The sequence below is a fragment of the Burkholderia sp. BCC1640 genome (genome assembly GCF_902833125.1).
GTDB lineage: Bacteria > Pseudomonadota > Gammaproteobacteria > Burkholderiales > Burkholderiaceae > Burkholderia > Burkholderia diffusa.
On sequence record NZ_CADFEF010000010.1, the window covers coordinates 1 to 56,106 of the forward strand.

A 56,106-nucleotide genomic window follows, 5' to 3' on the forward strand; every position below is an offset into this window, starting at 1 on the left:
ACCGAACTGTTGGTCGAGCTCAAGCCCGTGGACAACGAGTTGATGCCGGTCGAAGTCGAGGTGGACAGGGAGCTGATCGAGCTGGTTGCCGACGAGAGACCGGTCGACGTGGAAGTCGACAGCGAAGCGACCGAGCTATTGGTCGAGCTGAGGCCGGTCGACAGCGAGTTGATGCCGGTCGAGGTCGAAGTCGAGAGCGATGCAATCGAGCTATTCGCCGACGACAGACCGGTCGACGTGGAAGTCGACAGCGAAGCGACCGAGCTATTGGTCGAGCTCAAGCCCGTGGACAACGAGTTGATGCCGGTCGAGGTCGACGTCGAGAGCGAGCTGATCGAGCTAGTTGCAGACGACAGACCCGTCGACGTGGAAGTCGACAGCGAAGCGACCGAGCTATTGGTCGAGCTGAGGCCGGTCGACAGCGAATTGATGCCCGTCGAAGTCGACGTGGACAGCGACGAAATCGAGCTATTCGCCGACGACAGACCCGTCGACGTGGAAGTCGAAAGCGAAGCGACCGAGCTATTGGTCGAGCTGAGGCCGGTCGACAGCGAATTGATGCCCGTCGAAGTCGACGTGGACAGCGATGCAATCGAGCTGTTAGCCGACGACAGACCCGTCGACGTGGAAGTCGACAGCGAAGCGACCGAGCTATTGGTCGAGCTGAGCCCCGTCGACAGCGAAGTGATGCCGGTCGACAGCGACGAGATCGCGCTGCTGGACGACGACACCGTCGTCGACAGCGAATCCACGATGGAATTGGTCGCGAAGAGTTGGGAGCCGTTGATCGCGTCCGTGCTGGTCGGCGTGATTTGGCCTGCCGCGACATTGGTGATTTGACGCGTGGTGCCCGTGCTCGCATTGCCGACGCTCACCACGCTGCTCGGATTGCCGCCCGCGAACGTGGTGGTCACGCCGCCGACGGTACCCGTCGGCGTCGGGTTGGGCGCTTGGGTGACGGAGCCGCTGCCGAGTGCGACGTCGCCGGCGTTGTTGGCGATGGCATTCGGGCCGATCGCGACCGAGTCGGTGCCGAGCGCCTGGCTGTCGGCTGCCGTCGAGTTTGCGTGGAAGTACTTGATGCCCTGGCTGTTGATGCTGTTGATCGCCGAGCCGACGCTGTTGGCGGTCGACGTCGTGCCGTTCGCGTTGTACGTCGTGTACGACGGAGCGGAAACCGTGCCGGTTGCCGGGTTGTAGCTCGCGCCGCCGCCGAGGGCTGCGGCGGTGCTGTTGCCGAGATTGTCGGTCTTGGTCGTGACCGTGCTGAGGCCGGTGGACAACGAGTTGATACCGGTCGAGGTCGAGGTGGACAGCGAAGCAATCGAGCTATTCGCCGACGAGAGACCCGTCGACGTGGAGGTCGACAGCGAAGCGACCGAGCTGTTGGTCGAGCTCAGGCCCGTGGACAGCGAGTTGATGCCGGTCGAGGTCGAGGTGGACAGCGAGCTGATCGAGCTATTCGCCGACGACAGACCCGTCGACGTGGAAGTCGAGAGCGAGGCGACCGAGCTATTGGTCGAGCTGAGGCCGGTCGACAGCGAATTGATGCCGGTCGAGGTCGAGGTGGACAGCGAGCTGATCGAGCTGTTCGCCGACGACAGACCCGTCGACGTGGACGACGACAGCGAGGTCACCGAACTGTTGGTCGAGCTGAGGCCCGTGGACAGCGAGTTGATGCCCGTCGAGGTCGACGTGGACAGCGATGCAATCGAGCTGTTTGCCGACGAGAGGCCGGTCGACGTGGAGGTCGAGAGCGAGGCCACCGAACTGTTGGTCGAGCTCAAGCCGGTCGACAGCGAGTTGATGCCCGTCGAGGTCGAAGTGGACAGCGACGAGATCGAGCTGTTTGCCGACGAGAGGCCGGTCGACGTGGAGGTCGACAGCGAAGCCACCGAGCTGTTGGTCGAGCTGAGACCCGTGGACAGCGAGTTGATCCCCGTCGAAGCCGACGTCGAGAGCGAGCTGATCGAGCTGTTCGCCGACGACAGACCCGTCGACGTGGAGGTCGACAGCGAAGCCACCGAACTATTGGTCGAGCTCAGGCCGGTCGACAGCGAGCTGATCCCCGTCGAAGCCGACGTGGACAGGCTGGCAATGCTCGACGTCGTCGTACTGGCGACCGCATAAAGCTGGCTGCCGTTGATCGCGTCCGTGCTGGTCGCGCTGACCAGGCCTGCGGCGACGTTCTGAATGCGCCGCTCCGCCCCGGCCGCGCCGACGCTGACCACGCCGGCGGCGGAACTCGCGCCGGCGTAGGTGCCGAACGTCTGGCTGCCGATCGTCGTGCTGCTGACGGAGCCCGTGCCGCCGGTCGCCGTGTTCGCGGTGCCGTTCGTGACGGCATTGGAACCGAGCGCGACCGAACCCGCCACGCTGGCGTTGGCGTTGGTGCCGAAAGCTTGGGCGTTGGTGGCGCTGGAGACGGCGCCATCACCGATCGCGGTACCGAAGGCGCCATTGACAGTCGAGCCACGACCGACGGCGATACCCGACGTGGCGGCCGATCCGACGGACGATTGCCCGCCGATCGCGATGCCATCCGATGCGGCCGATTGCGCCCCCTTCGTTGCGTTACTGCCGATTGCGATTGCGCCTGCACCCGATGCGATGGTCGAGTTCGCGTACGAAAGCGGGGTTGTGCCATTGCCTGCTGCGCCGCCAATCGCGACCGAGTTCAGCGCGTTCGCGGTGGAACCGAAACCGAGAGCCGTAGAGCCGGCGCCACTCGCGGTGGTTTCGAGCCCGGCGGCAGTGCCCCACAAGGCAGCTGAGCTGAGAAAGCCCATGGCGGTGCCGCCCTTGCCAGTGACCTGTGAGTAGGTCCCATAGACCGTCGCGGCGAGATTGCCATTGCCGGACGCGTTACAGCCGGTCACCGTCGACCACGTGCCCGAGCCGTCAGTCGGATACGCATTGGTGTCGCCCATGGTAGTCCGCCCGGCGGCGGCGCTCCCGCTGACGGACGTGCAGCTCGAAACCGTGAACTGTCCGAATCCGTTGACTGTTCCCGGGATATAAGTCGATGCGCCTGCGAATGATGGCAGACCGATTGCCAACGATGCGAGAACGGCGACCACGACAGCGGATTTGTTCGGCTTGCCCCGTGCCGAATCATGTTCGGATGCAGCGACCCAGGCGCCGAGGGCTTCGTTCCAGATCGAGCGGTATGTGCGGTTCATGTCCTACTACCTCCAAATAAGCACGCCACACACCGGTCTCTTTCGTTAGATGAATTTGCCGTGCGTTTGCGCGAATCTCAAAATTGATGGGCGGAGTTTATTTGAGGCGCTATTTTGAGATTGACAAACAGTGAAAAATGGAACGTTCCTAAAGTTAAAAGATGGTTAATGCATCGCGTGTTGATGTATTCGAGTGTAAGAAAATTGAAAATAAGTGGAATGTAGGGTGAAGGGTGTTGCTGGGTGCGATGAGTTCTAAAAAAGTCTATAAAAATCAAGAGCATGAATGTTTTCTGTGTGCCGTGCCGCACATTGGATGGCACGAAAAGTAAGACAAATGAAAAAGCAAACGTTTGCGGCAAACGTTAGCCTTTCGAGATTGTAATGTTTGATGTGAGGCTGGCTCGGATCGATCGAACGACCTTGTTAATTTGTTAATTTGAGATTTAAAGCGGATTTTCAATTGCATTTGCTGGGTTTTCTTGAAAATCAAAAAAACATGAAAAAAGGATTGTTCGGCTATGCTGGTTTGCGCATTTCGCCGGCCGTGCGCGCCCGTGGGGCGGGCCTTCCCCGGCGGTCCGTGTCACAAAGTTGTAAAAAAGTGCTACAGGCGCATTGACCCGACTATTGGGATTCCCGTTTGGAATCTGCTCTATTGACGAATTTCATGTGATGGGTTCGGAGGCGAATTGGACGACGAGCCTGATCGTCCACGACGACGGTCCGAGACGCGCACGTGCGGACAACGGGAGCAGCGAGCAGGAAACGTCAGATTTGAGCCACGGTCACTCGACCCTGCTGGCCAGGATGGGCATTCGGCGGGAGGAAAAACGACGCGCAAGCGCGTCGGACGAGCGCTTTCGGGCAGATGGGTGCGCGTTGGCTGGCATGACGCCGCGCGCGAATCGAGAGACGCGAGCTGGAGGGTTGCTCGTTTTCGTCCGAAATGGGATGTCGCGGTGCGGATCACGGTCGTGGCCGCACGGCGAGGTTGTGCCGCCCGGGTCCGGGCGACGCAGTACATCGTCCCGGACAAGACGCCGCCTGCAACCTGCGGTCGCGGCCTTATTTCTTCAGGAATCGCAGCGCGAGGCGCGCCATGCGCGGCACGAACATCGGGCGCAGCAGCCGTTTGTCGTACCCGGCCATCCGGCGGTCGTTCTCGCTGAGGCACAGTTCGATCAGTTCGCGCGGGTTGAGCGTATCGCCGATGTCGGCGGTGCTCGTCGCCGGAAAGTTCGCGTCGTGCGCGGCGCCGTCCGCATCGATCCCGCGCGCGATACCGATGCGGTCCCGGATCAAGAACACCCACACGGTCGCGACCCGTGCGAAGAACCATGGCCGGCGCCACCACGGCAAACTCCGCCAGTACCACGCATACCAGTTCACGAAGAACAGGATGTGCCGGCCTTCCTCCTGGATCACGGGTTCGAAGGTGTCGACGAGTTCGGGCGGGAAATAGCCGGAGCGCTGCGCCGAGCGGAACAGGCCGAACGCGAAGAAGCTGTCGATGCACTCGCTGAAGCCGGTCATCATCCACGACCACTCGGGGTCGTTCGGCGCCGGATAGGGCGGTTCGGGGGCGAGCGCGATGCCGTATGCCTGCACCAGCTTCGACAGCACGACCTTGTGCCGGGCCTCCTCGGCGCCGTCCATCTCGAGCGCCCGGCGCAACAGCGGATCGCCGACGGTCGCCGCGAAGGTGGCGACGCGGATCGACGCACGGCCTTCGGTCTGTACGGCGATGTCCCAGATCGGCAGCGACGTGAGCCGCTTGAGTTCGTCGGGCTTGAGCGGCGGCCAGTCGATGACGGCCGGTTTGTACGGGTTGTGCGTATCGAGCAGCATGCGGCAGAACATCTGCCTGTGCGCATCGGAACCGATCCTGACCGGACCCTGAAGCTCGAAGGTCCAGTTGCGCATGGCGTGATCTGCCGCTGCGTGGTCTTCCTGCAGCGTGTCGGACATGGCTGTTGTTATGCGATTACGAGTCGAAAGATTCTTGCATAGCTTTCGTAATCGCGTATTTTCGAGCCGGCCCGCGCTGCCGTGCGCGCGCTCAGGCCTGCGTGTCGATCCAGAGGCGTCCCCAGCGGGACGCATACGCGAGCGCGTGCTCCTCTTCGAAGAAGAAGTCGATCGCGTCGAACGACACGGCGCGCGGCGACGGACCGCCGCTTGCCTTCTCGATCGTCAGGTTCGCGGCGAACAGCCCGTTCGGCAGCCGGGCGGCGGCGGGGGCGACTTCGTAGCCCTTGTAGCGGATCGTGCGGTTCATGGCGTGCGCATGGAAGGTTCGGGCTTTCAGCGTACGAAAACCCGCGGCGCGCGTGAACCAATCTTTCGGCCAATGCAAATCACGTGGCGGGCGGGATCGTTATCGGCGCGGGGAGACGGCATGAAGCAGGCGGCGACGGCGCGATGCGCACCGCGCCGTCGGACACGCGCGCCCGCGCGCGGCGAACGTCGTCGGCCGGGCGCGGGCGGCGGGGAGGCTGGGGTTACTGGTTGGCGATTTTCAGCACGGGCGCGAGCGCGTCGACCGATGCGGCATGCGTGGCCGCGCGATGCGACGCGAACGCGAGCGCGAATTCGGCTGCCTGCGAGCCGACGGTCTCGAGCTGTGCGACGACCTTCGGATCCGAGCAGCTGTCGGCGCTGTCGAAGCGCGTTTCGAGCGTGTTCACGGTGGCGCCGAACGGGGTCGGCCAGCCGCGCAGCGCGTGGACGATCGACCGCAGCGACGTCAGCACGGTGCCGGCGGCCTGCCAGCCGTAGGCCGTGACGATCAGGCCGACCGCGCGGCCGTCGAGGTACGGGCGCGCGTCGGCGCGCAGTTCCTCGAGCGTGTCGAGCGCGTTCTTCACGAGACCGGACACGCCGCCGTGATAGCCAGGCGTGGCGATGATGATCGCGTCGGCTTCGCGCACGGTGTCGATCAGCTCTCGCTGCGCATCGGTCAGCGTCTTGTGTTCGGGGGCGTAGTGCGGCAGCGTATGCAGGAACGGGCCGTCGAACAGTCGCGTGCGTGCGCCGGCGGCCTGCGCGCCGCGCAGCGCGAACGACAGCGCGCGTTCGGTCGACGACGCGGCTCGGGTGGTCCCGCCGATGCCGACCACGAACGGGCGGCGGTGTTGATCGAATGCAGTCAAGGGGCGCTCCTTGGGGATGGCTTGCCCGGCTAAGCACAGGCTTAAAACCAGATGGTAACGACCCCGCCGCCACTCTGAAAACGACTTTTCGTTCTATCGATATGCCATGCACACGGGTCGCGCGTGCGCGCGGCGACGCAGATCGATAGCAGAAATGCTTGGTTGGGACGGTGTGCCGCGCTCGATAAGATGGGCCCGTCTCCTCCATGATGTCTCTACTGACATGGGTTGGCCCCGCCACGCGGATGCAGGCGGGGCTTTTTTTCGTCCGGCGCCGGAAAGCGGGGCGACGCGCGGGCGTGATGCGGCGTTACGCGAACACCGGCCGGAAAAAGCTGCGCTCGTAGCTGACGATGCAGCGCGTTTCCTCTGCATACCGGAACGCGGCCTGGCAGGCGGGATCGGTTTTCGAGCGTTCGCGGTAGCGCTCGTATTCGGCGAGGCTCGGGAACGAGAACATCGCGAGCGCGATGTTGCTGGCGCCTTCGGAAGGCAGGAAGTAGCCGTGGTGCGTGCCGCCGAATTGCTCGACGAGCGGAATCCACATCTTGCCGTAGGTTTCGAACTGCTCGAGTTTGTACGGATCGATGACGTAGCGAAGGACGCAGGTGACCATGGGCGCTCGCGGTGCTGTGGAGAATCAGCGAGTCTGGAGCGCGTCACGGGGCGTGTCAACGAGGAGCCGGCCGCGCTCGCGCCGGCTTCGTGCATCGCGGACAAGGTTTCGCGCGTGCGGGCTTGCGTCGACGCCGATGCGTGCGTCACGGACTGCTTGCGGGCGCAACGATCGGTGAATCCGGTCACTTGGGCGAAGGCGTCGAACCCATGGGCATGCACGCCATCGCGCCATCGTTCTGCTTCGATCTCGCGTGATTTTCACGACATGTTTCTTGCGACGCCTCGCGGTGCGCGGCTGCGGCCCGATTCGTCGTGCCGGTGTGGCCTGCCTCAATCGTCGCGTGTGTGCGTGTCGCTGCCGCCGCGCGCGAGGCGCCATGCGATCGTGCCGAGCACGCCGACCGCAACGACCAACGCCACCCACAGCACGTAACGGCGGATCGCATCCTTATCGGCGGCCGGCTCCGGCGGGGCCGCCGAAACCGGCAGTGCCGCGCCGACGCGCGCGGGCCGCACTTCCGGCGCCATCCCGACGAGCAGCGCATCGCGGCCCACGGCCGACGACGACAGCGACGCATTGCCGACGCCGAGCGTGAACGGCGGCGTGCCGCGCGCGACGAAGGTCAGGGCGGCCGGATGCCAGCCGACCGCGACGGCAGGCTGGCCACCGCCGAGACCGCCGTTGCGCATGTCGACGACGATTCGCCATGCGCGATCCGGATTCGACGCGAACGTCAGCGGCGGGTTGCGCTGTTCGCCACCCTTGCCCTGCAGCCGGAACAGCACCACGTCGGCAACGTCGCGCCACGGCGTCTGCGCGCCGGGGCGACTCTGTAGCGTTGCGCGCGCAACCGTGTTCGGTTGTGGAAGGTCGATGCGCACGCGGTCGACCGGATAGGCGCCGTCGGTGTCGAACAGATACTCGCCGGGCGCGCTGCCGGCGCGCACGTGCACGGCTTCGCGCCATTGGCGTGGCACGGCCGCGCTGTCCGCCGTGCGTGCATCGTGCGGTTGCGTTTCGATCTCGATCGACCCGATCGTGGGTGCGCCGTCGAGCCAGTCGAGCCGCAGGTAGCGCGGCCCCGTGCCTTCGAGCGCGATGCGTTCCTGCATCAACATGTCGCCGTCGCGCCCCACCTTCAGCAGTTGCGTGCTGCCAAGCGAGCGCCAACTGCGCAGATCGTCGCTCGCCGCGACCTCGACACGCCCCTGGTAGCTGTCGTCGCTCACGTGCACGAGCAGTGCGTCGACCTCGCCGTCCGCGTGCGACAGGTCGACGAGATCGGCCGCATGCTGCGCGCGTGCCGGCGCGGTGACGGCCGCGCGCAGCGAGCCGTCCGGCGCAACCGACACGCCGAGCGGCGCAGGCCCGTCGTCGGCGCGCGCCGGCGGCAACGGGAACCAGTGCACCGGCGTGCGTGACGGCGGCACGGCCGCCGCCGCGGGCGCATCGAGCGAGTAAGGCACGGGCTCGCCGGTGCCGTTGAAGATGCGCACGTCGCCGAGATCGTCACGCCGGCTGGCCGCATAGACGGCCTGCGGCACGGTGAGCTGGTAATACGCGGCGCTGCCGTCGAGATCGAGCGAGAAGCGCTGGGCAACGCGTTCGGCGCCGGGCGTGCCGTCGGCCGCCGCGAACGACGTCAGCAGGCTCAGGCCGAGCAGGGCTGCGAGTCGTTTCATGGTTGGCGATCGTCCCGTTGGGCCGCGGCCTTCGGCGGCAGCGGCGAGAAATAGCCGATCAACAGCAGCAGGATGCCGATGCCGATGAACGACACGATGCGTTCGATGCCGGTGACGTGCGACAGGTCGAACAGGAACAGCTTGATCACCGTGAGCGCGAGCAGCGCGGCGCCGACGAACCACAGCGGACGCAACCCGCGGCGCGTGGCCCAGATCATCGTCGCGAGCGCGCAGAGCGTCCAGTACACGGAAACCGACGCCTGCACGAGCGTCGATTCCGCCATCGCATCGAATGCGTACGGCACGCCGGTCCAGTGATGCAGCGTGCGCAGCAGGATCGCGTTCAGCCACAGGAAGGCCGTCGCGCCGGCCGCGCCGAGCAGCTCGACGCGGTAGTTGCCGAACGACCAGCCGAGCTTGCGCGCGCGCACGAACCACGACGCCGCGAGCGCATAGACCACCACGAGCACGAGGTCGAGCGGATTGAGCAGCGGGACACGCGCCCAGCTGCCGCCGTCCTGCGTGAAGTTCGCGTAGAAGGTCCAGACCCACATCACGACGATCAGCGGCAAGGACGCGAGCGCGCACACGCGCGCGATGCTGTCGCGGCGCGTCAGCCACATGCCGGCGAACGCGAACAGGCTCCAGCCGACCATGAGCACCTGCTGGATGCCGAACGACGACAGCACGGCGTCGATGTCGTAGGCAAGGTGGAAACGGTGATGCAGCGTGCGCAGCAGCAGCGCGTTGAACCACAGGAACACGGTCGCGAGCGCCGCCAGGTCGGCCGCGAGTGGATGCCAGCCGACACCGAGCGTCTTCAGGCGGCGCAGCCAGGTGGCGAACGCGACGAAGATCAGCAGTTGCGCGACGTCGAGCGGATTGAGCAGCGGCAGCCAGAACAGCGGCGACGCATCGCCGTTGCTCGTCACGCTGGCGATGCTCCACAGCCACAGCAGCGCGGCGAGCGGCGCGGCGCCCCACACCTGATACGCGCGCGGGAACGCGGCGACGGGCCAGCGCAGGCGGGAGCCTGGGCCCGAAACCAGCAGAAGCAGCGCGCCGAAGCCGTAGGCCCACGCGCTCCAGCTCCACGCGCCTTCGGGCACGAACGCGCGCAGGCGCCAGAAGCCTTCGAGCGAGAACAGGCCGCACAACGTCCAGAACATCAGCGTGTGCAGCGGCGCGATCACCGGCGTGAGGGTGAACGCCACGGCCGACGTGCCCGTCGCGCCCGTGGCCGGACCAGCCGCCGCCGTGCCGCGCGACTGACGCAGCAGCAGCGCATAGCACGCGATGATGGCGATCGGCCACGCGAACGCGCCCATGCCCGACAGTGGCGCCTCATGCGCATCGAACGCGCGCAATGCGAGCAGCGCGAGCACCGGCGTCAGCGCGAGTGCGGGCCATTCGGCGATCGGCCAGACGAGCTTGCGGCGCGCGACGTGTGCAAGCCATGCGGTGCCGGCTGCGAACAGCGCGGTCGCGTCGACGACGAAGCGGTCCGCATGCAGATCGACGTGGCGGCTCGCATAGACGAGGATCTCGTGCAGCCCGCTGCTCAGCCACCACAGCAGCCCCCAGGCCGCGGCCGCCGCGCCGACGTCCGGCATCCATGCGTGCCACGCGCGCGCTTCGTCGCGCCCGTGCAGCCACCAGCCCGTGAACAGCCCTGCGAGCGCGATCAGCAGCATTGCGATGTACGGGCTGTTGAGCACCGGAAGCGCGTTCGTGTCGGTCGGCCCGAGCAGGCTCGTGAAGAATGCGCCGGCCGCGGCGATCTGCATCAGCAGGCCGAAGCCGAACGGCGCAAGGCGCTTCTCGCGCACGCCGACCCACACGATCGCCGCGCCTTCGATCGCCCACGCGGCACTCGTCGTCGGGCCCGAAAATGCGAGCGGCACCGCGAGCGTCGCGAAGATCACCGCCAGCGCGAGCATCGCCTCGAACAGCAGCGCGAGACGATCGCGGCGCCGCGCGAGCCATGCGGCGACCGCGACGTAGAACGCCGACAGCGCGACCGCGCTCCACGCGAGCCCGAACGGCATGCCCTTCACGAGCGATGCCTGCAGCGCCGTCGCGACGATCGGCGTGCCGAACACGAGCGTGCCGTCCACGTAGTGGCGCAGCGCCAGTTCGCGTTTCACCGCGTACAGCAGCGCGATGCCGACGTACATCAGGAAGAACAGGATCAGGAACGGCTCGGTGGTCGCAAACAGCGCGGGGCGGTATGCCGTCACGCCCCACGCGGAGCCGATCGTGAACGTGAACACGAAGCCGAGCAGGTTCAGCGGACGCCACGCCTTGAACCATGCGATCGCGAAGATGCCCGCATTCAGCAATGCGTAGTAGCTGAACAGCGCGACATGGCTGCCGTGGCCGGTCGACAGCAGCACCGGCGCGAGAAAGCCGCCCGCGCTGCCCATGAATGCAAGCGGCAGCGCGTTCTGCTTCACCGCGAGGAACGCGCTCAGCGCGCACACCGCGACCATCAGCGGGAACGCGGCGCCGACCGGCAGCAGCGCGTAGAGCTTGGTCGCGGCGAAGATCGTCAGGTACAGGATGCCGATGCCGCCGCCCTGCAGCACGAGGCCGTATGCGGCGCGGCGCGCACGCACGCGCCAGCCGATCGCGAGCAGCGCGGCTGCGGCGAGAGCCGTGCCGGCGAGGCGGAATTCGATCGGCAGCAGGTTGTTGTCGGCCGCGTACTTGAGCAGGAACGCGACGCCGAAGAACAGCACGATGATGCCCACGCGCACGACCGTATTACCGCCGAGCAACCAGTCGCGTGCGGCGCGGAACGCGCGTTCGGCGATGCTAGGTTCGCGGGGTTTGGGCGGGGCGGGCGGGGTGGATGGTGAAGTCGTCGCGGGCGGATTCGTCGGCGCGCCGGCAGCGGCGGTCGCTTCGCTCATCCGCGTGGCGACGGCCGGTGCGGGAGCCGGGATGGACGTCGACGGCGGCACGCCGGCGCGCGCGACGGCCGGCTGCACGGACGGCCGCGGCGGCATTGCGGCGGGTGCAGGCGTGACCGAGGCGGGCGTCGCCGATGGCATTTGCGCGGCGCTGCCGGCCGTGGCGGCACCGGCCTTCGCGCCCGCGAGCTGACCACGCAATACGTCAAGCTCGCGCGTGAGCGCGTCGACCGTCGCTTCGAGGCGCGCGACGCGATCGGCGAGCGGCACGGGAGCGGGCTGTGGTGTCGCGGGATTGGCGTAAATCGCGAACGCGTCGGGTATCGCGTCGCCGCTCTTGCGCTTGTGTTGCTTGAGCGCGTGACCGATGCAGAACCCGACCGCCGCGCCGAGCAGCGTGCCGTTGGTGGCGGAGAAATCCCCGAACAATGCGGCGATACCGCCCACGATGAAACCGATTGCGGCAAAAGCCCAATTCATCGCCTTGCTCCCTCTCTCATTTCGTTATCGTCCTTCGATCGGCGCACGGCCCGATCGAGGCTGTTTCAGTATGGCCGGCAGGCGAACCGGCATGCGCACGCCGTCGGCGCGTCGCCACGCCCAAGGCGCGCGGCGATGTCGCGATCAGCGTGATTGCCGGCAATGTATCACAATGACCATGGGGGATTTTCTGGGTTGCGGGCGGGCGGCGAAACGTGCCTGTCGCACGTTCGCGATGCGGGTTTTCGTACGACCATTCCTTTCTCAAGAAGGGGACAAGCGACGCCGTCCGATCGGACGTGGAATTGTCGCAAAGCGACGCGCGGCTTCCGTGGGTTGGCGCAAAAGGGCGCCGTTCGCGCGTCGCGCTGCTGCGCACAAGCCGCGCCCGGGATGCCCGCCATTATTGGCTGAGCGCGTATTGCGTTGCCGCAATCGAGTGCCGCCGGGCGCTGTGCCCCGCGTGGCGGGGCCGCCGGGTGTGTCGTATTTGCGCAAGCGTTTGTCGTAATTCGTCGGCAGGTCGGGGTTTTTTCTGGCAACTATGTAGGCACGCTAGACACGCGTGAGTCCCCGCTACACGAGGAGAAGGTTTCGATGGATGCCCCCAAGGTCGTGGTCGAAGGTCTGTGCAAGGTATTTGGAAGCAACCCGCAGCAGGCGCTCGACATGCTCGCTGCCGGCGCAACGAAAGACGATGTGCTCAAGCGTACCGGTCAGGTCGTCGGTGTGCACAACGTATCGTTCGACGTGCAGGAAGGCGAAATATTCGTGCTGATGGGCCTGTCCGGCTCCGGCAAATCCACGCTGATCCGCCTCGTGAACCGGCTGGTCGATCCGAGCGCCGGCAAGGTGCTGATCGACGGGCTCGACGTCGCGTCGGCACGCCGGTCCGCGCTGACCGCGCTGCGCCGCAAGGACATGAGCATGGTGTTTCAGTCGTTCGCGCTGATGCCGCATCGCAGCGTGGTATCGAATGCCGCGTTCGGCCTCGAGGTCGCAGGCGTCGGCAAGAAGGAACGCGAACGCCGTGCGATGGAGGTGCTCGAGCAGGTCGGCCTCGCACCGTTCTCGCACAAGCTGCCGTCCGAGCTGTCGGGCGGCATGCAGCAGCGCGTCGGCCTGGCCCGCGCGCTGGCCGTGAACCCGTCGCTGATGATCATGGACGAGGCGTTCTCCGCACTCGACCCGCTCAAGCGCCGCGAAATGCAGGACGTGCTGCTGCAACTGCAGAAGGAACAGCGCCGCACGATCATGTTCGTGTCGCACGATCTGGAAGAGGCGCTGCGCATCGGCAACCGCATCGCGATCATGGAAGGCGGCCGCCTCGTGCAGGTCGGCACGCCGCAGGACATCATCGCGAATCCGGCCGACGACTACGTGCGTGCGTTCTTCGACGGCATCGACACGAGCCGCTATCTGACGGCGGGCGACCTGATGCAGACGGGCGCCGTGCCGACCATGTCGAAGTGCGATGCCGCGAACGTCGCGGCGACGCTGAACGGCAGTGCCGAATACGCGTTCGTGCTCGACGCCGCCCGCAAGATCCGCGGCTTCGTCACGCGCGACGCGATCGGTCAGGACACGCCGTCCGTGCGGCCGATCGAAAGCATCCGGCGCGATGCGTCGCTCGAACATGTCGTCGCGCGCGTCGTCGCGAGCCCGAATGCGCTGCCCGTCGTCGACGACGACGGCTGCTACTGCGGCTCGGTCGACCGCGCACTTATCCTGAAGGCCATCACGCGTTCGCGAGGCTCCCATGTCTGAAATGATTCCGCTCGGTAGCTGGGTCGACCAGTCCGTTCACTACCTGCTCGACCATGACGCGGCGACGTTCGATACGATCGGCCGCGCGATCGAGGGCCTCGCCGCATTCGTCGAGCACAGCCTGCAGGCGATCCCGATGTGGCTGATGATGGCGATCTTCATCGGTGTCGGTCTGTGGCGCGTGGGCTGGCGCTTCGCACTGTTCACCACCGCGTCGCTGCTGCTGATCTTCGCGACGGGCTTCTGGGACCAGACGGTCATCACGCTCGGCCTCACGCTGTCGTCGACGATCGTCAGCCTCGTGCTCGGCATTCCGCTCGGCATCTGGGCGGCGAAGAGCAAGTGGGTCGCCGCGATCGTGCGTCCGATCCTCGACCTGATGCAGACGATGCCGGCGTTCGTGTACCTGATTCCGGCCGCGATGCTGTTCGGTCTCGGCCGCGTGCCGGGGATCCTGTCGACGGTGATCTTCGCGATGCCGCCGGCCGTGCGCCTGACGAGCCTCGGCATCCGTCACGTGAACCGCGAGATCGTCGAAGCCGGCCAGGCATTCGGTTGCACGCCGTGGCAGCTGCTGTACAAGGTCCAGTTCCCGAACGCGCTGCCGTCGATCATGCAGGGCGTGAACCAGACGATCATGATGGCGCTGTCGATGGTGATCATCGCGTCGATGGTCGGCGCGGGCGGCCTCGGCAACGACGTGCTCGCAAGTATCCAGCGCCTCGACATCGGCCTCGGCTTCGAAAGCGGTCTGTCGGTCGTGCTGCTCGCGATCATTCTCGACCGCATCACCGAGAGCTTCGGCCGTGCGCCCGGCACCGTGAAAGCACCGCTGTTCTCGGGCCTGAAACAACTGTTCCGCGCAAAGGCCACGCCCGCGCAAGCGTAAGCAACCGGCGGCCGGTTCGCCTTCCGGCCGCCTCCCCCGATTCGATACCGGCTTCCGTGGCGTGTGCCACGGGGCTGGCTGCGTGCAACCTGCTCAATTCGCCAGGAGCCCGATGTGACGTCCGCCGCCGCTGCCGCCGTGCCCGCCGCTTGCGTTTCACCGGTTTCGTCCCTTGCCCATTTCGGCTTCCTGACGCTGCCGAACTTCTCGATGATCGCGTTCTCGAGCGCGGTCGAAGTGCTTCGGATGGCGAACTATGTCGGGCGATCCGATCACTACAAGTGGTCGATCTATTCGCTCGACGGTGCGCCCGTGCATGCCAGCAACGGCATCGCGGTGCGTCCGACCCAGGCGCTCGACTACACGAACCTGCCGGACGTGATGATCGTGTGCGGCGGGATCCACATCCGCAACGTGGTCGACGACGGCGCGCGCGACACGCTCGCGGCGCTCGCCGAACGCGGGCTGCCGCTGGGTGGCATCTGCACCGGTGCGTATGCGCTGATGTCGGGCGGTCTGCTCGACGGCTATCGCTGCACCGTGCACTGGGAGAACCTGTCCGCGCTGCATGCGGAGTTTCCGCAGGTCGGGTTCGCCGACGAGCTGTTCGTCGTCGATCGCGACCGGCTCACGTGCACCGGCGGCACCGCGCCGCTCGACCTGATGCTGAACCTCGTCGGCATGCGTTTCGGCCAGCAGCTCGCCGCGCAGGTGTCCGAGCAGTTCATCCTGGAGCGCATCCGCAGCTCGACCGACACGCAGCCGATTCCCGTCGATGCGCGCGTCGGTTTCTCGCGCGCGGAGCTGATCGAGGTCGTGCGGCTGATGGAGGCGAACATCGAGGAGCCGCTGTCGCTCGAGGAACTCGCGCGGCTCGTGCGACTTTCGCAGCGGCACCTGCAGCGGATGTTCAAGGTTTATCTGAACGTGTCGCCCACTCACTATTACCTGACGCTGCGTCTGAAACGCGCGCGCGACCTGCTGCGCACGACCGACGCATCGATCGCGCGCGTGACGACGACGTGCGGATTCCATTCGCCGTGCCATTTCAGCAAGGCGTATCGCGCGCAGTTCGGTCACGCGCCGAGCTACGAGCGACGGTTGCCGGGGCGCTGACACGACCCGAGCGAGCCATTCGGTCCGCGACGCCGCCGGGATCTCGGCGCGCGGTTTCAACACTCGATCCCGCACCCATGAAAAACGACGTCACTTTGAGGAGAAGACAGATGAAGCGCCTATTGATCGCAGCGGCATGCGGGATCGGGATTGCATCACCGATGTCGGCGGTTTACGCGGCCGACCCGCCCGTGTGCAAGAACGTGCGCTTCGCGGACGTCGGCTGGTCCGACATCGCGGCCACCACGGGCCTCGCATCGACGATGCTGCAGGGTCTCGGCTACACGCCGACCAAGACGATCGCGTCGGTGCCGATCACGTTCGCGGGCATCAAGAGCAAGCAGATCGACGTGTTCCTCGGCTACTGGTCGCCGACGATGGATCCGATCATCCAGCCGTTCACGAAGGCCGGCACGATCAAGGTGCTCGCCACGCCCAACCTGACCGGCGCGAAATACACGCTCGCGGTGCCCGACTACGTGTACCAGGGCGGCCTGAAGTCGTTCGCCGACATCCAGAAGTTCGCGGACAAGCTCAACGGCAAGATCTACGGGATCGAACCGGGCAACGACGGCAACCTGCTGATCAAGAAGATGATCGACGGCAATCAGTTCGGCCTCGGCAAGTTCAAGATGGTCGAGTCGAGCGAGGCCGGGATGCTGGTCGAGGTGAATCGCGCGATCCGCGACAAGCAGTGGATCGTGTTCCTCGGCTGGGAACCGCATCCGATGAACGTGCAGATGAAGATCGACTACCTGAGCGGCGGCGACGACGTGTTCGGCCCGAACTACGGCGAAGCGAAGGTGCTGACCGCGACGCCGCCCGACTACGCGCAGCGCTGCCCGAACGTCGCGAAGTTCGTGTCGAACCTTCAGTTCACGACGACGATCGAGAACCACGTGATGGTGCCGATCATGAACAAGGAAGACCCGAACAAGGCCGCGGCAGAGTACCTGAAGGCGAACCCGCAGGCGCTCGACAAGTGGCTCGCCGGTGTGACGACGATCGACGGCAAGCCGGGCCTGCCGGCGGTGAAGGCGTATCTCGGCGTGCATTGAGCGACTGGACGAACGGCGCGCTCGCCGAAGGCGGCGCGCCGGCGTGAAGAAACGCGGCCCTCCCGCATCGTGCGGGCGGGCCGCGTCGTTTTCGGGCCGCGAGTGGATTGGCGAATCGCCGCGCAGTGAATCAGCGTCACGATTCCTTCGTCGCCGCCGGTACGTCGAACACGCGGTCGAACGCCCACTGGAACACGAACGCGTAGCAGAAGAAGAATGCGAACAGCCCGATGTCGACGACGAACGCGTCGAACCACGAGATGTCGAGCCACCACGACACCACCGGCACGAGGATGAAGATCAGCCCGCCCTCGAATGCGGTCGCGTGCAGGATCCGCCGCGCGAGCGTGCGCCTGGGCCGACGGCGCGACGCTTCCCAGCGCTCGAACAGCGCGTTGAAGATCATGTTCCACAGCAGCGCGATCGCGGACATCGTCGCCGACAACGCGCCCGAATAGAAGAGGCTTTGCTTGAAGATCGCCGCGATCGCGGGCGAGATGCAGGAGATCGCGATCGCTTCGTAGAGCACCGCCTGCGTGATCCTGCGCGATAGGCCTTGCACGTTGTTTCTCCGGTTCGACGGTGACTCGACGGTCGCTTGCGCGTCACGGCGCCGCGACGTCCCGCAAGGCTACGTGCGTTGCGCGAGCGCTTCAATTCACCTAATCTCACCCGGATTGAATCGAATTCAACCCGGCCGGACCCGGCCCGCGAGGTCCCGTGTTCTCGAAAATTCCCCTGACCGCATTGCGTGTATTCGAGTCGTCGGCACGGCTCGGCTCGTTCAAGGCCGCGGCGGACGAGTTGTCCGTGACGCCGGCCGCCGTATCGCATCAGATCAAGTCGCTCGAAAGCCGGATCGGCGTGCTGCTGTTCGAACGCGGCGCGAGCGGCGTGCGGCTCACGGAGGAGGGCGAACGGCTGTTTCGCGCGAGCCACGACGCGTTGCTCGCGCTGAGTCGCGGGCTCGACGCGGTGCGGCCCGAAGCGGCCGACGAGCGCACGCTCGTGCTGACCACCACGCCCGCATTCGCCGCGATGTGGCTGATTCCGCGTCTCGGCCGGTTTCAGCAGGTCGATCCGCAATTGAACATCAAGGTCGAAACCGGCAACACGCTCGCCGATCTCGACCGCGACGCGCGAATCGATCTCGCGATTCGCGCGACGTCGCGCACGTTCCCGACGCTGCACGAGATCGCATTGATCGACGAGTATTTCGGCGCGTATGCGGCCACCGGGTTCGATGCGCATCGTTCGGACGAGCGCCTCGATTTGATCGAGACGGTGTGGGATACGCCGTTGCCGATGTCGATCGATTGGGCGTCGTGGTGTCGTGCGGCGGGTCGGGAAGCGTGGCTCGAGCGCGCGGTGTTCCGGCATTACGACGACGAGCACTACGCGTTGCAGGCCGTGTTGCACGGCCAGGGCGTCGGGCTGCTCAGCTCCGTGCTGGTCGCCGAGCACGTCGAGCGCGGCGCGCTGATGCCGATCGAGCCGTCGGTGCGGCTCGCCGGCGCGCGCTTCGTCGCGCTGTGCCGGCCCGGGCGGGAACGCGAGCCGCAGGTCAGGCGGTTTCTCGACTGGCTCGAAGCGGAAATCGCGCGCACGCGTGGGGCGGTGGCGCGGATCACGCCGCATGTGTGACGCAACGGTCCGGCGCTTCCATTGCGCTGCGACGCGTGCGAATCGTTCGTTACCCGAAACGCACGCAATACACCGGCGGCAAATGCGCGGAGACCTGCCGCCAGTTGTCACCGCCGTCGCCGGACGTCCATAACCCGCCCGTCGTCGACGCCATCGCGAGATGCGTGCCGGAGTCGTCCACCGCGAGCCCGTGCCGATACACGAGGTCGTAGGCCGGCTCGGGCGGCAGCCCGTTCGACAGCGTCTCGAAGCTGCGGCCGCCGTCGCGCGTGCGCGTGACGACGAACCGGCCGTTCACCGGAATCCGGCACGCATCCTTCACGGCCGGCACGAACCACGCGGTGTCGGGATCTGCCGGATGCACGGCGACCGCGAAGCCGAAGCTCGACGGCTGCGCCTCGATCCGCTGCCAGTGCGCGGCGCCGTCGGTCGAGCGGAAGATCGCGCAGTGATGCTGGGTCCACAGCACATCGGGAGCGGCTGCACACTGGACGACGCGGTGCGGATCCTGCACGTTGGGTTCGCCGCGCCGCTCGGGCGGCATGTAGTCGGCTTCCATGCCGTCGGCGCTGACGCGCCAGGTCGCGCCGCCGTCGAAGGTCTGCCAGACGCCGCCGCACGAAATCCCGATCGTCACGTGCCGGCTGTCGCGCGGATCGATCATCACCGAATGGATGCCGGCGGCATCGTAGCCGCCGCCGAACCACTCGGCGCGCTCCGGGCGGTCCCATAGCGCGCGGTTGAGCACCCACGAATCGCCGCCGTCGTCGGAGCGGAACAGTCCGCCCGGTATCGTGCCGGCCCACAGCACGCCCGGCTCGTCGGCGCCGCCGGCTTCGAGCGACCAGATCTGCTGAAGCGTCCACGGTGGGCGCGGCGGGGCAGGCGCTTCGTCCTCCGAATCGCCGGCGCCCGCGTGGGTGCCGGTGTCGGCGCGAGGCGTGTCGGCGGGCTGCGGCGGATAGACGGGCACCGCACATTCTTCCCATGCGGCGGCGTCCGCGCGTCGGCGATGCAGCTTGACGCCGAAGTGGCCGAGATTGAGCGCCGCATACAGCGTGCCGTCGCGCGGGTCGGCCAGCGCCATGCTGACGGGTTCGCCGATGAAGTGCGGCTCGCCGAGCGACCAGCCGCCGTTGCCGTCGGCGTGCAGCACGAACAGGCCCTTGCGGGTCGCGACGAGCAGTCGATCGTTCATGTCGGGTGTCTCCAGTAGGTCCGACCGGGCGCTTGATTCGATGGAGATGCGTCCCTTTATCCGCCGGACAGCGCCTGCACGACATAGACGCGGCTGGCGTCGCCGAGCGCATCGGACAGGTGTTGCCGGTCGCGTACCGGCTGGCCGTCGATGAACACCGACAGGTGCTTTCGCAGCGCACCCTGGTCGTCGACGATATAGCCGCGCAGCCTCGGCTGCTCGCCGAAGACGGTTTCAAGCGCTTCGCCGAGCGTCCGTGCGTCGATGTCGCGCTCGGGCGTGTCGATATGGCGCTGGATCGACGCCGCGAAGAAGAGGTGGGCCATGGTAGTGGCTGGCAGGAGCCGCGCGGGGGGACGGTCTGTAGTGTAGGCGATCGATCGGGCCAGCAGCGGCATTTGCGGTACGGCCGGCGGCGCGGGACCTTGCTGCGCCGCGCAACGATCCGGCTATGCGTACTTGTCGCCGACGGTACTTCGCACCGGATGCGTGTCGTAGATGATGACCATGCGCTCGATGCGCGCGTCGTCGTCGAATTCGAAGACGTCGACGCATTCGAACCGCACCTCGGCGCCGTCCTTCAGTCCCCAGTCGTAGACGAAATAGCCGGTGGCCCGACGTGCGCCCGTCGTGCTGACGCAGATGTCGATCGGCGTGATCCGGCTTTGTCCGGATGCCGCCGCGACTTTTTCGAAAAAGGGCCGCGGCGCCATCCAGCCGAGAAACGGCGAGAATATCCGCGCATCCGGCGCGAACAGCGCGCAGATCTCGGCGACGTCGCCGCGTTCGAGCGCTTTCAGGTAGGTATCGACCTGCCGCGTATATAGTGCGTCGGACGACGAGACCATGGTATTTCTCCGTTGATTGATGACGAGCCGTCCGCGACAGCCGTCGCGAGCCGGTTCAACCACGATAGCGAAGCAGCGATGACCGAACAAACGAATAATCCGCAACCCGGGTATGCCGCCCGCGCATATCCGCTGGCGGATCTCACGCGTGCGCTGCCGCCGCTGACGGCGTTCCAGGCCTTCGTCGCCGCCGCCGAACTCGGCAGTTTCAACCGGGCGGCCGAGCATCTGTGCCGGACCCAGGGTGCGGTGAGCCGTCAGGTGCAGCAACTGGAAGCGCACTACCGGTGTGCGTTGTTCGTTCGTCATCCGTCGGGATTGACGTTGACCGCGGAGGGCGGCGCGCTGCTGACGGTGGCCATCGACGTGCTCGCGCAACTGGCGCGACACGCGCATGCCCATGCGCATTCCGCGTCGACCCTGACGTTGCGCTTGCCATCCACGTTCGCGATCCGGTGGCTGCTGCCGCGGCTCCCGGCGCTCAATCACGCGTTGCCGCGAACCGAATTGCGCATTCACACGTCGGCGGACGACACGCCGGATTTCACCGACGCCGATTTCGATGCAATCGTCGTGCGCGGTACCGGAAACTGGGCGGGAATGGTGGCGGTGCCGCTGTTCGACGAGTGCCTCACGCCGATGTGTACGCGCGAGATCGGTGCGTCGTTGAAGTCGATCGCCGATCTCGCGCATGCGACGCTGCTGCATCCCGCACGCAATCGCGACGAATGGCGATGCTGGCTCGACGCCGTCGGCGCAACGCGGATCGACCCGGGCACCGGGCTCGTATTCGATACGCTCGAACTGACGTTGACGGCCGCGGCTGACGCGCACGGCGTCGCGATCGGCGATCCGCGCATGGCGGCGGACCGGCTGGCAGCCGGCGCGCTGGTCACGCCGTTCCCGGAGGTGGTGCGCAACGGCCTCGGTTACTACCTCGTCTACCCGACGCAGCGCGCCACGCAACCCGCGATTCAAGCGCTCGCGGAGGTTCTGACGCGTCTGGCGCGCGAGGATTGACCGCGACGGGCGGGCGCGTTGCGGTTGGCTAGACCGGGATCGATCGCCCCCGCATCCGGATTCCGAGCCGCACGACGCCGATCACCGCATTCGACAGCCACGTCAGCAAGCGCGGCATGCCGCGCCGTCGGATATCGAGCAGCAGCACGATTCGCACTGCGTCGCTGTCGTTCCATACCTCGTGCACGAACGTGTCGTCCCACAGCAGGAAGCGGCCTTCTTCGAGCCGGTATTCATGGCCATCGATCTTCAGCACTGCAGCCGGCGTGCCGTCGGCGCGCTTCGGCATCGACAGCACGAGATAGCCGCGCAGGATGCCGCGGAACGGTCCGCGATGCGGCGGAATGTGTTTGCCGGGCGCGAGGAACGACAGCGACGCGGACAACACGTCCGGCGACGCCGCGACGATCGATTCGACGGTCGGGCAACGCGACAGGTTGCGCGGAAACGGCTGGCCGTACGCCTGCATGATGAACATCCGCCAGTCGCGTGCATCGTTGGCCGAGATGTCGTGCTGCTCGCGCATGATCTCGTGGAAGCGCGGGATGCGCGGCAGGTCGCGCGCGACGGCCAGCGCTTCCGCGCGAATGGCCGGCCACGCGCGGACGAATCGCTCGGCGTCGGGGAACATGGCCGGGTCGAGCACGGCACCGCTGTCGATATGACGGTCGAACAGCGTGCGAAGCAGGCCGGCTGCATAGTCGTAAGCGACGGACATGATCGAGGCGCGATCCACAAGGTGTCGTCAGTCTGCCCCACGCGCGGTGGGGCCTGCGTTACGTCAGGTTACGCAGGCTGACGAAAGAATGACAGTTCGATGAATGTCCTGCGCAAGCGGTTCGCCATTCCGGGAATAAACGGGCACCCCGCGTCGTCATACGGGTGTAGCACGTCGTTTCGTTGACTTCCGAAGGAGTGAGCATGAATACGCATTGGCTGGTGGCCGCCACGGTGGCGGCGATGTCCGTCGCGAGTGTCGCGACGCCTGCGTCGGCACAGGCACTGACGCGCGCGCAGGTCAGGCAGCAATTGATCGACGCCGAAAACAACGGACTGCGCTTCGTGACCGATACGTCGTATCCGGACGTGAGTCCGCTATTCCGGCAGCAGGCCGAACAGATGCCTCGGCATCAGGCCGAAACCGCGGTCGGCAGCGATCCGGCCGCGACTTCCGATGCGGGGAGGCCGACGATACTGCCGTCGCGTCCGCGATCGGCCGCGTGCGTGGGCCCCGAGAGCTTCTGCACGCCGTATTTCGGAAGCTGAAGAAGCGGGCCACCGCGGCCGGCCCGGCATCCACGAGGTTGGATCGGCACGCAACATTGAAGGAGTTCATGATGAAAACTTGTATCGCACTACTGATGATGATCGGCGTTGTATCCGGTCAGTCTGCATTCGCGCAATTGAATGCGCCGCTCACGCGTGCACAGGTTCGCGAGGAACTGATTCGTCTGGAAGCGGCGGGCTACGATCCGTCGAAGGGGGACGACGGAGAATATCCTGCGGACATTCAGGCCGCGCTGGCGAAGGTCGCCGAGCAGGATCGGGCGAGGATGGCGGCTTTGCCCGCCCCGCCCGCCCCGCCCGCGCCGGCCGCCGTCATGCCGGCGCAGACCGACGACTAGGTGCCGACATGTACGTATGTGTCTTCGGGCCGACGTGCTCGCGGTACGGCAATACGCACGCCGCTCGCGGCACGCGGCCTGGCCGAACCGCACGGACGGCGAGGCCGTCGATCGCGCGCCGCTTCGCGCGGCGCCGCGATCAGCGTGTTGCCCGATTCCGATGGGCGCGCAGGTGGATTGCAGGGTGAGCCGCGATGCAGGCGAGCGCGCGATCCGTCATTGCCGGATCGCTGCCTGCGATGGTGCGCCATGGCGCATGGTGGCGAGATTACCAGGGCATCATCCGTTGCATGACGCCGTCGCGCAGGACGAAACGATGCGCGACCGCGGCCGCGACGTGAAGGCAGATGCCGCCGAACAGCACCCACGCGAGGATGCCGTGCACGTCGCCCATCGCGTGCCCGAATCCCGAGCCGGCCGCCGACAGCGCCGGCAGCGGGACGACACCGAACAGCGTCACGGCCCATGCGCGCGACGACGCATTGATCCAGCCGAGCAACGGCACCGCGATCAGCAATGCATAGAGCCCGAAGTGCGTTGCGCCGGACACCGCGCGCATCGCAGGCGACAGTTCGTCGGCGGGCGGGCGATGCGTCACGCGCCAGAGCACGCGGCAAGCCATTGCGGCAAGCAGCGCGGTGCCCACGATCAGGTGCGCGGCGATCAGGCCGACCGGTTGCGTGTCGCGATGCACGTCGGGCATCGTCCAGCCGATTACGTATTGCGCGACGACCAGCGCCACGATCAGCCAGTGAAGAAGGCGTGCGACTGCGTCGTATCGGGCGGTTGTAGACATGAAAGCTCCTGGCAAGCGGATGAGGACCGTATCTTCCGGCGGATTTTACGGCCGAATCCTTAACGAAACGTTAAGCGTGCGGTCGCGCACCGGCTTCGTCCGATAACGCCTGCGTGCGATCAATCCGGGCGGATTCGGCCGACGGCATCGAGATCGTGACGCCGAGGCCGCGGCCGCCGATGCCGGCCCCGAATTGCACGGTGCCGCCGAAGTATTGCGCGATGCGCTGGACGATCGACAGCCCGAGCCCGCTGCCGGGCAACTGCGTGCCCACGCCGCGATAGAAACGATCACCGAGCCGCTCGTGCTCGCCGGGGGCGACGCCGGGCCCGTCGTCGCGCACGACGATGCGCTGCGCGGCGCCGTCGTCGTGTACGTCGATCTCGATGCGGCCCCCCTGCCGGCCGTACTTGATCGCGTTGTCGAGCAGGTTGTCGAGCAGGATGCCGAGCAGGATCGGATCGGCCTGAATCGCTCGCCCGGGCGTGCCGCTGGCGACGATGGCGATGCAGTGATCCGATGCCTTCGCAAGATGCCGCTCGATGGCCGCGTCGACCAGTTCGCGGACGACGACGGCGCGCACCGGAATGCGTTCGTATTCGTCGAGCCGCGCGAGCAGCAGCAACTGTTCGGCGAGACGCGCGCTGCGATCGACGCCTTGCACCACGCGCTGCATGGCGAGCTGTTTGCGCGCCGGATCGTCGGTCGCGAGCGCGACCTGGGCCTGAACCTTGATCGCGGCCAGCGGCGTCTTGAGTTCGTGCGCCGCGTCGGACGTGAATGCCCGCTCGCGCACGATGGACTGCCGCAATCTGGCGAGCAGGCGGTCGATCGCGTCGACCAGCGTGCGGACTTCTTCCGGAACGGTCGTGACGCCGAGCGGTTCGAGCGAGCGCGCATCGCGCGCGCCGATCAGCGTCGACAGTGTTTTGAGCGGCGCCAGACTGCGCCCGATCAGGAACCAGAGCAGCAATGCCAGCACCGGGAGCGCGACGATCAGCGGCCAGACGATGCCGCTCGCGATGCCCGTCGCGAGATCGCTGCGCGTATTGGCGGGCTCCATCACCCGTATCCATCGTCCCGACGCGTCGTCGCGCAGCGTGTGGGTGCGCCATTGCGCGCCGCGCACGACGATCGTTTCGGGGGTGTCGCTTCGGCCGGCTGCATCGGGCCGGCCGGGAGCGTCGACTGGCAGGCTCGACGCGACGACGTTGCCCCGCGCGTCGCGGACTTCGAACAGTACGTCGCGCGGCAGACGATCGCCGTCGTTGTCTCGGGCGGCGGCCGGCGTGCCGTGAGCCAGTTCGATGCGCGCGTCGGGCGGGAAGCGGGCGAGGCGGTCGAGGTCGGCCGGCGCGAGGTCGACGAGCAGCGACGCATATTCGACGAGACGGGCGTCTTCCCATTCGCCGATCTCGCGTGTCGCGTGCCGGAAGCTGCCGAACACGGCGACGATCCAGACGACGGTCACGCAGCCGAGCGCCATCGCCGAAACGCGGCGCCGTATCGAGCGCGAGATCATGGTTTGTCGACGACGTAACCGATGCCTCGCACCGTCCGGATCAGTTCCGCGCCGAGCTTCTTACGCAGATTCGAGATGTGAACCTCGATCGCATTGCTTTCGATGCCTTCCTGCCATCCGTACAGGCCGTCCTCGAGACGCGCCCGCGACTGGGGCATGCCCGCATGACTGACGAGCTGAACGAGGATGGTCCATTCGCGTGACGTCAGCGCGATGCGCGCCGCATCGCGTGTCACCGTTTGGGTGGTCAGGTCGATCGTGATGTCGCGCCACACGATCTCGTCGCCGGCCCGACCCTGGGAGCGGCGCACGAGCGCGCGGCAGCGGGCGAGCACCTCGGACAGCTCGAACGGTTTCGCGAGATAGTCGTCGGCGCCGTCGTCGAGGCCGCGGACCCGATCGGCCACGGTGCCGCGCGCGGTCAGTACGAGCACCGGCGTGGTATCGCCCGCGTCCCGCATCGCACGCAGCAGTTCCGTTCCCGATTTGCCGGGCAAGCCGAGATCGAGGGCGACGAGGGCGAAGCGCGTCGTCGAGAGCGCGGCGGCGGCGGCATGACCGTCGCGCAGCCAGTCGACCTGATAACCAGCCTGACTCAGGCTGATTTCGAGGCCGCTGCCGATGAGGTCGTCGTCTTCGACAAGGAGGAGTCGCATGGTCGATTCGTGTGCAGATATATGCAATTGTACGAGCCGGACTGTGCGCGTCGTGCAACGGATTGTAATTGCGCTCCCTCAAATATCGCCCGATTCTGAAGATCGCTTAAGGTTCGGCACCGGCATTCCGGCTACGATCGGCCACAACATTTCTCGGGTCGAACTCCGCTTCCCCTGATCCCCGAACCGGGTTCCGCGCGTCCCGCACGCGCTTGCCCGTCCACCCCCGCGACCGTGTCGATCGAAGCAGGATCGATGCGGGTCGTCCGCACGGGAGGTTCTTTCCTGATGGAACCCTCGACGATCGAGCGATGGCGCGCCTACCTGTTGATCGCCGCGTTCGCCGGCATGTTCATTCAGTGTTTCGTGCTGGTTTCGTTGTTTGCGCTGCGCGTACCCGAAGCGTTCTTCACGACGATGACATTCCGCATCTGGGCCGTCGTCGCGGTCGCGACCGCGATCCTGTCGGCCCGTAAGGTTGCCGACGCGGCGTTCAGGGCCGCGGATGTCTGCGGCTATGTGCGCGTGTCCGGAATCGATCGCCGCACGGTAGCCGTGTCATCTGATTGCGCGTACCGTCGGCTGGTCGTCCTGCATATCCGGCTCAACGGGAATCGATACGGCGGCGTGTACGGGTGAGCGCGCGTTCGCGCGTGCCGGCCCCGAGCGTCGCCGTCATTGGGCCACCACTGGGGAGAAGCATGGTCTTGCTGCATGTGCTGTACGCGCTGGCCGGCGCGATGTCGATCGCCTGCGGGCTGGGCGTGTTGCTCGGCATTGCCTACACTGTCACGGCCAGCGTGCTGGTCGGCCGGTTCTTTTCGCGCGCGCGGGCGGTGCCGCGCGACTATCCGGGCGTCACCGTCGCGAAACCGCTGCACGGCGACGAATGGAACCTCGTACAGCATCTTGAAAGCTTCTTCGTCCAGGATTATCCGGGGCCGGTACAACATCTGTTCGGCGTGCACGATGCGGGCGACGCGGCGCTCGCGGCCGTCGAGACGCTTCGCGCGCGCCATCCGGACGCGAACATCAAGGTCGTCGCCGATGCGCGGTTATACGGGCCGAATCGCAAGATCGCGAATCTCGTCAACATGCTCGAACACGCGGAACATTCGGTGCTGTGTCTCGCCGACAGCGATGTGCTGGTCGAGCGCGATTATCTGCGTGCCGTCGTCGGCGCGCTACAGCAGCCGGAAGTCGGCATCGTGACGAGCGTGTATCGCGGCGTCGCGTCGCCGGGCTTCTGGCCCGGTGTCGCCGTCGCGATGACGAACTACCATTTCCTGCCAGGCGTCATTACCGGGCTTTTCATCGGGCGTGCCCGTCCGTGCTTTGGCCAGACGATTGCGATCACGCGCGCGACGCTCGAACGCATCGGCGGGCTCACGCGTTTCGCGCACCACCTGGCCGAGGATCACGCGCTCGGCGAAGCGGTGCGGCAGGTCGGCGCGCAGGTCGTCGTTCCGCCGTTCGTCGTCGGACATGCCTGTGTCGAAGAGACCTTCGCCAGGCTGTATGCGCACGAATTGCGCTGGAGCTGCACGATCCGCGCGGCGGACCGGCTCGGTCACGCCGGGTCGGTGCTGATGCATCCGCTGCCGCTTGCATTGCTGGCCGTGCTGTTTTCCGGCGGCACGCTCGCCGCCTGGTGGCTGGTGGTCGCGGCACTCGTCGCGCGGGCGCTGCTGATGTTCCGGACGAGCCGCGCCACCGGGGCGGGTCTGCGCGGCGCGCTCTGGCTGCCGTTCGTCGATTTGCTGCAGTTCGCGGTGTTCGTGTCGAGCTTCTTCTCATCGCACGTCGTCTGGCGTGGCACGCGCTTTCGCGTCGACCGCGAGGGCTTGTTGTCGCCGGCGGGGAAATCATGATGCACGACGCGCATTCCGATGTCGAAGGCGCGGACCGGCCGCCCGCGCGTCGCGACGCACGGTTGCGGCATGCGGGGCGAGCGGCGGCGCTGGCCGGGCTGGTGCTCGCGGTGTGGCTGATCTGGCGCGAGCATCCACTGGAGATCCTGCACCGGTTGCGGATTGCCGGCGCCGGGTTGCTGGTCGCCGCACTGGCTCACATCCTGCCGATGCTCGCGAATGCGTGGGACTGGCGGATGCTGATCCGTGGCCCGCGCCGGCCGTCGTTCGCGACGATGCTCAAGCTCGTATGGATCCGCGAATCGATCAACGGGCTGTTGCCAGTCGCGCGGATCGGCGGCGAGATCGTGTCGTTCAGCCTGCTGCGGCAGGCGGGCGTGCGCCCGGCGACCGCCGTGGCGAGCCTCGTCGCGGACATGCAACTGACGCTGATCAGCCAGCTCGTGTTCGCGCTGGTCGCGATCGGCTACGTGCTCGAACACGTGTCGTCCGGCGCCGCGCAGGTGGCCGCGCGCCTCGCCATCGGCATGGCGGCGCTCGTGCCGGTGCTGCTGCTGTTCGCGCTGGTTCAGCACGCGCGGCCGTTCGAGCGCGCGATGCGCGTGGTCAACCGCGTCACGAGCGGCAAGGTGGTGGCGCTGGTCGGCGAATCGGCACGCACCGATCAGTCGATCCGGATGATCTGGAGAAAGACGGGTGTCGTCGTCCGCTATCTGGCGATCTGGCAGACGCTGCAATTTGTCGGCTATTCGCTGGAAATCTGGCTCGCGCTGCATTTCCTCGGCGCCGATCCGACGTTTGCGCAGGCGCTCGCGATCGAAGCGCTGATCCAGCTCCTGAGCAGCATCGCGTTCCTGATGCCGGGCGGGCTGGGCGTGCAGGAGGGCGGGTTCGTGCTGATCGGCGGGCTGCTCGGGTTCGACGCGCCGACCTGCCTGGCGCTCGCCGGCGCGCGGCGCGTCCGCGACTTGCTGTTCTATCTGCCGGGCCTGTTCGCATGGCAGCATGCGGCCGGCGCGGCGCGCTCGCCGTACCAGGCGAAGCGCGCATCGATGCCCGTCGGGGAGTCCGCCGGGCCGCGTTGATGCGGCCCGACGTTGCCGGCCAGCCAGGCGGGCAGCGGTCCGCCGACGCGGCCGCTTGCCTCGCCGGGCGGCGCGGCGATCAACGTTGCTCGTCGGCGATGTAGCTGCGGATCACGTCCGCGAACGACGTGTCGCCCTTCAGGCCGAGCGCTTCGGCGCGCGTCGTGTCCCAGCGGCCCGGCCAGCTGCCGACGATCTTCTCGACGCGTTCGTCCGGCGCATGGCGGATCAGCTTCACGACGTCGTCGCCCGCGACTTCGCGCAGTGCCGCGATCATTTCGTCGACCGACACCGACAGGCCGGGCAGGTTGATCACGCGCTTGTTGCCGAGCTTCTCGCTGTCGATCTCGCAACCCGCGACGAGCGCGTCGATCGCGCCGCGCGGCGACAGCAGCCACAGCCGCGTCGAACCGGGCACCGGGCACACGCTTTCCTCGCCGTTCAGCGGTTCGCGGATGATGCCGCTCGCGAACGACGACGCCGCCGCGTTCGGGCGGCCCGGCCGCACGCTGATGGTCGGCAGCCGCAGCACGCGGCCGTCGACGAAGCCGCGCCGTGCGTAGTCGCACAGCAGCAGTTCGGCGATCGCCTTCTCCGCGCCGTACGACGATTGCGGATTCAGCGCGGTGTCGTCCTGCACGACGTCGGGCAACACGCCGCCGTAGACGGCCACCGAGCTCGTGAACACGACGCGCGGACGATGGCCGCGTGCGCGGCACACTTCGAGCAGCGTGCGCGAGGCGTCGAGGTTGATCCGCATGCCGAGATCGAAATCGGCTTCGGCCTGCCCGCTGACGATCGCCGCGAGATGGAAGATCGCGCCCGTCTGCGCGTCGATCGCGCTTTCGAGCACCGTGCGATCGGCGATGTCGCCGACGATCGACGTCACGCGCGCGTCGCCGAAATCGCTGCCCTTCACGACGTCGAGCAGCACCAGCTCGTCGATCTTGCCGGTCCGGCCGTCGGGCCCGATCAGTTCGCCGCGCTCGAGCAGCTTGCGCGCGAGACGCTGGCCGAGAAAGCCGGCGCCGCCGGTGATCAGTACTTTCATGTTGTGAGCCCTCTTCGGAATGCGTGGATTACAGATAAGGCTTGAGCCAGCCGAGCCCGTCGGACGTGCCGGCCTTCGGGCGATACTCGCAGCCGATCCAGCCGTCGTAGCCGAGCGCGTCGATCAGTTCGAACAGATACGGGTAGTTGAGTTCGCCGATGTCCGGCTCGTGACGCTCGGGCACGCCGGCGATCTGGATGTGGCCGATGCCCGCGAAATCGCGCTTGAGCTTCATCGCGAGGTCGCCTTCGACGATCTGGCAGTGATAGCAGTCGAACTGCACCTTCAGGTTCGGCGCGCCGACTTCCGCGCGGATGTCATGCGCATCGTCCTGGCGGCTCAGGAAATAGCCGGGCATGTCGCGCTGGTTGATCGGCTCGATCAGCACCGTGATGCCGTGTGCGGCGGCGGCCTCCGTCGCATGCCGCAGGTTCGCCACGTAGGTATCGCGATGGCGCGCGCGGTCGGCGCCCGGCGCGACCATCCCGGCCATCACGTGCAGCTTCTTGTTGCCGAGTACGCGCGCATAGTCGAGCGCCTGGTCGATGCCGCGCCGGAACTCGTCCTCGCGGCCCGGCAGCGACGCGATCCCGCGTTCGCCGGCGGCCCAGTCGCCCGGCGGCGCGTTGAACAGCGCCTGCTCGAGATTGTGCGCGTCGAGGCGCGCGCGAATGTCCTCGGCGGCGAAGTCGTACGGGAACAGGTACTCGACGGCCTTGAAGCCGTCGTACGAGGCAGCGGCGAAGCGTTCGAGGAACGCCTGCTCGGTGTACATCATCGAGAGGTTGGCGGCGAAGCGGGGCATGGCAGCGGGTCCTGTGAATGAATGGGGCAGGGCGCATGGCGCCCCGCGTCGAATGACGGATCAGCGGTTCACGAGTTTAGCGGGCGTGAGCCACACGGCGATCGCGCCGATCACGAGCATGGCGGCCAGCACGTACATGCCGGACGACGTGCTGTGCGTGACGTCCTTCAGGTAGCCGATCACGTACGGGCTCGCGAACCCGGCGAGGTTGCCGACCGAGTTGATGATCGCGATCCCGGCGGCCGCGGCGGAGCCGGCGAGGAACGCGGTCGGCAGCGACCAGAACAGCGGTGCGCAGGTCAGCACGCCGCCCGCCGCGAGCGACAGGAACACGATCGACACCGCCGTATTGTGCGAGTACGACGCGGCGACCGCAAACCCGACCGCGCCCATCAGCGCCGGCACGATCAGGTGCCAGCGGCGTTCGCGGCGCTTGTCCGCGCTGTGGCCGAACAGGTTCATCACGACGATCGCGACGACGAACGGAATTGCCGACAGCAGGCCGATCTGCAACGTATCGGTGATGCCGGTCGACTTGACGAGCGTCGGCATCCAGAACGTGAGACCGTACTGGCCGGTGACGAACGCGAAGTAGATCAGCGACATCCACCACATGCGCGGATCGGAGAACACGGCCTTCAGCGAATGGCCGTGCTGTTGCTGTTCCTGCGGCTGAGCAGCGATTTCATCCTCGAGGATTTGCTTCTCCCGCTCGTCGAGCCACTTCGCGCTGCGGATGCTGTTGTCGAGATACAGGATCGTCGCGATGCCGACGAGCACGGCCGGCACGGCCTCGATCATGAACATCCATTGCCAGCCGTGGAAGCCCGAGCCGCCGTGGAAGCGCTCCATGATCCAGCCCGACAGCGGGTTGCCGAAGATGCCCGACACCGGAATCGCCGACATGAACACCGCGATGATCTTCGCGCGGCGATGCGACGGGAACCAGTACGTGAGGTACAGGATCACGCCCGGATAGAAGCCGGCTTCCGCGAGACCGAGCAGGAAGCGCAGCACGTAGAACTGCGTCGGCGTCTTCACGAACGCGAACAACGCGGACAGCAGGCCCCACGTGATCATGATCCGCGCGATCCAGATGCGCGCGCCGATGCGGTGCATCAGCATGTTGCTCGGCAGTTCGAACAGGAAGTAGCCGAGGAAGAAGATGCCGGCGCCGAGGCCGAACACGGTTTCGCTGAACGCGAGGTCCTGCGACATCTGCAGCTTCGCGAAGCCGACGTTGACGCGATCGAGATACGCGACCACGTAGCAGAGCATCAGGAACGGCACGATGCGCCAGAACACTTTCTTGTAGGTGCGGTCGAGTTCGGCCGATTGGGCGGGCGCGGCGGGCGAGCGGCTTGCGGCCGCGTCGAGAGCAGTCATCGTCGTCTCCTGGGATGTCATGTGCCGGCGGCGCGCACGCCGCCGGATTGTGTCGTGTGTGCTGATGGAAGGGCCCGCGCACACGGCAGGCATAGGAATCGGTGCGTAGTCCTGCGTGATCCGGGCGCGATGCGTTGCGTTACCAGCGTGCGCCGAAGGTCTGGCGCAGCTCGTCGAGCGCGGCGTCGGACAGCGGCTCGGGCTTCGGGTTCGTCATCAGCCAAAGCCGCGCGGTTTCCTCGAGCTCCTCGAGCGCGTACGACGCGTGCGACACCGACTGCCCCCACATCACCGGGCCGAGGCGGTCGAGCAGCACGCCGCGCACCTGATCGGCGAGTGCAGCGACTTCGGCCGCGACGGCCGGGTCGCCGGGGCGGCGATAGCGGATCAGCGGAATGTGGCCGACCTTCATCACGTAATACGGCGTGATCGGCGGCAGCACGTCAGTGTCGCGCCATACGCCCGCGAGCGTGAGCGCGACGAGGTGCGTCGAATGCGTATGGACGATCCCGTTCGCCTGCGCGTTGCGCGCGTAGATTCCGCGATGCAGCGCGAGCGTCTTCGACGGCTTGCCGCCCGAGAGCGGCTGGCCGTCCAGGCCGACCTTCGCGATGTCGTTCGGGTCGAGGCGGCCGAGGCAGGCATCGGTCGGCGTGATCAGCCAGCCGTCGTCCAGACGCGCGCTGATGTTGCCGGCGCTGCCGACTGCATGGCCGCGCGCATACAGGCTCGCGCCGACGACGCAGATCTCCTCGCGCAGTTTCGCTTCGTGGCTCATCATGCGGCTCCGTCGAGCGCGCGCAGCGCCTTGTCGAAAAAGTCCACCGTGCCGAAGTTGCCGGATTTCAGCGCGAGGCCGAGCGGCTGCGCGTCGATGGTGGCCGTCGCCGGTACGCCCGGATCGATCTGCGCACCGATCTGCAGCGACTTCACGTCGAGCGCCTGCACGACCGCGCCGGACGTCTCGCCGCCGGCGACGACGAACTTGCGCACGCCGAGCTCGCGCAAGCCCCTGGCGATCGCCGCGAGCGTGCTCTCGACGAGATGGCCGGCCGCCTCGACGCCGAGCACTTGCTGGACGGCCTTCACTTCGTCGGGTGTCGCGGTCGCGTAGATCAGCACGGGTTGCGGCAGGTGCGAGCGTGCGAACGCGAGTGCGGCGTCGACGACGGGCTCGCCGCGCGAGGCCGCGAGCGGATCGATCCGGAAGCTCGGCCGGCTTTCGCGCCACGCGGCGACCTGGGCGTTGGTTGCCTTCGACGCGCTGCCAGCGAGCACCGCCGACAATCCGTCGATGCGCGGCAGCGAGGCCGCGTTGTCGCGCTCGGGCAGCTGATCAGCGCGACGGAAATTCGCGGGCAGGCCGAGGGCGACGCCCGAGCCGCCGGTGACGAGCGGCAGGCCCGCGCACGCTTCGCCGAGCACGTAGAGGTCGCGATCCGACAACGCGTCGGCGATCGCGAAGCGCGCGCCTTCCGCGCGCAGCTGCTCGATCCGCGTGCGCACGGCGGCCGCGCCCAGCGCGATCGTGTCGTAGCGGATCAGGCCGACCTGCGACTTCGTTTGCCGCTGCAGCGCGCGCACGAGGTTCGCGTCCTTCATCGGCGTGAGCGGGTGGTTCTCCATGCCCGATTCGTTCAGCAGCACGTCGCCGACGAACAGGTGGCCGCGGAAGATCGTACGGCCGTTTTCCGGGAACGCCGGGCACGCGATCGCGAAGCCGCCGCCGGCCGCATCGAGTAGCGCATCGGCGACGGGCCCGATGTTGCCCGCGTCGGTCGAGTCGAACGTCGAGCAGTACTTGAAGAAGAATTGCCGGCAGCCCTGCGCGCGCAGCCATTCATGGGCGGCGAGCGATTGCGCGACGGCGTCGGCGGCGGGAATCGTGCGCGACTTCAGCGCGACGACGATCGCGTCGGCGTCGACTGCGGCGTCGCCGGCGGGCACGCCGATCGTCTGCACGGTACGCATGCCGCTCTTGACGAGCATGTTCGCGAGATCGGTCGCGCCGGTGAAATCGTCGGCGATGCAGCCGAGCAGGGGACGGGAAGCGGAAGCGGTCATGGCAGGAACGTCGTTCGAATCAGCGGGCGGGCGGCAGCGTGATGCCGGGGAAAGTCTTGATCACGGCGGAATCGTCCTCGCCGCCGTGGCCGGCGCTCGACGCGCTCATGAACATCTGGTGCGCGGTGGCCGACAGCGGCAGCGGGAATTTGCTGCGCCGCGCGGTATCGAGCACGAGGCCGAGGTCCTTCACGAAGATGTCGACGGCCGACAGCGGCGTGTAGTCGCCGTTCAGGATGTGCGGCACGCGGTTCTCGAACATCCACGAGTTGCCGGCGCTGTGCGTGATCACGTCGTAGAGCGCGTCGGCGTCGACGCCTTCGCGCAGGCCCAGGGCCATCGCCTCGGCGGCCGCCGCGATATGCACGCCGGCCAGCAGCTGGTTGATGATCTTCACCTTCGAGCCGATGCCGTGCGCGTCGCCGAGGCGGTACACCTTGCCGGCGATCGCGTCGAGCACGTCGTCGCAGCCGGCATACGCGGCGGCGGGGCCGGACGTCATCATCGTCATCTCGCCGGAGGCCGCGCGCGCGGCGCCGCCGGATACCGGCGCGTCCAGCATCTGCAAGCCCGCGGCCTCGATGCGCGCGCCGAGCGCGACCGCGAAGTCGGGCGCGACGGTCGCGCTCGCGATCACGACGCCGCCCGGCTTCATCGCCGCGACCGCGCCGTGCTCGCCGAACAGCACCGTTTCGGTCTGCGCGGCATTGACGACGAGCGTGACGACGACATCGCATCGCGCGCCGAGTTCGGCCGGGCTCGCGCAGGCCACGCCGCCTTCGGCCGCGAACGCCTGCAGCACGGTGTCGCGCACGTCGCATGCGTGCACGCGGAACCCCGCGCGCAGCAGCGAGCGGGCGACGCCGAGGCCCATCGCGCCGAGGCCGATGACTCCAACATTTCGTGACATGGTCAACCTTGATCGATTCGGGAAAGGTTCGGGACAACGACGGCACCGGTTCGGTCCGGGCCGCCGCATTCAGCAATCGTTCATCAGCAGATGCCGGCTTCCGCGAGACGGCGGGCGGCGTTATACATGTGCGTGCGCGCCGCGTTGCGCGCCGCCATCGGGTCGCGCGCGCGGATCGCGTCGGCGATCGCCGCGTGTTCCTCGCGCACCTGCCGCGAGAAATCCTCGCGCGTCGCTTCGTTGCGCCGCGTGACCTTCACGCCGGCCTCGAGGTACTGGTTCAGAAACTGCAGGGTCTTCAGGAAATACGGGTTGCCGGTGACGGCAGCGATCGTGCGGTGGAACGCGACGTCTTCCGCGACGCCGTCGCGCCCTTCGGCCGCCGCGTCGTCGATCTTGCGCAATGCGTCGTCGATGTCGGCCATGTCGTCGGCCGTGTGGTGCAGCGCTGCTTCGGCCGCGACTTCAGCCTCGATCGCGCGGCGCACCGCGAGCAGGTGCGGCAGCGAGCTCGCCTCGACGGCTTCCGCGTAGTCGATCCGCAGCGGCCGGATCGCGCCGTGCTGGTTCACGTATACGCCGCTGCCCTGGCGCGGCTCGACCACGCCTTCGTTCTTCAGCCGCGAGATCGCCTCGCGGATCACGGTGCGGCTCACGCCGAATTCCTGCGCGAGCACGGCCTCCGTCGGCAGCTTGCCGGTGGCCGAGAAACTGCCGACTTCGATCTGCTTCAGCAGCTGCTGCGCGACGTGGTCGCTCATCGCACGGGCGGGAATCTTCTCGAACATGGCGCTCTGGTTTGTAAGGTGATGTGGTCATCATACAAATTTGAAGGTGCGTCAGCATCCGGGATAACCCTCGGTTAACGGGCTGCAACGTCGGTCAAGTCGACTGGAACCGGTTCCAAATGGCGGGAAAATGCCGCGATCGTGCGAGGTCCAAGGCGCGGGCAGGAGAAGGAAAGGGCGCGCGCGGGCGGCGCGCGCGATCGTCAGTCGGCGATGTCTTCGACGGGATCGGAATCGGCGGTCACCGGCACGCCGGCTTCTGCGCCGTCCCCGCCGCGCTCGCGATAGGTCGCCGGTGGCACGCCGAACTGCTTGCGGAACTCGCGGCCGAGGTGCGACGCGTCGGCGAACCCGCAACTCGACGCGATATCGGCGACTGTGCGGTCGGAACTGGTCAGCAGCCACGCGGCCGTGCGCAGCCGCACCTGCTTCGCGAACGCCTGCGGGCTCTTGCCCGTCTCGGCCTTGAACAGCCGCTCGAGCTGGCGCGTCGACATGTCGAGCTTGCACGCGAGTTCCTCGAGCGGCAGTGCGCGGCCGACATGCTGTTCCATCAGGAGAATCGCGCGCTTGACCTTCGGGTGCGTGGCCGGCTCGAGGCCCGGCGGATGCGGCTGCGGCGCATTGCCCTTCTGCATCTCGCCGACGAGCAGGATGCGCAGTGCCTTCTGCACGGTCGCATGATCGAAATGGCGCAGCAGGATCGCGGCGGCGACGTCGATCGACGCGCGGCCGCCCGAGCAGGTGATCCGGCGCCGGTCGATCACGAACAGGCGATCGGCGATCAGCATGTCGGGATCGGCGTTCGGGAAGCGCTCGATGAAATCCCAGTAGTGGAACCAGCTCACGCACGTGCGGTAGCCGTCGAGCACGTTCGCGCGCATCAGCGTGAACACGCCCGTGCAGATCCCGACGACCGTCGCGCCGCCCGTCGCCGCGCGGCGGATGAAGTCGAGCGTTTCGGGGCCCGCTTGCGGCCCCGAATGCAGCAGCCCGCCGACCACGACCACGTAGTCGAACGGTTCGGCGCTCTCGAAGGTTTCCCACGGCGTGATCTGGATCCCGCAACTCGCGCGCACCGGCGCCAGCGTTTCGCCGATCACGCTCCACGCGCAGCGCACCGGCTTGCTGTAGTCGCCGTCGTCGGCCGACAGCCGCAGCATGTCGACGAAACCCGAAAAGGCCGTGAGCGTGAAGTTCGGCAGCAGCACGATGCCGAAACGGATGCGCTGCGGCGCGGGTTCGGCGAGGGGGGAAGCGGGTACGTCGGGTGTCATCGCGGTCAATCTCGTCACGCCGGGAAGGCGGGTCTCACTCGTTGCAGTCTGTTCGCGGGCACGGTTGCCGGCTGGCGCACGCGCCGGCCGACTTGTGGTTTTTCGTCGTCAATCATCGTCAAAACGCACTTTCCGGCCGTCCTGCGCGGGGCTTGGCGGCGGTATCCCACGCCGATGCCGTTTTTGTTCTATCGGCCAATTTTACGCTTTGATGTACTGATGCCAACGACATTTCACGTACGCCCACCCAGAGGAAGTCAGATGAACGTCAGCGCGTTCGACCTGTTCAAGATCGGTATCGGCCCGTCCAGCTCGCATACGGTCGGCCCGATGATCGCCGCGTGCCGCTTCGCGTCGCACATCGAGGACGCGAACCTGCTCGGCTTCGTGCGCCGCGTGCGGGTCGAACTATACGGCTCGCTCGGTGCAACGGGCAAGGGCCACGGCACCGACAAGGCGGTGCTGCTCGGCCTCGAGGGCCATTTGCCCGACACGATCGATCCGGACCTGATCGAGCCCCGGCTCGCGGCGATCCGCGCGGAGAAGTCGCTGGCGCTGCTCGGCAAGCAGACGATTCGCTTCGACGAGAAGGAGAACATCGGCTTCTATCGCAAGCTGATGAGCGGCACCAGCATCGTCCATCCGAACGGGATGCGCTTCCAGGCGTTCGACGAGCACGGCCAGTTGCTCGTCGAGAAGGAGTATTACTCGATCGGCGGCGGCTTCGTCGTGAACCGCGACGGCGATCGCGTAAACGGCGTGCGTGCTGCGGCCGACGTGCCGTATCCGTTCCGCACCGGCGACGACCTGATGCGCCAGTGCCGCGAACACGGGCTGTCGATCGCCGAGCTGATGCTGCGCAACGAATGCACGCTGCGTCCGGAAGACGAGGTGCGCGGCGGGCTGCTCGCGATCTGGCGCACGATGGCCGCGTGCGTCGAGCGCGGCTGCAAGGTCGAGGGCGAACTGCCGGGCCCGATGCGCGTGAAGCGCCGCGCGGCCGAACTGAACGGGCGCCTGCGGGCGCGTTCGGAGGAGTCGCTGCGCGATCCGCTGTCGATGCTCGACTGGGTCAACCTGTATGCGATGGCCGTCAACGAGGAGAACGCGGCGGGCGGCCGGGTCGTCACCGCGCCCACGAACGGCGCGGCCGGCGTGATCCCCGCGGTGCTGCACTACTACGTGAAGTTCGTGCCGGGCTCGAACGAAGCCGGCATCGTCGAATTCCTGCTGACGGCCGCCGCGATCGGGATCATCTACAAGGAAACGGCGTCGATATCCGGCGCGGAAGTCGGCTGCCAGGGCGAAGTGGGCGTCGCGTGCTCGATGGCCGCGGCCGCGCTCGCCGCGGTGATGGGCGGCACGCCCGACCAGGTCGAGAACGCGGCCGAGATCGGGATGGAGCACAACCTCGGCATGACCTGCGATCCGGTTGGCGGGCTCGTGCAGATTCCGTGCATCGAACGCAACGCGATGGGCGCGATCAAGGCGCTGAACGCATCGCGGATGGCGCTCAAGGGTAACGGCCAGCACTACGTATCGCTCGATTCGGTGATCAAGACGATGCGCGAGACGGGTGCCGACATGAAGACGAAATACAAGGAAACGTCGCGCGGCGGTCTTGCCGTGAACGTCATCGAATGCTAACGAAGGATCACTAACATGAGCCGCTACTCGATATTCAGCCTGTTCCGCAACGGCCTCTCGTATCACGAGAACTGGGAAAAGCAGTGGAAGAGCCCGGAACCGAAGAAGGAATACGACGTCGTGATCGTCGGCGGCGGCGGCCACGGCCTCGCGACCGCGTACTACCTCGCGAAGGAACACGGCATCACGAACGTCGCGATCCTCGAGAAGGGCTGGATCGGCGGCGGCAACACCGCGCGCAACACGACGATCGTGCGCTCGAACTACCTGTGGGACGAATCGGCCGCGCTGTACGAAAAGGCGATGAAGCTGTGGGAAGGGCTGTCGCAGGACCTCAACTACAACGTGATGTTCAGCCAGCGCGGCGTGATGAACCTCGCGCATACGCTGCAGGACGTGCGTGACACCGAACGTCGCGTGAACGCGAACCGCCTGAACGGCGTCGACGCCGAATTCCTGACGCCCGCGCAGATCAAGGAAATCGAGCCGACGATCAACCTCAACAGCCGCTATCCGGTGCTCGGCGCATCGATCCAGCGCCGTGCGGGCGTCGCGCGTCACGACGCGGTGGCCTGGGGCTTCGCCCGCGGCGCCGACCGCGCCGGCGTCGACATAATCCAGAACTGCCAAGTGACGGGCATTCGTCGCGAAGGCGGCGCGGTGGTCGGCGTCGATACGGTGAAGGGCTTCATCAAGGCGAAGAAGGTCGCGGTGGTCGCAGCCGGCAACACGACGACGCTCGCCGACATGGCCGGCGTGCGCCTGCCGATCGAGAGCCACCCGCTGCAGGCGCTGGTGTCCGAGCCGATCAAGCCGGTGGTCAACTCGGTGATCATGTCGAACGCGGTGCACGCGTACATCAGCCAGTCCGACAAGGGCGACCTCGTGATCGGCGCGGGTATCGACCAGTACACGGGCTTCGGCCAGCGCGGCAGCTTCCACATCATCGAAAGCACGCTGCAGGCGATCGTCGAGATGTTCCCGGTGTTCTCGCGCGTGCGGATGAACCGCCAGTGGGGCGGCATCGTCGACGTGTCGCCGGACGCGTGCCCGATCATCACCAAGACCGACGTGAAGGGCCTCTACTTCAACTGCGGCTGGGGTACCGGCGGCTTCAAGGCGACGCCGGGCTCAGGCTGGGTGTTCGCGCACACGATCGCCCGCGACGAACCGCATCCGCTGAACGCGCCGTTCGCGCTCGACCGCTTCTACACGGGCCACCTGATCGACGAGCACGGCGCCGCCGCCGTCGCGCACTGACCCCCGCACTGAACGAGGAGAAAGAAACATGTTGCTGATCGAATGTCCGTGGTGCGGGCCGCGCGCCGAATCCGAGTTCACGTGCGGCGGTGAAGCCGACATCGTGCGCCCGGTTGCGAACGAGAACATGACCGACCGCGAATGGGGCGAATACGTGTTCATGCGCGAGAACAAGCGCGGTATCCACCGCGAGCAGTGGCTGCACACGCAGGGCTGCCGCCGCTGGTTCAAGGTCACGCGCGACACGGTGACCTACGATATCAAGGGCTACGAAAAGTTCGGCGGCGCAGCCGCCGGCAACGCACACGAAGAGGGCACGAGCAAATGAGCCAGAAAGACCGCCTCGGCACCGGTGGCCGCATCAATCGCGCGATTCCGCTGACGTTCACGTTCAACGGCCGCACGTATCAGGGCTTCCAGGGCGACACGCTCGCGTCCGCGCTGCTCGCGAACGGCGTGCACTTCGTCGCGCGCAGCTTCAAGTACCACCGTCCGCGCGGGATCGTGACGGCGGACGTCGCGGAACCGAATGCCGTCGTGCAGCTCGAGACCGGCCCGTACACGGTGCCGAACGCGCGCGCGACCGAGATCGAGCTGTACCAGGGCCTCGTCGCGACGAGCGTGAACGCGGAGCCGTCGCTCGAGAACGACAAGTACGCGATCAACCAGAAGTTCTCGCGCTTCATGCCGGCCGGGTTCTACTACAAGACCTTCATGTGGCCGCGCAACATGTGGCCGAAGTACGAGGAGAAGATCCGCGAGGCCGCCGGCCTCGGCAAGGCGCCCGAGGTGCTCGACGCCGATCGCTACGACAAATGCTACGCGCACTGCGACGTGCTCGTGGTCGGCGGTGGCCCGTCGGGCCTCGCCGCCGCGCATGCGGCCGCGACGGCCGGCGCACGCGTGATTCTCGTCGACGACCAGCGCGAACTCGGCGGCAGCCTGCTGTCGTGCCGCGCGGAAATCGATGCGAAGCCGGCATTGCAGTGGGTCGAGAAGATCGAGGCCGAACTGCGCAAGCTGCCCGACGTGACGATCCTGTCGCGCAGCACCGCGTTCGGTTATCAGGACCACAACCTCGTGACGGTCACGCAGCGCCTGACCGATCACCAGCCGGTGTCGATGCGCAAGGGCACGCGCGAGCTGCTGTGGAAGGTCCGCGCGAAGCGCGTGATCCTCGCGACCGGCGCGCACGAGCGTCCGATCGTGTTCGGCAACAACGACCTGCCGGGTGTGATGCTCGCCGGCGCGGTGTCCACCTACGTGCATCGCTACGGCGTGCTGCCGGGCCGCAACGTGGTCGTGTTCACGAACAACGATCGTGCATACCAGACCGCGCTCGACCTGAAGGCATGCGGCGCGAAGGTGACGGTCGTCGATTCGCGTGCGTCGTCGAGCGGCGCGCTGCCCGCGGCCGCGAAGCGGCAGGGCGTGACGGTGATGAGCGGTGCGGTCGTGACGGCTGCTTCGGGTAAATGGCGCGTATCGTCGGTCGACGTCGCGTCCTACACGAACGGCCAGACCGGCGGCAAGCTGCAGTCGCTGCCGTGCGACCTCGTCGCGATGTCGGGCGGCTTCAGCCCGGTGCTGCACCTGTTCGCGCAGTCGGGCGGCAAGGCGTGCTGGAACGACGAGAAGGCCTGCTTCCTGCCGGGCAAGCCCGTGCAGGCGGAAGCGAGCATCGGTGCGGCCGCTGGCGAGTTCGGTCTCGCCCGTGCGCTGCGGCTCGCGGTCGACGCGGGCGCCGAAGCGGCGAAGGCAGCGGGCTTCACGGCCGCGCAGCGCCCCGTCGCGCCGCAGGTCGCGGAAACCGTCGAAGGCGCGCTGCAGCCGTTGTGGCTCGTCGGCAGCCGCGAGGCCGCCGCACGCGGGCCGAAGCAGTTCGTCGACTTCCAGAACGACGTGGCGGCCGCCGACATCCTGCTGGCCGCGCGCGAAGGCTTCGAGTCGGTCGAGCACGTGAAGCGCTACACCGCGATGGGCTTCGGCACCGACCAGGGCAAGCTCGGCAACATCAACGGGATGGCGATCCTCGCGCAGGCGCTCGGCAAGACGATTCCGGAAACGGGCACGACGACGTTCCGCCCGAACTACACGCCCGTGTCGTTCGGTACGTTCGCGGGCCGCGAGACGGGCGACTTCCTCGACCCGATCCGCAAGACGGCCGTGCATGAATGGCACGTCGAGCACGGCGCGATGTTCGAAGACGTCGGCAACTGGAAGCGGCCGTGGTATTTCCCGAAGAACGGCGAGGACCTGCATGCGGCCGTGAAGCGCGAATGCCTGGCGGTGCGCAACAGCGTCGGCATCCTCGACGCGTCGACGCTCGGCAAGATCGACATCCAGGGTCCGGACGCGGTGAAGCTGCTGAACTGGATGTACACGAACCCGTGGAACAAGCTCGAGATCGGCAAATGCCGCTACGGGCTGATGCTCGACGAAAACGGGATGGTGTTCGACGACGGCGTGACGGTGCGCCTCGCCGACCAGCATTTCATGATGACGACGACCACCGGCGGCGCGGCGCGCGTGCTCACGTGGCTCGAGCGCTGGCTGCAGACCGAATGGCCCGACATGAAGGTGCGGCTCGCGTCCGTCACCGATCACTGGGCGACGTTCGCGGTGGTCGGCCCGAAGAGCCGCAAGGTCGTGCAGAAGGTGTGCCAGGACATCGACTTCGGCAACGAGGCGTTCCCGTTCATGAGCTACCGGAACGGCACCGTCGCGGGCGCGAAGGCGCGCGTGATGCGGATCAGCTTCTCCGGCGAACTCGCCTATGAAGTGAACGTGCCGGCCAATGCGGGCCGCGCGGTGTGGGAAGCGCTGATGGCGGCAGGTGCCGAATTCGACATCACGCCGTACGGCACCGAGACGATGCACGTGCTGCGCGCGGAGAAGGGCTACATCATCGTCGGCCAGGATACCGACGGCTCGATCACGCCGTTCGACCTCGGGATGGGCGGGGTGGTCGCGAAGTCGAAGGACTTCCTCGGCAAGCGTTCGCTGTCGCGCTCCGATACGCAGAAGGAAGGCCGCAAGCAGTTCGTCGGCCTGCTGACCGAGGACGAACAGTTCGTGCTGCCGGAAGGCGCGCAGATCATCGCGAAGGACACGCAGGTGTCGGCGGTCGATCCGACGCCGATGATCGGCCACGTGACATCGAGTTATTACAGCCCGATCCTGAAGCGCTCGATCGCGCTGGCGGTGGTGAAGGGCGGCCTGAACAAGATGGGCGAGAGCGTCGTGATTCCGCTGGCCAACGGCAAGCGCATCACAGCGAAGATCTCGAGCCCGGTTTTCTACGATACCGAAGGGGTGCGCCAGCATGTGGAATGAAACCAGAAACCAGTCGCAAGTGGCGGGCGCGGGCGTGACGCTTGAATCGCCGTTCGTCGGCGCGGCCGATGTGCTGAAGCCGCACCAGGCGCGCGCGTCGAAGAAGTTCTTGCTGCGCGAGCGGGCGTTTCTTGATCTCGTGAACGTGCGCGGCGAGCTGAGCGACCCGGCATTCGTCAGCGCGTTCGAGCGCGTGGTCGGCTGCCGGCCGCCGTCGGCACCGAACACGGTGGCGCGCGGCGCCGAGTACGACGTGCTGTGGCTCGGTCCCGACGAGTGGCTCGTGCGTTCGAACGGACCCGTGCAGGCGGGCGTGCTCGAGGCACAACTCGCGGAGGCGGTGCAGGGTTCGTATGCGGCGGCCGTCGACGTCGGCAGCGGCTACACGGTGGTCGAGGTCAGCGGCGAACGCGTGCGCGATGTGATCGCGCGCGGCTGCCCGCTCGATCTGCATCCGCGCGTGCTCAAGCCGGGCCAGTGCGCGCAGTCGCACTACTTCAAGTCGCCGATCACGCTGATCCCGACCGGCGACGATACGTTCGAAATCGTCCTGCGTCGCAGCTTCGCCGACTATTTCGTGCGCATCATGCTCGACGCCGCGGCGCCGCTCGTATCATGAAGCCGTTCGACGAACCGTTCGTGGCGATCGACGCGCCGCGCCTGCGCGGGCGTGGCTGGAGCGTGTTCGTCGACGAACTGAAGGTGCCCGCGCGGATCGGCATCCACGCGCACGAGCACGAGGCGCCGCAGCCGATCGTGATCGATGCGCGGCTCGGGTATCGCTGCGAGCCGAGCGAGCAGGGCGAGTGGATCGACTACGACGGCTACTGCGCGCGCGTCGCGTCGTTCCTGTCGCACAAGCCGCATACGCGGCTGCTCGAAACGCTCGTCGCCGATCTCGCGGTGATGTCGTTCCGCGAATGGCCCGCGCTGGAGTCGCTGACGCTGTCGATGTACAAGCCGAAGATCCGGCCGGGGACGAAGCGCGTCGGCGTGTCGCTCGACTGGACGCGTGGGGATTACCTGCGGTGGACGGGGGCGGCGGGGCAGCTGTGACGGGCTGAGCAGTCCGTATCGTTTCAAGGCGGCGCGTCATGACGAAGTCACGACGCGCCGATTCCCGTCCATGCGATGACCGAAACGCGTTTGCTGCCTGCGAAAACGCAGCATTTCATCGAGTTTCTGCGTGCGCATTTCGCGCGCGAGTAATGGACGGTCGGTGTGTAACGTCGTGTGTCGTGCCGCTTCAGGATCGTACGTGCGGTGCGCAGTGCGCTTACTTCGCGTTGCGGCTCGCGGCGGGCGCCGCGGTCGACGGATCGCTGACCGGCACCATGCGCGCGTTCGTATCGTTCGCGCTCTTCGCGCTGTCTTCGGGTTCGAGCACGAAGCGGAACGTGTCGACCCGCTGCATCACCTTCGCCGCATACGCATTCGATCCGCCGTAGCTTTTCAGCCCGGCCTGCACGTTGCCGCCGGCCGCCCGCACATAGCCCGACAGGATCTTCGAGCCGGCTTCGACGTTCGCATTCGGTTCGGTCAGGTCTTTCACGTTGCGCAGCATGCCGCGGTGCGCGGAAGGCACCACCTGCATCAGCCCGGTCGCGCCATGCTGGCCGCGCGCCTTTTCCTGGAAGCGCGATTCGATCGAGATGATGGCGTAAACGAGTGCCGGAGGCAGCGAATATTTCGTCGCGGTCATGCTCACGATATCGGCGAGCTTCGCGGCACGCTCTTTCGCGACACCGAATTTCTTCGTCAGGTAGGACGTGATGCGGCGGTTTGCTTCGTTGGGCTGATCGTTCGCGAGCGGGGCCGAGGCGTCGGCCGGCGCGGATGCGGCCGCTTCGGGCGCGGAGGCAGGCGATGCGGGCGCCTGCTGCGCCGAGGCCTGGTGCGCGATGCCGAGCGAAAGCACGATCAGCCAAAGAAACCGTCGTCGCATGGTGGAGTGCGGGGAAATGAGAGGCGCATAGTATATCGGCCAATTGTCGGACGTGTGCGAGCGCGGGCTTGAATGAAAGCGTGATGTAGGCTTTTGTCGGCGCGTGCTCCGGACAGGCTTGATCGTTGCACCAACACGTATCGGAGTCCGGATGAAGCGCGGCCGGATTTTCTCTCGCGTCCCCCATTTCATGCACGGGATAGCGATCGCGGATGCGTGCTACGCACGCCGCGCGCTCGCCACCCGTGCAAGCGCGCCGATCGCATCGCTGACCAGCACCGCGAGCAGCCCGACGATCACGCCGCCCTGCAGCACGAACGCTGTGTTCGACGTCTGCAGGCCCGCGATGATCACGTCGCCGAGCCCGCGCGCGGCGACCGTCGACCCGATCGTCGCGGTGCCGAGATTGATCACGACCGCGAGCCGGATTCCGTTCACGATCACCGGAAACGCGAGCGGCAGCTCGACCGACACCAGCTGTTGCCAACCGCTCATCCCCATCCCGCGCGCGGCTTCGACGACATCGCGCGGCACGTCTTCGAGCCCCGCGATCGTGCTCTCGAAAATCGGCAGGAGCCCATACAGAACCAGCGCGATCAGCACGGGTTTCAACCCGAAGCCGACGGCCGGCACCGCGAGCGCGAGCACCGCGACGGGCGGAAAGGTCTGGCCGATGTCGACGACGCTGCGCGCAACCGGCAGGAAATCCGCGCCGGCCGGCCGCGTCACCGCGATGCCGGCCGCGACCGCGACCACCGTTCCGATCAGGCTCGACAGCGCGACGGTGCCGAGATGCGCGAGCGTGAGGTCGAGCAGGCTCGCACGATCGTAGATGACGGGCGCGCCGTTGTCCGCGAACGGTGCGAACACGCCCTGCAGCCACGCGGGGCGCAACAGCAGCACGAGCAGCAGCGCGAACGCGGCCGCGCGCGCGACATGCGCGGGCAGCCGCTGCGGCAGGGGCGAACGCGCGAGCCGCGTCGTCATGCTGGTTTTCTCGCATGTGTGCGGATCGCGTCGAACGTGATGCGGCGCGGCGCATCGCGCCCATTGCCGTCATCGACCGGCAATGCGTCCGCTCCGCGCCACAGCAGCTCGGACACCGCGTCGCGCAGCGTGCGCGTCGCGGCGATCGGTTCGCCATCGGCGCGGCCGGGCTCGGCTACCGCGTCGATCGGCGTCAGCGCGAGCAGGCGCAGCGGCCGGTCGACGCCGGCGACGAGCTGCTCGACGACACCCGCGGCCGGCTTGCCGAGAATCTCGGCCGGCGGCGCGACCTGCAGCAGCCGTCCGCCGTCCATCACCGCGATCGTGTCGCCGAGTTTCAGCGCTTCCTCGATATCGTGCGTGACGATCACGACCGTGATGCCGAGGCGGCGCTGCAGCGCGTACAGATCGTCCTGCGCCTTGTTGCGGATGATCGGATCGAGCGCGCCGAACGGCTCGTCCATCAGCAGCATCGCGGGTTCGGCCGCGAGCGCGCGTGCGACGCCGACGCGCTGCTGCTGGCCGCCCGACAGTTCGTGCGGCAGCTTGTCCGCGAATTCGGCCGGTGCGAGATGAAACAGGTCGAGCAGTTCGCGCACGCGCGCGTCGATGCGCGCGGCCGGCCAGCCGAGCAGGCGCGGCACGGTCGCGATGTTGCGCGCGACGCTCCAGTGCGGAAACAGGCCGTGCCCCTGGATCACGTAGCCGATGCGCCGCCGCAACTGCTCGGGCGGCACGCTCGCGGTGTCGGCGCCGTCGATGCGGATCGTGCCGGCGGTGGGCGCGATCAGCCGGTTGATCATCCGCAGCAGCGTCGACTTGCCGCTGCCCGATGCACCGACGAGCGCGGTGATCGTGCCTTGCTTCATCGTCATCGATACGTCGTCGACGGCGACGACGTCGCCGAAGCGTTTGCCGATGCGTTCGATCTCGATCATGCGGTACGTCCCTTCGCGAGCGTGGTCGCGGCTTCGAACACGACGGCGGCCGCCAGCGCGAGCGCGATCGTCGGGATCGCGCCGAGCAGCACGAGATCGGCGGCCGATTGCCCGATCCCCTGGAAGATGAAGGTGCCGAAGCCGCCGCCGCCGATCAGCGCGGCGACCGCGGTCAGCCCGATGTTCTGCACGAGCACGATGCGCACGCCGCTCAGGATCACCGGCAAGGCGAGCACGAGGTCGACGCGCAGCAGCCGCTGCGCGCGCGTCATGCCCATCGCGCGAGCCGCTTCGGTCACATGCGGCGGCACCTGCTCGAGCCCGACCACGACGCTCGACGCGATCGGCAGCAGCGAGTACAGAAACAGCGCGAGCACGGCCGGCGCGACGCCGATCCCGCGGACGCCGAGCGCGGCCGCGAGCGGCACGTGCGCGGCGAGCAGGCCGAGGGGCGCCATCATCAGCCCGTACATCGCGATGCTCGGGATCGTCTGCACGATATTGAGCACCGGCATCACGACGGTGCGCACCGGTGCGACCCGCGCGCACGCGATGCCGAGCGGCAGGCCCGCGACGAGCGCGGCCGCGACCGATCCGCCCGCGAGCGACACGTGCCGGATTGCCTCGCGCCAGAAGTCGTCGCTGCGCACAGCGTATTCGCGCATCATGGACAGGCCGTCCCACCAGCCGCTCGCGAGCGGCAGCGATATCGCTGCGATCGCGACGACGAGTGCGACAAGGCGGCGCCACGGGCCGAATGCGAGCCGCGCGAGTGCGTCGGCCACCAGCACGGCCCACGCGAACAGCAGCAGCCAGGCGCCCGCCGCGGGCGACACGCGTGCGAGCACGTCGTCGGGTGCAACGACGTGCGTCGCCGCGGCGCCGACCGCGTAGGCCAGTGTCGCGAGCCACGTGCAGCCGGCCGCGAGCCGCCATGCAGGACGGCTCGCCGTCATCGCCCACAACGCGCCGACGACCCACAACGCGGCGAGCGCGGCCCCCTGCACGGCAGGCAGCGCGGCGAACGCCGACAGCCCCGTGCCGGCCGCGATGCGGTTCGGCCGAAGCACCATGAACGGCATGCCGAATACCGCCACGATCGTCAGGACACCGATCAGGATGCCGACCTTGTCGAGCGTGACGCGCCGCGCGGACGGCACCGCGCGACCCGTCACTTGACGAAGCCTTTCGACTTCAGATAGCTCTTTGCCACGCCGGCGGCCGGTTCGCCGTTGATCTGGATGCGCGCGTTCAGCGTCTGCAGCGTCTTCAGGTCGAGGCTTGCGAACACCGGCTTCAGGTATTCGGCGATTTGCGGATGCGCTTTGAGCACGACTTCGCGAATCACCGGCGTCGGCGCGTAGACGGGCTGCACGTGCTTGTCGTCGTCGAGCACGACGAGGCCGCTCGATGCGATCCCGCCGTCCGTGCCGTATACCATCGCCGCGTTTACGCCGTCGGTCTGGTTCGCGGCGGCCTTGATCGTCGCGGCCGTGTCGCCGCCCGACAGCACGACGAGCTGATCCGGTTTCAGCTTGAAGCTGTACGCCTTCTCGAACGACGGCAGCGCGGACGCGCTGTTCACGAATTCGGCCGACGCCGCGAGCTTCAGCTTGCCGCCGCCCGCGATCCACTTGCCGAAATCGGAGAAAGTCTTCAGGTGCTGCGCTTGCGCGACCGGCGCGAGCACGGCGACGCCCCACGTGTTGTTCGCGGGCGCCGGTTCGAGCCAGACGAGATGGTTCGCCGCATAGTCGAGCTTCTTCGCGGTGTCGTAGCCCTGGCTCGCGTTCTTCCACAGGGGATCGTCGGCCTTGTTGAAGAAGAACGCCGCATTGCCCGTGTATTCGGGGTAGATATCGATCTCGCCGCTCGTGAGCGCCTTGCGCACGATCGGGGTCGTGCCGAGCGCGATCTTTTCGGTGACGGGGATGCCATGGGCCTTCAGCACCTGTGCGATGACGTTGCCGAGCAGGTTGCCTTCGGTGTCGATTTTCGACGACACCACGACGGGCGTGTCGGCGTGCGCGCCGGGTGCCACGATAGCGGCGGCGAACGCGAGGCCCAGGATTCGGGCGGGCAGGGCGAGCTTCATCGGGGCCAATCTCCAGAACGGGGACGTTACGCCGAAAGTTACTTGACTGAGTCGGCTTTGGCAAACCATGTGCGGCGGCACGTCCACAGCGCGCGTGGGGGTAACCCGCACGCGTCACGCGCCGTTGTTACACTGGAACGCATTCCCGCCTGCGGACATTTGCTGACATGAAGCCTGAGCTGCTGGTCCTTATCGCGCTGCGCGACGACGCGCAGCGCCAGATCGCCGCGTCATACGACGTCCATCATGCACCGACCGCCGATGAACGCGCGCGCGCGATTGCCGAACACGGCAGCACGATCCGCGCGGTGTTGACCAACGGCAGCACGGGCCTCACTGCCGCCGAAATCGATCGTCTGCCGCAGCTCACGTTCGTCAGCGCGCTCGGCGCGGGTTACGAGCACATCGATGTCGCGCATGCGAAGGCGCGTGGCATCACCGTGGTGACGGGCGCGGGCACCAACGACGATTGCGTCGCCGATCACGCGTTTGCGCTGCTGCTGGCGGCGGTGCGCAACGTCGTGCAACTCGATGCGAACACCCGCGCCGGCGTATGGCGCGACGCGCTGCAGATGCCGCCGAACGTGTCGGGCAAGAAGCTCGGCATCGTCGGGCTCGGCAAGATCGGCGAGAAATGCGCGCGGCGCGCGGCCGGCTTTGACATCGAGATCGGTTATCACAACCGTTCCGCGAAGGAGGTTCCGCATCGCTATTTCGACCGTGTCGATGCGCTCGCGCAATGGGCCGATTTCCTGATCGTCGCGACGCCGGGCGGCGCGGGCACGCGTCATCTGATCGATCGCACGGTGCTCGACGCGCTCGGCCCCGGCGGCTTTCTCGTGAACGTGTCGCGCGGCAGCGTTGTCGATACCGCTGCTTTGGCGGATGCGCTGCGCGAACGGCGCATCGCAGGCGCCGGGCTCGACGTGTACGAAGGCGAGCCGGAGCCGCCGCGCGCGCTCACGGCGCTCGACAATATCGTGCTGACGCCGCACATGGGCGGCTGGTCGCCGGAGGCGCTCGATCGTTCGGTCCAGCAGTTTCTCGACAACGCCGCCCGGCATTTCGCGGGGGAGCCGGTGCTGACGCCGGTATGAGCGGGGCGGCGCCGGGTGTGAAAGGTGAAAGGGGTGAAAGGCGCACCGGCGCGAAGTTGAACCGGCCCCGCCAACAAGAGAAAAAATTGCGTCGCGGCCGCGAATTCAGTGCTGTGAAATGCGCGTCGCATGGCTGACGCGATCGCGTTGCCGATGAAGAACGGCGCCGTGCGACGGTGAAGCAAAGTCGCATGGCGCCTTCGGTACGTTCCGCTCGGCGTCACGCGCATGCGATCCGGAGCGATCGCATGCGCATGGCGGTCGGTCGTGCCGATCGACCGCGCCGGCTCAGGACGAAACCAGCGGCACCGTCACGGAGGTGCCGGCCGGATCGAGCGCGAGCCCCGTGCCCGGTGTTGGCCGCAGCGTCGCCTCGTTGTCGCTCGACAGCACGACGAGGCCGAGCTTGTGACCCGCTTCGAGCTTGTAGTCGCGCGGCATGAACGTCAGCTTCAGGTCATACGGCATCCCCGGCAGCACGGGCTGCGAGAACCAGTCCGACACGCGATTGCGCGGATCGGTCCATGCCCGCGTGACGATCGTTGCCGAGCCATCCGGTGCGCGGTCGACCAGCAATGCCGTCACGTTCGCGACGCCGGTGAAGGTCAGCCGCACGCGTGCGGTCGCGGTGCCCGACAGGCGCGTCGCGGCCGCGAATGGCGCCGTCTCGAAGCGGCTGCGATGCTCGCCGGTCGCGGCGTTCGCCAGCGTGAGCGCGGGGATCGACGCATCGTCGGTGAAGCGCGCGAGCGGACCGCCGCTCGGCAGCCGCAACAGCGTGCCGGTGCCCGTGCCGTCGCCGCCCGCGAAGTACGCGACCGGCGTGGCGTGCCGCGCGGCCCAGTCGGCTTCCTTCAGCAGCGTGCCGTCGGCCTGCTCGACCACCGCGCGCGAATCGCGTTCGACGCCGTTGTCGACGCCGATCAGGTAGCGCGTGAACCAGCGGTTCACTTCGGCGGTCCATGCATCGGCCATCGCCGGCACGCGGGTCGGGTCGGTGTGCTTCAGGCGGTGCAGCCACAGCTGCGTCGGCACGCCCTGACGCCGCATCGCCAGATACCATGACGTCGACTGGTCGACGCGCACGTTGTCGTCGGTCAGCCCCTGCGCGACGAGGGCCGGCGCGACCGCCTGTGCGGTCGGAATGTCGCGTGCGGCCCAGAACGCTGAATAGTCGCCCGTCTTGCGGTCTTCCTGCTGCAACGCCTCGTCGATCAGGTGCGTGCAGCGCTCCGGATGCGCGTTCGTCAGCAGCGCCTTGATGTAGACGTCGACGTCCTCGCCCTGATAGCCCTCCGGCGCGCGCACGAGCCCGCCCGAGCGGTAGTAGCCGTACATGTTCGACAGGCCGGCGATCGGCACGATCGCGTCGAGCCCGCGCGTGCGCAGGCTCGCGACCATCTTCGGCAGCGTGCCGTCGTACGACACGCCGTACATGCCGACGTGGCCCGTCGACCAGTTCGCGACGACCGGCTTGCCGCTCGCGTCCTTCGCGGCGGCATCGCGGCCGAGCCAGCGGATCACCGACGCCATCGCGACGGATTCGTCGCGCGTGAGGATCGTCGGGCAGCCGTCGGAACCGGCGGTGCCGAGCGAATCCGCATAGACGATCGTGAAGCCGCGCGGAATGAAGTAGCCCTCGATCCACGAACGGCCGGCCGCGGCCGCCTCGAGCTGCTGCAGCATGCGCGTCTGCGGCGCCGCGGCCATGATGCGCGCGGAGGCGCCGGTGGCTGCCGCCGCCGCAGTGGCGGCCGGATGCGGGGTGCCGTCGAGTTCGACGTCGACGTCGTGGTTCGGGCTGTCGGCGAGCCCTGCATAGTACGGGCTTGCGAGCACGATGACCGGCGTGCGTGCGCCGTTGGCGGTTTCCGACGGACGCACGATGCGCACGTGAATGCGGTCGCGCGTGCCGTCGCCGTCGGAGTCGACCGGCGTGTCGACCCACGCGTTTTCCTCGATCGTGCCGCCGGATAGCGACGGCTGTACCTGGCCGTTGGCGATCACCGGCTTGTAGCGCCCGCCGCTGGCGGGATTCGCGTACGGGACGCCGGACGGCGACACGCGCCCTTGCGCATTGTCACCTTGCTGATCCTGGTTTTGCCCTTGACCTTGCGCGAGCGCGGACACGCCCGCCACGCTGCCGCCGTCATCTCCGCCGCACGCGGCGAGCGTCGCGGCTGCAACGAGCGCGGGTAGCCATGCGCGGCGCGATCCTCTGAAATGAAATTGCATTGCCGACCTCGTTCTTTTGATTGTGTGGATACGACCGTTCCGCGATACGCCCCCTGCGGGCCGGGCCGATTACTGCATGCGACGACAAGAAAACCGCACCATCGGGACAACGCCGTGCGATATGTGCCAGCTGGAAAGCAGCGGCTTCGTACGGCACGTCATGCAGGACTGCAAAGTAAATGTGCGCATGCCGCGCGTCCTTCCAGGTGAGACGGAACGACATCATTCGATGAGACGGGGATGTTGCGAGCTGCGGTGCTGCGCTGCGGAAAAACACGATGCGACGCGCGTGCGGCGACGGAATGAAACGGATCGGCGGTTTCGGCCGCGCCGCGCATCGTGATGGCTTGCCGGTTCGCGTTTGCTTTCCGGAAGCTTGCGCAAAAGTTATCTCAGTGAAAACGGCGTGTCAAACTTTTTTAACCGTGAGTAAAAAATATTTGAAGCGCCGTCGATGCGGCGCGTGGGGTGTGCTGGCGGCACGTGTGTTCGGCGATGCGCCGGCCGCCGCTTCGCGCTCCATCGGCCGATGCAGAACGGGCGATGACGAATCGTCTTCGTCATCGCCCGCTCGCTGATGCTTTCAGCCTTCCTTCCATTCATGAACGCCGGTGAGGGTCACCCGTCGTCGGCCTTCGCCTGCAGATCCTTCAACCCTTGAATCACGACCAGCAGCGCGCGCCCGTGCTCGTCGGAGCCGTCCCAGGCGTCGACGATCGCGTCGCGCAGCAGGTCGTTGTACCGGCGGCGCGCCGGGCTGGTATCGACGCCGTAGAAACTGCATAGCTTGTTGAATGGCACGCTGCGTCGCAGCCGGTGCCCGTTCGAAAGCCGAAGGCGCGACACGGTCGGCTGGCTGACGCCGGAAAGCCGCGCAATTTCGCTGGACGAGCGCGTGTCCGCCATCAGACGGCGTAACAGGTCTTGTACAGGAAAATCGTGGTCCGGGGCTTCCATGCGATGCATTATACCTATACAGTTACGGTTGTTGAATGGGCTTGCTGTCACCAGCGAGGCTGTATCCCGAGAAAGTTGATGACACTGAAACACCTCCCTCCCACGTTCTGCTGGACGAAGATCGGTACCGAGTCCGGCGAGGAACTGCCGACCGTCGTGCTCCGCAAGGAATGGGAGCGCCGGCTCGGGGGCGGGCGTTTTCTGTGGGGGATCAACCAGCCGCTCGGCAGCAGCGCGCAAGTCGCCGCGCATCGCACGGGCTCGCTGCTCGCGCTGTTTTCGCCGGTCGCGTCGCGCACGCGGCCGGGCGAGCGTAGGCGCGAGGACGCGCTGCTGTGGAATGCATGGGTCGACGCCAGCGGCCAGGTGCGGCCGCTGCCGCCGCACACGTTCATCGCGAGCCGCTCGACGCTGCCGTCGGGCCGGCGGCGCGAACAGCACTACGCACTCGTCTGCGCATCGTCCACTGCACTGACGGTCGGCACGCAACTGCGCGTATTTCCCGATCACCTGCGCAGCGTGAGCACGGGCAAGCCGCTCGGCGTCGCGCAGGGCGCGGCCGTGGTCGACTGCATCGGGCGCGCGAAGGAACAAACCGGTAAGAGCTATCCGCTCGCGCTGTCGGTCGAACTCGAAGCGCCGTATTTCGTGCGGCTCGCGCAGCCGTGCGTGTTGAAGGCGCGCGATCTCGCCGAGGTGAACAAGGCGACGCGCGCCGGCGATTTCGATCGCTTCGTCGAGCTGGTCGCGCGCTTGCGCGGCCGTTCGCCGACGGATGCCGTGCGCGGCGTCACGCGCGACCTGTTCGACGTGCCGCCGATCGAAACGGCGGCCGCCTACGTCGCGCCCACGCATGGCGCGCGACTGCGCAGCCGGCCCACGGCCGAGCATCCGCACGAGCTCACCGGCGATCTGTTCGATCTGTCGCCCGGCGAAGCGGCCGCGTTCGGCGGTCTCGCGCATCCGCGCATCGGGCGCGCATGACGTACTCGCCGCGCATGTGCGGCGCGTGACGCGAAGCAGGATCGCTGAATGTGCGTGCAACGACACGCATGCATGTGGCCGCCATCCGGGCGTGCGCAAGAATTTGTTGCAATCTCGCCGTAGCGGATCGGCAAGCGTCGCGCGACAATCGCCACGAAGCGTGCCGCGCGGTCGCGCATGTGTCGACAGGCTGCTCGCCGTCGTTCACGCCGCCGACATGCGCACCACGTACGGTGGTGCGTCGGCTTGCTTCACGCTGCAATCCTGAGGGAGAAGTGTCGATGTCGACCCACATCTGTTCGCGGGAAGCCCAGGCGGCTCAACGCTTCGTCGAAGCGACGCGCAACGTCGACCAGGCGTTTCGCGCCGTGCGCGGCGAAAGCGACGACGACGTTTCGTCGGCCGAATATGCGCGTGCGATGTCGCGCCTCGATCGCGCGCTCGACGAACTGGCGCGTGCGCAGGAGTGCTTCGATCGCGTGGTGAGTGCCGACGCGGCGCACGGCAACTGAACTCGATTCGCGGCTTCCACTTTCACTTCTGCTTATGCCGAGTCGCGCCGACCGGATGCTACGCGTAGCCGCCGTGCTGGAACGACGTCGCGAAGAACTGCATCTGGTAGCGGATCGCGTGCGCCCAGTAGTCCCATGTATGTCCGCCCGGACGCTCCGCATAGTCGTGCGGCACGCCGAGCGCGACGAGTCGTTGATGCAGCGTGCGGTTCGAGCCGACGAACGAGTCGTCGCGGCCGCAGTCGATCGTCAGGTCCAGATGCGCGCGAACGAACGCGCGCGCGTTTTCGACGATCGCGTTGCGGTTCCAGAATGACGGATGGCGGCCGGGGTCGCCGAATACGTGGTCGATGCCCGGTTCGTCCTCGCAGCAGCGCGGATCAACCGCGCCGCTGATGCTGCCGACCGCGCCGAAGGTGTCGGCCCGGTCGAGCGCGATGCGCAGCGCGCCGAAGCCGCCCATGCTGAGCCCGGTGATGGCGCGCGCGCCCTTGGTCGCGATCGTTCTGAAGTGCATGTCGACATACGACACGACTTCGTCGCCGACGAAGGTTTCGTAACGGCTGCCTGAATCGAACGGGCTGTCGATGTACCAGCTTTCGTGCCCGCCGTCGGGCATCACGAGGATCACGCGGTAGCGATCGGCCAACGCGGCGATGTGCGTGTTCGCGGTCCAGTCGGTGTGGTCGCCGCCGGAGCCGTGC

51 protein-coding genes and 2 pseudogenes (1 of these 53 only partly in view) are annotated in these 56,106 nt (G+C 67.1%); 22 read left to right on the forward strand and 31 right to left on the reverse strand.

The features are described 5' to 3' along the window. The 7 genes from HWX25_RS12930 to HWX25_RS12960 all read right to left on the reverse strand — a co-directional run. Window positions 1–3,182 (reverse strand): ESPR-type extended signal peptide-containing protein (locus HWX25_RS12930; protein WP_279610114.1); only part of this gene is annotated, 3,182 nt, incomplete at its 3' end. A 1,068-nt stretch (window positions 3,183–4,250) separates the two neighbouring features. Then, entirely contained in the window at window positions 4,251–5,153 is a 903-nt protein-coding gene (locus tag HWX25_RS12935; RefSeq protein WP_175908728.1) for a ferritin-like domain-containing protein, read from the reverse strand. Between the two features lie 91 nt (window positions 5,154–5,244). Beyond that, complete coding sequence (locus tag HWX25_RS12940; RefSeq protein WP_059534037.1) at window positions 5,245–5,463, reverse strand: hypothetical protein; 219 nt, start codon at window positions 5,461–5,463, stop codon at window positions 5,245–5,247. A gap of 223 nt (window positions 5,464–5,686) precedes the next feature. After that, complete coding sequence (locus HWX25_RS12945; RefSeq protein ID WP_175908729.1) at window positions 5,687–6,337, reverse strand: NAD(P)H-dependent oxidoreductase; 651 nt, start codon at window positions 6,335–6,337, stop codon at window positions 5,687–5,689. Between the two features lie 310 nt (window positions 6,338–6,647). After that, a complete protein-coding gene (locus HWX25_RS12950; RefSeq protein ID WP_175908730.1) occupies window positions 6,648–6,953 on the reverse strand; it encodes an NIPSNAP family protein in 306 nt (101 codons plus the stop codon). A 332-nt stretch (window positions 6,954–7,285) separates the two neighbouring features. After that, window positions 7,286–8,638: a DUF3999 domain-containing protein gene (locus HWX25_RS12955; RefSeq protein ID WP_175908731.1), complete on the reverse strand. Its 1,353-nt coding sequence runs from the start codon at window positions 8,636–8,638 to the stop codon at window positions 7,286–7,288. After that, complete coding sequence (locus tag HWX25_RS12960) at window positions 8,635–12,033, reverse strand: DUF2339 domain-containing protein (RefSeq protein WP_175908732.1); 3,399 nt, start codon at window positions 12,031–12,033, stop codon at window positions 8,635–8,637. The genes HWX25_RS12955 and HWX25_RS12960 overlap by 4 nt, the downstream gene beginning before the upstream one ends. Window positions 12,034–12,509: 476 nt before the next feature. Between HWX25_RS12960 and HWX25_RS12965 the strand changes: the two are divergent. The 4 genes and pseudogenes from HWX25_RS12965 to HWX25_RS12980 form a co-directional block, all read left to right on the forward strand. Continuing rightward, window positions 12,510–13,800 (forward strand): annotated as a pseudogene (locus tag HWX25_RS12965) (glycine betaine/L-proline ABC transporter ATP-binding protein); the annotation flags it as partial. Next, the gene (gene choW / locus HWX25_RS12970; RefSeq protein WP_059819594.1) at window positions 13,793–14,689 is read left to right on the forward strand and encodes a choline ABC transporter permease subunit; all 897 of its coding nucleotides are present in this window, start codon (window positions 13,793–13,795) and stop codon (window positions 14,687–14,689) included. The pseudogene HWX25_RS12965 and the gene choW, both read left to right, overlap by 8 nt. A 114-nt stretch (window positions 14,690–14,803) precedes the next feature. Further along, window positions 14,804–15,805, forward strand: coding sequence for a GlxA family transcriptional regulator (locus HWX25_RS12975; protein ID WP_059534051.1), 1,002 nt, complete (start codon window positions 14,804–14,806; stop codon window positions 15,803–15,805). Between the two features lie 110 nt (window positions 15,806–15,915). Then, the gene (locus tag HWX25_RS12980; protein ID WP_175908733.1) at window positions 15,916–16,863 is read left to right on the forward strand and encodes a choline ABC transporter substrate-binding protein; all 948 of its coding nucleotides are present in this window, start codon (window positions 15,916–15,918) and stop codon (window positions 16,861–16,863) included. Window positions 16,864–16,999: 136 nt separating this feature from the next. Here the strand turns inward: HWX25_RS12980 and HWX25_RS12985 are convergent, their stop codons facing one another. Next, complete coding sequence (locus HWX25_RS12985) at window positions 17,000–17,425, reverse strand: PACE efflux transporter (RefSeq protein WP_175908734.1); 426 nt, start codon at window positions 17,423–17,425, stop codon at window positions 17,000–17,002. A gap of 158 nt (window positions 17,426–17,583) precedes the next feature. On the opposite strand from HWX25_RS12985, the gene HWX25_RS12990 reads away from it, so the two are divergent. Then, complete coding sequence (locus tag HWX25_RS12990) at window positions 17,584–18,507, forward strand: LysR substrate-binding domain-containing protein (protein WP_175908735.1); 924 nt, start codon at window positions 17,584–17,586, stop codon at window positions 18,505–18,507. Window positions 18,508–18,556: 49 nt separating this feature from the next. Here the strand turns inward: HWX25_RS12990 and HWX25_RS12995 are convergent, their stop codons facing one another. The 3 genes from HWX25_RS12995 to HWX25_RS13005 form a co-directional block, all read right to left on the reverse strand. After that, the gene (locus HWX25_RS12995) at window positions 18,557–19,705 is read right to left on the reverse strand and encodes an exo-alpha-sialidase (RefSeq protein ID WP_175908736.1); all 1,149 of its coding nucleotides are present in this window, start codon (window positions 19,703–19,705) and stop codon (window positions 18,557–18,559) included. Between the two features lie 56 nt (window positions 19,706–19,761). Then, window positions 19,762–20,031: a MoaD/ThiS family protein gene (locus HWX25_RS13000; RefSeq protein ID WP_006749905.1), complete on the reverse strand. Its 270-nt coding sequence runs from the start codon at window positions 20,029–20,031 to the stop codon at window positions 19,762–19,764. Window positions 20,032–20,154: 123 nt separating this feature from the next. After that, window positions 20,155–20,553, reverse strand: a complete 399-nt coding sequence (locus HWX25_RS13005) for a nuclear transport factor 2 family protein (RefSeq protein ID WP_059534064.1) — start codon at window positions 20,551–20,553, stop codon at window positions 20,155–20,157. A 78-nt stretch (window positions 20,554–20,631) separates the two neighbouring features. Between HWX25_RS13005 and HWX25_RS13010 the strand changes: the two genes are divergently transcribed. Continuing rightward, window positions 20,632–21,573 (forward strand): LysR substrate-binding domain-containing protein, encoded by a 942-nt coding sequence (locus tag HWX25_RS13010; protein ID WP_175908737.1) that lies wholly within the window; start codon window positions 20,632–20,634, stop codon window positions 21,571–21,573. 28 nt (window positions 21,574–21,601) lie between these two features. Here the strand turns inward: HWX25_RS13010 and HWX25_RS13015 are convergent, their stop codons facing one another. Continuing rightward, the gene (locus tag HWX25_RS13015; protein WP_175908738.1) at window positions 21,602–22,291 is read right to left on the reverse strand and encodes an aspartyl/asparaginyl beta-hydroxylase domain-containing protein; all 690 of its coding nucleotides are present in this window, start codon (window positions 22,289–22,291) and stop codon (window positions 21,602–21,604) included. Between the two features lie 203 nt (window positions 22,292–22,494). On the opposite strand from HWX25_RS13015, the gene HWX25_RS13020 reads away from it, so the two are divergent. Together HWX25_RS13020 and HWX25_RS13025 are read left to right on the forward strand one after the other, a co-directional pair. Next, window positions 22,495–22,839, forward strand: a complete 345-nt coding sequence (locus tag HWX25_RS13020; protein ID WP_059819587.1) for a DUF4148 domain-containing protein — start codon at window positions 22,495–22,497, stop codon at window positions 22,837–22,839. 71 nt (window positions 22,840–22,910) lie between these two features. Further along, the gene (locus HWX25_RS13025) at window positions 22,911–23,198 is read left to right on the forward strand and encodes a DUF4148 domain-containing protein (RefSeq protein WP_175908855.1); all 288 of its coding nucleotides are present in this window, start codon (window positions 22,911–22,913) and stop codon (window positions 23,196–23,198) included. Window positions 23,199–23,466: 268 nt separating this feature from the next. Here the strand turns inward: HWX25_RS13025 and HWX25_RS13030 are convergent, their stop codons facing one another. The 3 genes from HWX25_RS13030 to HWX25_RS13040 form a co-directional block, all read right to left on the reverse strand. Beyond that, on the reverse strand, window positions 23,467–23,994 hold the full coding sequence (locus HWX25_RS13030) for a cytochrome b (RefSeq protein ID WP_175908739.1): 528 nt from the start codon (window positions 23,992–23,994) through the stop codon (window positions 23,467–23,469). A 70-nt stretch (window positions 23,995–24,064) separates the two neighbouring features. Continuing rightward, on the reverse strand, window positions 24,065–25,516 hold the full coding sequence (locus tag HWX25_RS13035; protein ID WP_175908740.1) for an ATP-binding protein: 1,452 nt from the start codon (window positions 25,514–25,516) through the stop codon (window positions 24,065–24,067). Then, a complete protein-coding gene (locus HWX25_RS13040; RefSeq protein WP_175908741.1) occupies window positions 25,513–26,172 on the reverse strand; it encodes a response regulator in 660 nt (219 codons plus the stop codon). The genes HWX25_RS13035 and HWX25_RS13040 overlap by 4 nt, the downstream gene beginning before the upstream one ends. A 288-nt stretch (window positions 26,173–26,460) precedes the next feature. Here HWX25_RS13040 and HWX25_RS13045 point away from each other — a divergent pair, with 288 nt between their 5' ends. The 3 genes from HWX25_RS13045 (at window position 26,461) to HWX25_RS13055 (ending at window position 29,128) form a co-directional block, all read left to right on the forward strand. Beyond that, a complete protein-coding gene (locus tag HWX25_RS13045; RefSeq protein WP_175908742.1) occupies window positions 26,461–26,811 on the forward strand; it encodes a hypothetical protein in 351 nt (116 codons plus the stop codon). Between the two features lie 62 nt (window positions 26,812–26,873). After that, window positions 26,874–28,043 (forward strand): bacteriohopanetetrol glucosamine biosynthesis glycosyltransferase HpnI, encoded by a 1,170-nt coding sequence (gene hpnI, locus HWX25_RS13050; RefSeq protein ID WP_059819582.1) that lies wholly within the window; start codon window positions 26,874–26,876, stop codon window positions 28,041–28,043. Next, window positions 28,040–29,128 (forward strand): lysylphosphatidylglycerol synthase domain-containing protein, encoded by a 1,089-nt coding sequence (locus HWX25_RS13055; protein WP_175908743.1) that lies wholly within the window; start codon window positions 28,040–28,042, stop codon window positions 29,126–29,128. Before hpnI ends, HWX25_RS13055 begins: the two co-directional genes overlap by 4 nt. 79 nt (window positions 29,129–29,207) lie before the next feature. Here the strand turns inward: HWX25_RS13055 and denD are convergent, their stop codons facing one another. The 8 genes from denD to HWX25_RS13095 form a co-directional block, all read right to left on the reverse strand. Further along, entirely contained in the window at window positions 29,208–30,179 is a 972-nt protein-coding gene (denD, locus tag HWX25_RS13060) for a D-erythronate dehydrogenase (protein WP_175908744.1), read from the reverse strand. Window positions 30,180–30,207: 28 nt separating this feature from the next. Beyond that, window positions 30,208–30,984 (reverse strand): 2-oxo-tetronate isomerase, encoded by a 777-nt coding sequence (gene otnI / locus HWX25_RS13065; RefSeq protein WP_175908745.1) that lies wholly within the window; start codon window positions 30,982–30,984, stop codon window positions 30,208–30,210. A gap of 60 nt (window positions 30,985–31,044) precedes the next feature. Then, window positions 31,045–32,370, reverse strand: coding sequence for an MFS transporter (locus tag HWX25_RS13070; RefSeq protein WP_175908746.1), 1,326 nt, complete (start codon window positions 32,368–32,370; stop codon window positions 31,045–31,047). Window positions 32,371–32,509: 139 nt separating this feature from the next. Then, entirely contained in the window at window positions 32,510–33,148 is a 639-nt protein-coding gene (locus HWX25_RS13075; protein ID WP_059819707.1) for an aldolase, read from the reverse strand. Next, a complete protein-coding gene (otnK, locus tag HWX25_RS13080; RefSeq protein ID WP_175908747.1) occupies window positions 33,148–34,434 on the reverse strand; it encodes a 3-oxo-tetronate kinase in 1,287 nt (428 codons plus the stop codon). The genes HWX25_RS13075 and otnK overlap by 1 nt, the downstream gene beginning before the upstream one ends. Before the next feature lie 19 nt (window positions 34,435–34,453). Continuing rightward, window positions 34,454–35,344, reverse strand: coding sequence for an L-threonate dehydrogenase (gene ltnD, locus HWX25_RS13085; protein WP_059466901.1), 891 nt, complete (start codon window positions 35,342–35,344; stop codon window positions 34,454–34,456). Between the two features lie 83 nt (window positions 35,345–35,427). Beyond that, window positions 35,428–36,132, reverse strand: coding sequence for an FCD domain-containing protein (locus HWX25_RS13090; protein ID WP_059534092.1), 705 nt, complete (start codon window positions 36,130–36,132; stop codon window positions 35,428–35,430). A gap of 203 nt (window positions 36,133–36,335) precedes the next feature. Beyond that, on the reverse strand, window positions 36,336–37,409 hold the full coding sequence (locus tag HWX25_RS13095) for a GlxA family transcriptional regulator (protein WP_059534345.1): 1,074 nt from the start codon (window positions 37,407–37,409) through the stop codon (window positions 36,336–36,338). A 261-nt stretch (window positions 37,410–37,670) separates the two neighbouring features. On the opposite strand from HWX25_RS13095, the gene HWX25_RS13100 reads away from it, so the two are divergent. From HWX25_RS13100 to HWX25_RS33440, 7 genes and pseudogenes are all read left to right on the forward strand, one after another. Next, entirely contained in the window at window positions 37,671–39,056 is a 1,386-nt protein-coding gene (locus HWX25_RS13100; RefSeq protein WP_059534094.1) for an L-serine ammonia-lyase, read from the forward strand. Between the two features lie 15 nt (window positions 39,057–39,071). Beyond that, window positions 39,072–40,316 (forward strand): sarcosine oxidase subunit beta family protein, encoded by a 1,245-nt coding sequence (locus HWX25_RS13105; RefSeq protein ID WP_006480591.1) that lies wholly within the window; start codon window positions 39,072–39,074, stop codon window positions 40,314–40,316. Between the two features lie 28 nt (window positions 40,317–40,344). Continuing rightward, complete coding sequence (locus HWX25_RS13110; protein WP_059534095.1) at window positions 40,345–40,644, forward strand: sarcosine oxidase subunit delta; 300 nt, start codon at window positions 40,345–40,347, stop codon at window positions 40,642–40,644. Beyond that, window positions 40,641–43,652: a sarcosine oxidase subunit alpha family protein gene (locus HWX25_RS13115; protein WP_175908748.1), complete on the forward strand. Its 3,012-nt coding sequence runs from the start codon at window positions 40,641–40,643 to the stop codon at window positions 43,650–43,652. The genes HWX25_RS13110 and HWX25_RS13115 overlap by 4 nt, the downstream gene beginning before the upstream one ends. After that, on the forward strand, window positions 43,642–44,271 hold the full coding sequence (locus tag HWX25_RS13120) for a sarcosine oxidase subunit gamma (protein WP_059819576.1): 630 nt from the start codon (window positions 43,642–43,644) through the stop codon (window positions 44,269–44,271). The genes HWX25_RS13115 and HWX25_RS13120 overlap by 11 nt, the downstream gene beginning before the upstream one ends. After that, window positions 44,268–44,708 (forward strand): dihydroneopterin aldolase, encoded by a 441-nt coding sequence (locus HWX25_RS13125; protein WP_059452158.1) that lies wholly within the window; start codon window positions 44,268–44,270, stop codon window positions 44,706–44,708. The genes HWX25_RS13120 and HWX25_RS13125 overlap by 4 nt, the downstream gene beginning before the upstream one ends. Before the next feature lie 57 nt (window positions 44,709–44,765). After that, a pseudogene (locus HWX25_RS33440) lies at window positions 44,766–44,861 on the forward strand (LysR family transcriptional regulator); the annotation flags it as partial. A 67-nt stretch (window positions 44,862–44,928) separates the two neighbouring features. Here HWX25_RS33440 and HWX25_RS13130 read toward each other — a convergent pair. From HWX25_RS13130 to HWX25_RS13150, 5 genes are all read right to left on the reverse strand, one after another. Then, window positions 44,929–45,597: a lytic transglycosylase domain-containing protein gene (locus tag HWX25_RS13130; protein WP_175908749.1), complete on the reverse strand. Its 669-nt coding sequence runs from the start codon at window positions 45,595–45,597 to the stop codon at window positions 44,929–44,931. A 219-nt stretch (window positions 45,598–45,816) separates the two neighbouring features. Further along, window positions 45,817–46,584 (reverse strand): ABC transporter permease, encoded by a 768-nt coding sequence (locus HWX25_RS13135; RefSeq protein WP_175908750.1) that lies wholly within the window; start codon window positions 46,582–46,584, stop codon window positions 45,817–45,819. Then, on the reverse strand, window positions 46,581–47,522 hold the full coding sequence (locus HWX25_RS13140) for an ABC transporter ATP-binding protein (protein WP_175908751.1): 942 nt from the start codon (window positions 47,520–47,522) through the stop codon (window positions 46,581–46,583). The genes HWX25_RS13135 and HWX25_RS13140 overlap by 4 nt, the downstream gene beginning before the upstream one ends. After that, window positions 47,519–48,697 (reverse strand): ABC transporter permease, encoded by a 1,179-nt coding sequence (locus HWX25_RS13145; protein ID WP_175908752.1) that lies wholly within the window; start codon window positions 48,695–48,697, stop codon window positions 47,519–47,521. Before HWX25_RS13145 ends, HWX25_RS13140 begins: the two co-directional genes overlap by 4 nt. Further along, window positions 48,694–49,617, reverse strand: coding sequence for an ABC transporter substrate-binding protein (locus HWX25_RS13150; RefSeq protein WP_175908753.1), 924 nt, complete (start codon window positions 49,615–49,617; stop codon window positions 48,694–48,696). Before HWX25_RS13150 ends, HWX25_RS13145 begins: the two co-directional genes overlap by 4 nt. 167 nt (window positions 49,618–49,784) lie before the next feature. On the opposite strand from HWX25_RS13150, the gene HWX25_RS13155 reads away from it, so the two are divergent. After that, the gene (locus HWX25_RS13155; RefSeq protein WP_059688977.1) at window positions 49,785–50,714 is read left to right on the forward strand and encodes a 2-hydroxyacid dehydrogenase; all 930 of its coding nucleotides are present in this window, start codon (window positions 49,785–49,787) and stop codon (window positions 50,712–50,714) included. 288 nt (window positions 50,715–51,002) lie between these two features. Here HWX25_RS13155 and HWX25_RS13160 read toward each other — a convergent pair whose 3' ends face one another. Next, entirely contained in the window at window positions 51,003–52,949 is a 1,947-nt protein-coding gene (locus HWX25_RS13160; RefSeq protein WP_175908754.1) for a Xaa-Pro dipeptidyl-peptidase, read from the reverse strand. 302 nt (window positions 52,950–53,251) lie between these two features. Between HWX25_RS13160 and HWX25_RS13165 the strand changes: the two genes are divergently transcribed. Then, window positions 53,252–53,527: a hypothetical protein gene (locus HWX25_RS13165; protein WP_175908755.1), complete on the forward strand. Its 276-nt coding sequence runs from the start codon at window positions 53,252–53,254 to the stop codon at window positions 53,525–53,527. 40 nt (window positions 53,528–53,567) lie between these two features. Here HWX25_RS13165 and HWX25_RS13170 read toward each other — a convergent pair whose 3' ends face one another. Further along, entirely contained in the window at window positions 53,568–53,906 is a 339-nt protein-coding gene (locus HWX25_RS13170) for a helix-turn-helix transcriptional regulator (RefSeq protein ID WP_175908756.1), read from the reverse strand. Between the two features lie 78 nt (window positions 53,907–53,984). Between HWX25_RS13170 and HWX25_RS13175 the strand changes: the two genes are divergently transcribed. Next, a complete protein-coding gene (locus HWX25_RS13175; RefSeq protein ID WP_175908757.1) occupies window positions 53,985–54,890 on the forward strand; it encodes a hypothetical protein in 906 nt (301 codons plus the stop codon). 281 nt (window positions 54,891–55,171) lie between these two features. Beyond that, the gene (locus tag HWX25_RS13180; protein ID WP_059534347.1) at window positions 55,172–55,402 is read left to right on the forward strand and encodes a hypothetical protein; all 231 of its coding nucleotides are present in this window, start codon (window positions 55,172–55,174) and stop codon (window positions 55,400–55,402) included. 58 nt (window positions 55,403–55,460) lie between these two features. Here the strand turns inward: HWX25_RS13180 and HWX25_RS13185 are convergent, their stop codons facing one another. Further along, window positions 55,461–56,106 carry the 3' portion of an alpha/beta hydrolase family protein gene (locus HWX25_RS13185; RefSeq protein WP_175908758.1) on the reverse strand. The gene runs 203 nt beyond the window's last position, so 646 of the gene's 849 nt are visible here — the last part of the coding sequence; the start codon falls outside the window, past its right edge; the stop codon is at window positions 55,461–55,463.

What these genes read in the sequence shown, in the direction of transcription:
- HWX25_RS12935 (WP_175908728.1), bottom strand. Translation starts at nt 5,153, where the DNA reads ATGTCCGACACGCTGCAGGAAGACCACGCAGCGGCAGATCACGCCATG.
- HWX25_RS12940 (WP_059534037.1), bottom strand. Translation starts at nt 5,463, where the DNA reads ATGAACCGCACGATCCGCTACAAGGGCTACGAAGTCGCCCCCGCCGCC.
- HWX25_RS12950 (WP_175908730.1), bottom strand. Translation starts at nt 6,953, where the DNA reads ATGGTCACCTGCGTCCTTCGCTACGTCATCGATCCGTACAAACTCGAG.
- HWX25_RS12955 (WP_175908731.1), bottom strand. Translation starts at nt 8,638, where the DNA reads ATGAAACGACTCGCAGCCCTGCTCGGCCTGAGCCTGCTGACGTCGTTC.
- HWX25_RS12960 (WP_175908732.1), bottom strand. Translation starts at nt 12,033, where the DNA reads ATGAATTGGGCTTTTGCCGCAATCGGTTTCATCGTGGGCGGTATCGCC.
- choW (WP_059819594.1), top strand. Translation starts at nt 13,793, where the DNA reads ATGTCTGAAATGATTCCGCTCGGTAGCTGGGTCGACCAGTCCGTTCAC.
- HWX25_RS12980 (WP_175908733.1), top strand. Translation starts at nt 15,916, where the DNA reads ATGAAGCGCCTATTGATCGCAGCGGCATGCGGGATCGGGATTGCATCA.
- HWX25_RS12995 (WP_175908736.1), bottom strand. Translation starts at nt 19,705, where the DNA reads ATGAACGATCGACTGCTCGTCGCGACCCGCAAGGGCCTGTTCGTGCTG.
- HWX25_RS13000 (WP_006749905.1), bottom strand. Translation starts at nt 20,031, where the DNA reads ATGGCCCACCTCTTCTTCGCGGCGTCGATCCAGCGCCATATCGACACG.
- HWX25_RS13005 (WP_059534064.1), bottom strand. Translation starts at nt 20,553, where the DNA reads ATGGTCTCGTCGTCCGACGCACTATATACGCGGCAGGTCGATACCTAC.
- HWX25_RS13010 (WP_175908737.1), top strand. Translation starts at nt 20,632, where the DNA reads ATGACCGAACAAACGAATAATCCGCAACCCGGGTATGCCGCCCGCGCA.
- HWX25_RS13015 (WP_175908738.1), bottom strand. Translation starts at nt 22,291, where the DNA reads ATGTCCGTCGCTTACGACTATGCAGCCGGCCTGCTTCGCACGCTGTTC.
- HWX25_RS13020 (WP_059819587.1), top strand. Translation starts at nt 22,495, where the DNA reads ATGAATACGCATTGGCTGGTGGCCGCCACGGTGGCGGCGATGTCCGTC.
- HWX25_RS13025 (WP_175908855.1), top strand. Translation starts at nt 22,911, where the DNA reads ATGAAAACTTGTATCGCACTACTGATGATGATCGGCGTTGTATCCGGT.
- HWX25_RS13030 (WP_175908739.1), bottom strand. Translation starts at nt 23,994, where the DNA reads ATGTCTACAACCGCCCGATACGACGCAGTCGCACGCCTTCTTCACTGG.
- HWX25_RS13035 (WP_175908740.1), bottom strand. Translation starts at nt 25,516, where the DNA reads ATGATCTCGCGCTCGATACGGCGCCGCGTTTCGGCGATGGCGCTCGGC.
- HWX25_RS13040 (WP_175908741.1), bottom strand. Translation starts at nt 26,172, where the DNA reads ATGCGACTCCTCCTTGTCGAAGACGACGACCTCATCGGCAGCGGCCTC.
- HWX25_RS13045 (WP_175908742.1), top strand. Translation starts at nt 26,461, where the DNA reads ATGGAACCCTCGACGATCGAGCGATGGCGCGCCTACCTGTTGATCGCC.
- hpnI (WP_059819582.1), top strand. Translation starts at nt 26,874, where the DNA reads ATGGTCTTGCTGCATGTGCTGTACGCGCTGGCCGGCGCGATGTCGATC.
- HWX25_RS13055 (WP_175908743.1), top strand. Translation starts at nt 28,040, where the DNA reads ATGATGCACGACGCGCATTCCGATGTCGAAGGCGCGGACCGGCCGCCC.
- denD (WP_175908744.1), bottom strand. Translation starts at nt 30,179, where the DNA reads ATGAAAGTACTGATCACCGGCGGCGCCGGCTTTCTCGGCCAGCGTCTC.
- otnI (WP_175908745.1), bottom strand. Translation starts at nt 30,984, where the DNA reads ATGCCCCGCTTCGCCGCCAACCTCTCGATGATGTACACCGAGCAGGCG.
- HWX25_RS13070 (WP_175908746.1), bottom strand. Translation starts at nt 32,370, where the DNA reads ATGACTGCTCTCGACGCGGCCGCAAGCCGCTCGCCCGCCGCGCCCGCC.
- HWX25_RS13075 (WP_059819707.1), bottom strand. Translation starts at nt 33,148, where the DNA reads ATGAGCCACGAAGCGAAACTGCGCGAGGAGATCTGCGTCGTCGGCGCG.
- otnK (WP_175908747.1), bottom strand. Translation starts at nt 34,434, where the DNA reads ATGACCGCTTCCGCTTCCCGTCCCCTGCTCGGCTGCATCGCCGACGAT.
- ltnD (WP_059466901.1), bottom strand. Translation starts at nt 35,344, where the DNA reads ATGTCACGAAATGTTGGAGTCATCGGCCTCGGCGCGATGGGCCTCGGC.
- HWX25_RS13090 (WP_059534092.1), bottom strand. Translation starts at nt 36,132, where the DNA reads ATGTTCGAGAAGATTCCCGCCCGTGCGATGAGCGACCACGTCGCGCAG.
- HWX25_RS13095 (WP_059534345.1), bottom strand. Translation starts at nt 37,409, where the DNA reads ATGACACCCGACGTACCCGCTTCCCCCCTCGCCGAACCCGCGCCGCAG.
- HWX25_RS13100 (WP_059534094.1), top strand. Translation starts at nt 37,671, where the DNA reads ATGAACGTCAGCGCGTTCGACCTGTTCAAGATCGGTATCGGCCCGTCC.
- HWX25_RS13105 (WP_006480591.1), top strand. Translation starts at nt 39,072, where the DNA reads ATGAGCCGCTACTCGATATTCAGCCTGTTCCGCAACGGCCTCTCGTAT.
- HWX25_RS13110 (WP_059534095.1), top strand. Translation starts at nt 40,345, where the DNA reads ATGTTGCTGATCGAATGTCCGTGGTGCGGGCCGCGCGCCGAATCCGAG.
- HWX25_RS13115 (WP_175908748.1), top strand. Translation starts at nt 40,641, where the DNA reads ATGAGCCAGAAAGACCGCCTCGGCACCGGTGGCCGCATCAATCGCGCG.
- HWX25_RS13120 (WP_059819576.1), top strand. Translation starts at nt 43,642, where the DNA reads ATGTGGAATGAAACCAGAAACCAGTCGCAAGTGGCGGGCGCGGGCGTG.
- HWX25_RS13125 (WP_059452158.1), top strand. Translation starts at nt 44,268, where the DNA reads ATGAAGCCGTTCGACGAACCGTTCGTGGCGATCGACGCGCCGCGCCTG.
- HWX25_RS13130 (WP_175908749.1), bottom strand. Translation starts at nt 45,597, where the DNA reads ATGCGACGACGGTTTCTTTGGCTGATCGTGCTTTCGCTCGGCATCGCG.
- HWX25_RS13135 (WP_175908750.1), bottom strand. Translation starts at nt 46,584, where the DNA reads ATGACGACGCGGCTCGCGCGTTCGCCCCTGCCGCAGCGGCTGCCCGCG.
- HWX25_RS13140 (WP_175908751.1), bottom strand. Translation starts at nt 47,522, where the DNA reads ATGATCGAGATCGAACGCATCGGCAAACGCTTCGGCGACGTCGTCGCC.
- HWX25_RS13150 (WP_175908753.1), bottom strand. Translation starts at nt 49,617, where the DNA reads ATGAAGCTCGCCCTGCCCGCCCGAATCCTGGGCCTCGCGTTCGCCGCC.
- HWX25_RS13155 (WP_059688977.1), top strand. Translation starts at nt 49,785, where the DNA reads ATGAAGCCTGAGCTGCTGGTCCTTATCGCGCTGCGCGACGACGCGCAG.
- HWX25_RS13160 (WP_175908754.1), bottom strand. Translation starts at nt 52,949, where the DNA reads ATGCAATTTCATTTCAGAGGATCGCGCCGCGCATGGCTACCCGCGCTC.
- HWX25_RS13165 (WP_175908755.1), top strand. Translation starts at nt 53,252, where the DNA reads ATGAAACGGATCGGCGGTTTCGGCCGCGCCGCGCATCGTGATGGCTTG.
- HWX25_RS13170 (WP_175908756.1), bottom strand. Translation starts at nt 53,906, where the DNA reads ATGGAAGCCCCGGACCACGATTTTCCTGTACAAGACCTGTTACGCCGT.
- HWX25_RS13175 (WP_175908757.1), top strand. Translation starts at nt 53,985, where the DNA reads ATGACACTGAAACACCTCCCTCCCACGTTCTGCTGGACGAAGATCGGT.
- HWX25_RS13180 (WP_059534347.1), top strand. Translation starts at nt 55,172, where the DNA reads ATGTCGACCCACATCTGTTCGCGGGAAGCCCAGGCGGCTCAACGCTTC.